This window comes from Cohnella panacarvi Gsoil 349, from assembly GCF_000515335.1.
In the GTDB taxonomy this organism is placed as follows: domain Bacteria; phylum Bacillota; class Bacilli; order Paenibacillales; family Paenibacillaceae; genus Cohnella; species Cohnella panacarvi.
This window is the reverse complement of sequence record NZ_KI911563.1, coordinates 3,222,964-3,279,772: the sequence shown is the minus strand read 5'-3', so window position 1 is coordinate 3,279,772 and position 56,809 is coordinate 3,222,964. Positions and strand designations below refer to the sequence as shown.

The 56,809-nt window shown below is 56.7% G+C and carries 59 protein-coding genes and 1 riboswitch (2 of these 60 running past the window's edge); of the genes, 29 read left to right on the top strand and 30 right to left on the bottom strand.

The features are described 5' to 3' along the window. Together wecB and upp are read right to left on the bottom strand one after the other, a co-directional pair. Positions 1-193, bottom strand: the 5' portion of a protein-coding gene (wecB, locus tag COHPA_RS0115810) for a non-hydrolyzing UDP-N-acetylglucosamine 2-epimerase (protein WP_035121092.1). The gene continues 929 nt to the left of window position 1, outside the view; 193 of the gene's 1,122 nt are visible here — the first part of the coding sequence; its start codon is at positions 191-193; its stop codon lies off the left edge, out of view. A 48-nt stretch (positions 194-241) separates the two neighbouring features. Continuing rightward, complete coding sequence (upp, locus tag COHPA_RS0115805) at positions 242-871, bottom strand: uracil phosphoribosyltransferase (RefSeq protein ID WP_027087133.1); 630 nt, start codon at positions 869-871, stop codon at positions 242-244. 229 nt (positions 872-1,100) lie between these two features. Between upp and COHPA_RS0115800 the strand changes: the two genes are divergently transcribed. The 3 genes from COHPA_RS0115800 to COHPA_RS0115790 all read left to right on the top strand — a co-directional run bounded on the left by COHPA_RS0115800 (position 1,101) and on the right by COHPA_RS0115790 (position 3,146). Beyond that, complete coding sequence (locus COHPA_RS0115800) at positions 1,101-1,394, top strand: LSm family protein (RefSeq protein ID WP_027087132.1); 294 nt, start codon at positions 1,101-1,103, stop codon at positions 1,392-1,394. A gap of 174 nt (positions 1,395-1,568) precedes the next feature. Continuing rightward, positions 1,569-2,849 carry an ArsB/NhaD family transporter gene (locus COHPA_RS0115795; protein ID WP_027087131.1) on the top strand — a complete coding sequence of 427 codons (1,281 nt, stop codon included), beginning with the start codon at positions 1,569-1,571 and terminating at the stop codon, positions 2,847-2,849. Positions 2,850-2,867: 18 nt separating this feature from the next. Further along, complete coding sequence (locus tag COHPA_RS0115790; protein WP_027087130.1) at positions 2,868-3,146, top strand: hypothetical protein; 279 nt, start codon at positions 2,868-2,870, stop codon at positions 3,144-3,146. Positions 3,147-3,179: 33 nt separating this feature from the next. Here COHPA_RS0115790 and COHPA_RS0115785 read toward each other — a convergent pair whose 3' ends face one another. Next, positions 3,180-3,890 carry a hypothetical protein gene (locus COHPA_RS0115785; protein ID WP_027087129.1) on the bottom strand — a complete coding sequence of 237 codons (711 nt, stop codon included), beginning with the start codon at positions 3,888-3,890 and terminating at the stop codon, positions 3,180-3,182. 191 nt (positions 3,891-4,081) lie between these two features. On the opposite strand from COHPA_RS0115785, the gene COHPA_RS0115780 reads away from it, so the two are divergent. From COHPA_RS0115780 to COHPA_RS0115765, 4 genes are all read left to right on the top strand, one after another. Next, positions 4,082-5,101, top strand: coding sequence for an NADH:flavin oxidoreductase/NADH oxidase (locus tag COHPA_RS0115780; protein WP_035121090.1), 1,020 nt, complete (start codon positions 4,082-4,084; stop codon positions 5,099-5,101). Between the two features lie 112 nt (positions 5,102-5,213). Beyond that, a complete protein-coding gene (locus tag COHPA_RS0115775) occupies positions 5,214-5,903 on the top strand; it encodes a response regulator transcription factor (protein WP_027087127.1) in 690 nt (229 codons plus the stop codon). Further along, positions 5,896-6,996 carry a sensor histidine kinase gene (locus COHPA_RS0115770; RefSeq protein WP_027087126.1) on the top strand — a complete coding sequence of 367 codons (1,101 nt, stop codon included), beginning with the start codon at positions 5,896-5,898 and terminating at the stop codon, positions 6,994-6,996. Before COHPA_RS0115775 ends, COHPA_RS0115770 begins: the two co-directional genes overlap by 8 nt. 86 nt (positions 6,997-7,082) lie before the next feature. Then, complete coding sequence (locus COHPA_RS0115765) at positions 7,083-7,940, top strand: D-Ala-D-Ala carboxypeptidase VanY (RefSeq protein ID WP_027087125.1); 858 nt, start codon at positions 7,083-7,085, stop codon at positions 7,938-7,940. Between the two features lie 348 nt (positions 7,941-8,288). Here the strand turns inward: COHPA_RS0115765 and COHPA_RS0115760 are convergent, their stop codons facing one another. Then, entirely contained in the window at positions 8,289-8,957 is a 669-nt protein-coding gene (locus tag COHPA_RS0115760) for a PDDEXK family nuclease (RefSeq protein ID WP_027087124.1), read from the bottom strand. 419 nt (positions 8,958-9,376) lie between these two features. On the opposite strand from COHPA_RS0115760, the gene COHPA_RS0115755 reads away from it, so the two are divergent. Beyond that, positions 9,377-9,688, top strand: a complete 312-nt coding sequence (locus COHPA_RS0115755; protein WP_027087123.1) for a hypothetical protein — start codon at positions 9,377-9,379, stop codon at positions 9,686-9,688. Here COHPA_RS0115755 and COHPA_RS0115750 read toward each other — a convergent pair. The 7 genes from COHPA_RS0115750 to COHPA_RS0115720 form a co-directional block, all read right to left on the bottom strand. Further along, a complete protein-coding gene (locus COHPA_RS0115750) occupies positions 9,672-10,919 on the bottom strand; it encodes a serine hydroxymethyltransferase (protein ID WP_156926756.1) in 1,248 nt (415 codons plus the stop codon). The two genes, COHPA_RS0115755 and COHPA_RS0115750, sit on opposite strands and share 17 nt — an antisense overlap. Positions 10,920-10,977: 58 nt before the next feature. Beyond that, complete coding sequence (locus tag COHPA_RS0115745) at positions 10,978-11,595, bottom strand: TIGR01440 family protein (protein WP_035119565.1); 618 nt, start codon at positions 11,593-11,595, stop codon at positions 10,978-10,980. A gap of 10 nt (positions 11,596-11,605) precedes the next feature. Then, the gene (rpiB, locus tag COHPA_RS0115740; protein WP_027087120.1) at positions 11,606-12,049 is read right to left on the bottom strand and encodes a ribose 5-phosphate isomerase B; all 444 of its coding nucleotides are present in this window, start codon (positions 12,047-12,049) and stop codon (positions 11,606-11,608) included. Between the two features lie 117 nt (positions 12,050-12,166). Next, a riboswitch (ZMP/ZTP riboswitch) is annotated at positions 12,167-12,250 on the bottom strand. A gap of 57 nt (positions 12,251-12,307) precedes the next feature. Further along, positions 12,308-12,901 carry a low molecular weight protein arginine phosphatase gene (locus COHPA_RS0115735; RefSeq protein ID WP_027087119.1) on the bottom strand — a complete coding sequence of 198 codons (594 nt, stop codon included), beginning with the start codon at positions 12,899-12,901 and terminating at the stop codon, positions 12,308-12,310. A 27-nt stretch (positions 12,902-12,928) separates the two neighbouring features. Further along, complete coding sequence (locus tag COHPA_RS0115730) at positions 12,929-13,489, bottom strand: manganese efflux pump MntP (RefSeq protein ID WP_027087118.1); 561 nt, start codon at positions 13,487-13,489, stop codon at positions 12,929-12,931. A 116-nt stretch (positions 13,490-13,605) separates the two neighbouring features. After that, positions 13,606-14,667 (bottom strand): L-threonylcarbamoyladenylate synthase, encoded by a 1,062-nt coding sequence (locus tag COHPA_RS0115725; RefSeq protein WP_027087117.1) that lies wholly within the window; start codon positions 14,665-14,667, stop codon positions 13,606-13,608. A 49-nt stretch (positions 14,668-14,716) separates the two neighbouring features. Continuing rightward, complete coding sequence (locus tag COHPA_RS0115720; protein WP_027087116.1) at positions 14,717-15,400, bottom strand: stage II sporulation protein R; 684 nt, start codon at positions 15,398-15,400, stop codon at positions 14,717-14,719. A 218-nt stretch (positions 15,401-15,618) separates the two neighbouring features. On the opposite strand from COHPA_RS0115720, the gene COHPA_RS0115715 reads away from it, so the two are divergent. The 6 genes from COHPA_RS0115715 to COHPA_RS0115690 all read left to right on the top strand — a co-directional run bounded on the left by COHPA_RS0115715 (position 15,619) and on the right by COHPA_RS0115690 (position 23,546). Further along, a complete protein-coding gene (locus COHPA_RS0115715; protein ID WP_027087115.1) occupies positions 15,619-16,599 on the top strand; it encodes a substrate-binding domain-containing protein in 981 nt (326 codons plus the stop codon). Then, positions 16,592-18,040, top strand: a complete 1,449-nt coding sequence (locus COHPA_RS0115710; RefSeq protein WP_027087114.1) for a sensor histidine kinase — start codon at positions 16,592-16,594, stop codon at positions 18,038-18,040. The genes COHPA_RS0115715 and COHPA_RS0115710 overlap by 8 nt, the downstream gene beginning before the upstream one ends. Next, positions 18,037-19,545, top strand: a complete 1,509-nt coding sequence (locus COHPA_RS0115705; protein ID WP_027087113.1) for a response regulator — start codon at positions 18,037-18,039, stop codon at positions 19,543-19,545. The genes COHPA_RS0115710 and COHPA_RS0115705 overlap by 4 nt, the downstream gene beginning before the upstream one ends. 132 nt (positions 19,546-19,677) lie before the next feature. Beyond that, positions 19,678-20,763: a D-xylose ABC transporter substrate-binding protein gene (gene xylF / locus COHPA_RS0115700; RefSeq protein WP_027087112.1), complete on the top strand. Its 1,086-nt coding sequence runs from the start codon at positions 19,678-19,680 to the stop codon at positions 20,761-20,763. An 81-nt stretch (positions 20,764-20,844) separates the two neighbouring features. After that, a complete protein-coding gene (locus tag COHPA_RS0115695; RefSeq protein ID WP_027087111.1) occupies positions 20,845-22,368 on the top strand; it encodes a xylose ABC transporter ATP-binding protein in 1,524 nt (507 codons plus the stop codon). After that, entirely contained in the window at positions 22,365-23,546 is a 1,182-nt protein-coding gene (locus COHPA_RS0115690; protein ID WP_027087110.1) for a sugar ABC transporter permease, read from the top strand. Before COHPA_RS0115695 ends, COHPA_RS0115690 begins: the two co-directional genes overlap by 4 nt. A 419-nt stretch (positions 23,547-23,965) precedes the next feature. Here the strand turns inward: COHPA_RS0115690 and prmC are convergent, their stop codons facing one another. The 5 genes from prmC to COHPA_RS0115665 all read right to left on the bottom strand — a co-directional run bounded on the left by prmC (position 23,966) and on the right by COHPA_RS0115665 (position 29,632). Beyond that, on the bottom strand, positions 23,966-24,868 hold the full coding sequence (prmC, locus tag COHPA_RS0115685) for a peptide chain release factor N(5)-glutamine methyltransferase (protein WP_027087109.1): 903 nt from the start codon (positions 24,866-24,868) through the stop codon (positions 23,966-23,968). Positions 24,869-24,895: 27 nt separating this feature from the next. Continuing rightward, positions 24,896-25,975, bottom strand: a complete 1,080-nt coding sequence (prfA, locus tag COHPA_RS0115680; RefSeq protein ID WP_027087108.1) for a peptide chain release factor 1 — start codon at positions 25,973-25,975, stop codon at positions 24,896-24,898. A gap of 153 nt (positions 25,976-26,128) precedes the next feature. Next, positions 26,129-27,244 (bottom strand): hypothetical protein, encoded by a 1,116-nt coding sequence (locus tag COHPA_RS0115675; protein WP_027087107.1) that lies wholly within the window; start codon positions 27,242-27,244, stop codon positions 26,129-26,131. A 293-nt stretch (positions 27,245-27,537) separates the two neighbouring features. Further along, positions 27,538-28,638, bottom strand: a complete 1,101-nt coding sequence (gene ychF / locus COHPA_RS0115670; RefSeq protein ID WP_027087106.1) for a redox-regulated ATPase YchF — start codon at positions 28,636-28,638, stop codon at positions 27,538-27,540. A 127-nt stretch (positions 28,639-28,765) separates the two neighbouring features. Beyond that, positions 28,766-29,632, bottom strand: a complete 867-nt coding sequence (locus COHPA_RS0115665) for a DUF6612 family protein (protein ID WP_027087105.1) — start codon at positions 29,630-29,632, stop codon at positions 28,766-28,768. Positions 29,633-29,749: 117 nt separating this feature from the next. On the opposite strand from COHPA_RS0115665, the gene COHPA_RS25860 reads away from it, so the two are divergent. Then, a complete protein-coding gene (locus tag COHPA_RS25860; RefSeq protein ID WP_169733271.1) occupies positions 29,750-29,893 on the top strand; it encodes a hypothetical protein in 144 nt (47 codons plus the stop codon). 308 nt (positions 29,894-30,201) lie between these two features. Then, positions 30,202-30,915, top strand: coding sequence for a hypothetical protein (locus COHPA_RS23620; RefSeq protein ID WP_027087104.1), 714 nt, complete (start codon positions 30,202-30,204; stop codon positions 30,913-30,915). Between the two features lie 69 nt (positions 30,916-30,984). Here COHPA_RS23620 and COHPA_RS0115650 read toward each other — a convergent pair whose 3' ends face one another. The 5 genes from COHPA_RS0115650 to COHPA_RS0115630 all read right to left on the bottom strand — a co-directional run bounded on the left by COHPA_RS0115650 (position 30,985) and on the right by COHPA_RS0115630 (position 36,487). Further along, positions 30,985-33,006, bottom strand: a complete 2,022-nt coding sequence (locus COHPA_RS0115650; protein WP_027087103.1) for a YhgE/Pip domain-containing protein — start codon at positions 33,004-33,006, stop codon at positions 30,985-30,987. A gap of 90 nt (positions 33,007-33,096) precedes the next feature. Continuing rightward, positions 33,097-33,672 (bottom strand): TetR/AcrR family transcriptional regulator, encoded by a 576-nt coding sequence (locus tag COHPA_RS0115645; protein ID WP_027087102.1) that lies wholly within the window; start codon positions 33,670-33,672, stop codon positions 33,097-33,099. Positions 33,673-34,773: 1,101 nt separating this feature from the next. Continuing rightward, positions 34,774-35,085 carry a thioredoxin gene (trxA, locus tag COHPA_RS0115640; RefSeq protein WP_027087101.1) on the bottom strand — a complete coding sequence of 104 codons (312 nt, stop codon included), beginning with the start codon at positions 35,083-35,085 and terminating at the stop codon, positions 34,774-34,776. A 72-nt stretch (positions 35,086-35,157) separates the two neighbouring features. After that, the gene (locus tag COHPA_RS0115635) at positions 35,158-35,586 is read right to left on the bottom strand and encodes an RrF2 family transcriptional regulator (RefSeq protein ID WP_027087100.1); all 429 of its coding nucleotides are present in this window, start codon (positions 35,584-35,586) and stop codon (positions 35,158-35,160) included. Between the two features lie 121 nt (positions 35,587-35,707). Beyond that, a complete protein-coding gene (locus tag COHPA_RS0115630) occupies positions 35,708-36,487 on the bottom strand; it encodes an aldo/keto reductase (RefSeq protein WP_051421856.1) in 780 nt (259 codons plus the stop codon). A 197-nt stretch (positions 36,488-36,684) separates the two neighbouring features. Between COHPA_RS0115630 and COHPA_RS0115625 the strand changes: the two genes are divergently transcribed. After that, on the top strand, positions 36,685-37,320 hold the full coding sequence (locus COHPA_RS0115625; protein WP_027087098.1) for a DsbA family oxidoreductase: 636 nt from the start codon (positions 36,685-36,687) through the stop codon (positions 37,318-37,320). A gap of 226 nt (positions 37,321-37,546) precedes the next feature. Here the strand turns inward: COHPA_RS0115625 and COHPA_RS0115620 are convergent, their stop codons facing one another. The 3 genes from COHPA_RS0115620 to COHPA_RS0115610 are packed head-to-tail and all read right to left on the bottom strand — an operon-like array spanning position 37,547 to position 40,842. Continuing rightward, positions 37,547-38,413, bottom strand: a complete 867-nt coding sequence (locus COHPA_RS0115620) for a transglutaminase family protein (RefSeq protein ID WP_027087097.1) — start codon at positions 38,411-38,413, stop codon at positions 37,547-37,549. Then, the gene (locus COHPA_RS0115615) at positions 38,410-39,363 is read right to left on the bottom strand and encodes an alpha-E domain-containing protein (protein ID WP_027087096.1); all 954 of its coding nucleotides are present in this window, start codon (positions 39,361-39,363) and stop codon (positions 38,410-38,412) included. The genes COHPA_RS0115620 and COHPA_RS0115615 overlap by 4 nt, the downstream gene beginning before the upstream one ends. A gap of 27 nt (positions 39,364-39,390) precedes the next feature. Further along, a complete protein-coding gene (locus COHPA_RS0115610; RefSeq protein ID WP_027087095.1) occupies positions 39,391-40,842 on the bottom strand; it encodes a circularly permuted type 2 ATP-grasp protein in 1,452 nt (483 codons plus the stop codon). Between the two features lie 377 nt (positions 40,843-41,219). On the opposite strand from COHPA_RS0115610, the gene COHPA_RS0115605 reads away from it, so the two are divergent. From COHPA_RS0115605 to COHPA_RS0115595, 3 genes are all read left to right on the top strand, one after another. Further along, complete coding sequence (locus tag COHPA_RS0115605; RefSeq protein ID WP_027087094.1) at positions 41,220-42,110, top strand: cation diffusion facilitator family transporter; 891 nt, start codon at positions 41,220-41,222, stop codon at positions 42,108-42,110. Between the two features lie 91 nt (positions 42,111-42,201). After that, a complete protein-coding gene (locus COHPA_RS0115600; RefSeq protein WP_027087093.1) occupies positions 42,202-42,699 on the top strand; it encodes a hypothetical protein in 498 nt (165 codons plus the stop codon). 17 nt (positions 42,700-42,716) lie between these two features. Then, entirely contained in the window at positions 42,717-42,986 is a 270-nt protein-coding gene (locus COHPA_RS0115595; protein ID WP_027087092.1) for a DnaA N-terminal domain-containing protein, read from the top strand. 53 nt (positions 42,987-43,039) lie between these two features. Here COHPA_RS0115595 and cyoD read toward each other — a convergent pair whose 3' ends face one another. The 5 genes from cyoD to COHPA_RS0115570 form a co-directional block, all read right to left on the bottom strand. After that, entirely contained in the window at positions 43,040-43,354 is a 315-nt protein-coding gene (gene cyoD, locus COHPA_RS0115590; RefSeq protein WP_027087091.1) for a cytochrome o ubiquinol oxidase subunit IV, read from the bottom strand. A gap of 1 nt (position 43,355) precedes the next feature. Further along, positions 43,356-43,976 (bottom strand): cytochrome o ubiquinol oxidase subunit III, encoded by a 621-nt coding sequence (gene cyoC / locus COHPA_RS0115585; protein WP_027087090.1) that lies wholly within the window; start codon positions 43,974-43,976, stop codon positions 43,356-43,358. Further along, on the bottom strand, positions 43,977-45,947 hold the full coding sequence (locus tag COHPA_RS0115580) for a cbb3-type cytochrome c oxidase subunit I (RefSeq protein ID WP_027087089.1): 1,971 nt from the start codon (positions 45,945-45,947) through the stop codon (positions 43,977-43,979). It lies immediately after the preceding gene. Positions 45,948-45,967: 20 nt separating this feature from the next. Then, positions 45,968-46,972: a ubiquinol oxidase subunit II gene (cyoA, locus tag COHPA_RS0115575; RefSeq protein WP_027087088.1), complete on the bottom strand. Its 1,005-nt coding sequence runs from the start codon at positions 46,970-46,972 to the stop codon at positions 45,968-45,970. Positions 46,973-47,215: 243 nt separating this feature from the next. Then, positions 47,216-47,461: a hypothetical protein gene (locus tag COHPA_RS0115570; RefSeq protein WP_027087087.1), complete on the bottom strand. Its 246-nt coding sequence runs from the start codon at positions 47,459-47,461 to the stop codon at positions 47,216-47,218. A 187-nt stretch (positions 47,462-47,648) separates the two neighbouring features. Between COHPA_RS0115570 and COHPA_RS0115565 the strand changes: the two genes are divergently transcribed. From COHPA_RS0115565 to COHPA_RS0115550, 4 genes are all read left to right on the top strand, one after another. Then, positions 47,649-47,981, top strand: a complete 333-nt coding sequence (locus tag COHPA_RS0115565; protein ID WP_027087086.1) for a PadR family transcriptional regulator — start codon at positions 47,649-47,651, stop codon at positions 47,979-47,981. 140 nt (positions 47,982-48,121) lie between these two features. Continuing rightward, the gene (locus tag COHPA_RS0115560; protein WP_027087085.1) at positions 48,122-48,667 is read left to right on the top strand and encodes a DUF1700 domain-containing protein; all 546 of its coding nucleotides are present in this window, start codon (positions 48,122-48,124) and stop codon (positions 48,665-48,667) included. Positions 48,668-48,670: 3 nt separating this feature from the next. Beyond that, entirely contained in the window at positions 48,671-49,534 is an 864-nt protein-coding gene (locus tag COHPA_RS0115555) for a DUF4097 family beta strand repeat-containing protein (RefSeq protein WP_027087084.1), read from the top strand. Positions 49,535-49,780: 246 nt separating this feature from the next. Further along, positions 49,781-51,871 (top strand): methyl-accepting chemotaxis protein, encoded by a 2,091-nt coding sequence (locus tag COHPA_RS0115550; protein WP_027087083.1) that lies wholly within the window; start codon positions 49,781-49,783, stop codon positions 51,869-51,871. Positions 51,872-51,930: 59 nt separating this feature from the next. Here COHPA_RS0115550 and COHPA_RS0115545 read toward each other — a convergent pair whose 3' ends face one another. Next, complete coding sequence (locus COHPA_RS0115545; protein WP_027087082.1) at positions 51,931-52,809, bottom strand: SDR family oxidoreductase; 879 nt, start codon at positions 52,807-52,809, stop codon at positions 51,931-51,933. 116 nt (positions 52,810-52,925) lie between these two features. On the opposite strand from COHPA_RS0115545, the gene COHPA_RS0115540 reads away from it, so the two are divergent. The 5 genes from COHPA_RS0115540 to COHPA_RS0115520 all read left to right on the top strand — a co-directional run. Beyond that, positions 52,926-53,903, top strand: coding sequence for a helix-turn-helix transcriptional regulator (locus COHPA_RS0115540; RefSeq protein ID WP_027087081.1), 978 nt, complete (start codon positions 52,926-52,928; stop codon positions 53,901-53,903). 104 nt (positions 53,904-54,007) lie between these two features. Then, positions 54,008-54,379, top strand: coding sequence for a GntR family transcriptional regulator (locus COHPA_RS0115535; RefSeq protein ID WP_027087080.1), 372 nt, complete (start codon positions 54,008-54,010; stop codon positions 54,377-54,379). Between the two features lie 60 nt (positions 54,380-54,439). Next, positions 54,440-55,213 (top strand): hypothetical protein, encoded by a 774-nt coding sequence (locus COHPA_RS0115530; RefSeq protein ID WP_027087079.1) that lies wholly within the window; start codon positions 54,440-54,442, stop codon positions 55,211-55,213. A gap of 15 nt (positions 55,214-55,228) precedes the next feature. Continuing rightward, positions 55,229-56,512, top strand: coding sequence for a hypothetical protein (locus tag COHPA_RS0115525; RefSeq protein ID WP_027087078.1), 1,284 nt, complete (start codon positions 55,229-55,231; stop codon positions 56,510-56,512). A 27-nt stretch (positions 56,513-56,539) separates the two neighbouring features. Further along, on the top strand, positions 56,540-56,809 hold the start of the coding sequence (locus COHPA_RS0115520) for an ABC transporter ATP-binding protein (protein ID WP_027087077.1). The gene runs 456 nt beyond the window's last position; the window shows 270 of its 726 coding nt (coding positions 1-270); the start codon lies at positions 56,540-56,542; the stop codon falls past the right edge of the window.

The window sequence follows — 56,809 nt, the reverse complement described above, 5'->3', positions numbered from 1 at the left end:
GCGTCTGGCGTTGTTGCATGACGTTCAAGTCGTAATCCGGCTCGATTTTGAAGAAATCAAGCACCTGGTCTAGAAGCTGGCGGTGCTGCGCCGTCACGCAGACGATCGATTCGATCTGCTGCGGATGCTTCCGCAGCTCGAGCACGAGCGGCGCCATCTTGACGGCTTCCGGCCGGGTGCCGAATACCGACATCACTTTGATCTTATTGCTCACGTCCGATTCTCTCTCCTCGTGGACCCTCTATTTCGTTCCGTACAGGCGGTCTCCCGCGTCTCCCAATCCCGGAATGATATATCCGTGCTCGTTAAGCTTCTCGTCGAGCGCGGCCAAATAAATATCGACGTCAGGGTGCTTCTCTTGCACCGCCTTAACGCCTTCCGGCGCCGCGATCAAGCACATCAGCTTGGTAGGGCGGCAGCCCTTCTTCTTCAGCATGTCGATCGCGGCGTTCGCGGACCCGCCCGTCGCCAGCATCGGATCGATGACGATCAACTCGCGTTCGGCGACGTCCGTCGGCAGACTGCAATAATACTCGACCGGCTGCAGCGTCTCGTGATCCCGATACAAGCCGATATGGCCGACTTTGGCCGCCGGAATGATCTTGAGGACGCCGTCCACCATGCCGAGTCCCGCGCGCAATATCGGGATAAGCCCCATCATTCGGCCGGCAATGACTTTGCCTTCGGCTTCCGCCACCGGCGTCTGCACTTTAACCGTGGACAGAGGCACGTCGCGCGTTATCTCGAACGCCATCATCATGGCGACTTCGTCGACAAGCTCGCGGAATTGCTTCGTATTCGTATTTTTGTCCCGAATGAACGTAAGTTTATGTTGAATTAACGGATGATCGCAAATCACGAGTTTCCCCATGATTTCCCTCCCTCTCTCTTCACGACCCGACGGATTTCCTTCGATATTACCGTCGGCCGTCACGCTATGTAGCTTGCCCGTACATTATACCATTGACTCCGAACGGGTGCACGACACCTGATTTCGGGCAGTCACCTATTCAAGACTCCAGCATAGCATGTAGCAAATATTCCGAGGGCGAGCAAGGTCGAAACCCGACGAAGACTCGATTCATCAAGGAGGACTGCCCATGTCAGCCGGATCGGTTCGCAGCCAAGGCCAGCTTTATCAAGCGGATGCCCAGTGGCTCGACCATGTAAAGAAAACCCGCCAGAAGCTCTCGGGAATCTGCGGCCAATGCATGCACCGCAAAGTCAGGGTGCAGACGATCGACGGACATACGTACGAAGGCGTCGTCGTCGGTCACGATCACACATACTTGCATCTCTCGACGACGGCGGCGACGGACTCTCGCTTCTGGGGGCCTGCGGCGATCACGACGCTCGTGCTGTTCGAACTGTTGGTCATCATTCTGTTGCTCTAAGAAGTTCCGGTGTAGTACAATATATTAGAAATTCATATCGGCGTTACCGGAGGAGCCTGCCATCAGCGGGCTCTTTTTGCGTTTTTTCGGAGGTGTGCGGGCCTTGGAATAGAACGCCGTAATGAAGCCACAATAGTAAGCAATTATTTTCCACCGGAAGGGAGCCTTATCAGCATGGAACAGCAAGCCGTTTGGGCAATCGCCATTTTCCTCATCATTTACGCACTCATTATTTCGGAGAAAGTTCATCGAACGATCGTGGCGATGATCGGCGGCGTGCTTATGGTCGCGTTCGGCATCGTCGACCAGACCGAGGCGTTGCACCATATCGACTTCAATACGCTCGGCCTGCTCATCGGCATGATGATCATCGTCAGCATTACCGCCGATACCGGGTTATTCAAGTACATCGCCGTCTGGGCGGCCAAGAAATCGAAGGGCAAACCGGTCAGCATCCTGGTCACGCTGTCGCTCATCACCGCCGTCGGCTCCGCGTTCCTCGATAACGTGACGACCGTACTGCTGATGGTGCCCGTCACGTTCAGCATTACCCGCCAGCTCGGCGTACCGCCGATTCCGTTCCTTATCTCTCAGATCATCGCTTCGAACGTAGGCGGCACGGCGACTTTAATCGGAGATCCGCCCAACATCATGATCGGCAGCGCGGTCGAGGAATTGACGTTTATGGCCTTTATCAACAATCTGGCCCCTGTCGCAGCCATCATCATGGCGGCGACGCTTCCGATTTTCGTCCTCCTTTTCCGCAAGCAGATCGTTACGACTCCCGAAGCGACGAAACGGATCATGGAAATGGACGAGAAGGCGCTTATTCAAGATCGCGGGCTGCTAGTCAAAAGCTTAGCGGTGCTCGGGTTGACGATACTCGGCTTCTTCCTCCACCAAGCGCTGCACCTGGAATCGGCGACGGTCGCGCTCGCAGGCGCCTTCCTGCTCCTGTTGCTGACGGGCGAACATAAGATGGAGGAAGCCTTCACCAAGGTCGAGTGGACGACGATCTTCTTCTTCGTCGGTCTGTTCGTTCTCGTCTCGGGCTTGATCGAGACCGGCGTCATCGCGGAGCTCGCCGCTAAAGCGATCGAATTAACGGACGGGGACGTCGTAGCTACGTCGCTCTTGATCTTATGGTTAAGCGCGATCGCCTCCGCGTTCTTGGACAATATCCCATTCGTCGCCACCATGATTCCGATGATTCAGGAAATGGGCAATATGGGAGTCAGCGACTTGGAGCCATTATGGTGGAGCTTGGCGTTAGGCGCGTGCTTGGGCGGCAACGGCTCGCTGATCGGAGCGAGCGCGAACCTGATCGTAGCCGGCATGTCCGGGAAGGAAGGCCATCCGATCAGATTCGTACAGTATCTCAAATACGGGTTCCCGCTCATGCTGCTTTCCGTCGTTATCGCCCACGTCTATGTGTATGTGCGATACTTAATGTAATAAGGAGGGAGTAAACCGATGAAGCTGGCTTACGCTTACGAGAACGCGGTTATGGATCTGACGGAGACGCCAAACGGTAACGACGTCGAGTTCGAGCTCCGCTTGAGCTCGGAGGATCATTGGAAGCGAATGAAGGAAGTACAGAAGCGGTTCGAGAGCGACGAGGTGTACACGGACGTTCTCTTCTATCCGTACGAGAACTTCCGCATTCGAGCTATCGTGCGCCACGATTACTATACGGACTTTATACTCGAACTGATGAAGCATCGGTTGTTGACTAAAGTGGAATGGTCTTAAAGCCGACGGCTCGCCGGTCGCGTTACATCGCGATTAGCGAGCCGTCGTTTGTTGATCGATGATGCGGCCTGTCATCGAATGGACGACGCAAATCTGCGTGCGATCCGGATCGCGTAGCGGAAGCGTGACGATATACACGAGCGGAGTGCCTTTCCTCGACGCCAAGTAATAACGTTCCGCCGCCGGTTCGTTCGCGAGCTCGCCGCTCGCGTGTCTTAGCGCGACGCGAATCGCATCGCGTTCCGAGTAAGCCGAATGCATCCCGATCCGGTTAAGCTTCGTTTCCAGACCGGGATAGAACGTGCCCGCGACTTCGCGAACGACCCCGTCCTTATCCAATGCGACGGTTAAACGGTCTTCCCGCACCGGGGTCCGGAACAGCATATGCCTCAAATAGACGTTGTGCCCGTCCGCATGCCGCTCGACGCCTTCGATACGCAGCTCCCTCTGTACGTCGCGGATCCCGTACAAAGCTCTATATTTGTTCATAAAACCGATGGCGATCCATGCCGGGGAATGTTTCGTCTTGCTCGACAGCTTCCCTTCGATACGGGATGGCGTGCCCGTCTCGGGACTCCACTCGAGCGTCATCGTACCTCCCGAGACGGCGCTCAAACGCTTCAGAGCGGCTTCCGCTTTCCATGGACGATCGGTCGCTGCCGCGGAAGGAACGATGTCCGTTGCAAGCGCTGCGATTATGCCAATACTAACGACCAACACGGCGATAATGCGAGATCGATTCAACTTGCGCGCCCTCCTTGCCTCAATCGGCGAGTATTATTCCCATTTCTTCACATCGTTTGGGCATATTATTCCGTGTCGGCCGAATCTCGATGTCGGAAGTTGATCGAGCACAATCGAGCCGATCATGATATTATAGTACTGTGCAAGAAATCACACAGATCAGTTCGAATTCAGGGAGGATGTTCCGCGCGATGAGTTATTTGGGCAAACCTTACTCGTTAAAAGGATTAACGCTGCGCAACCGGGTCGTCATGAGCCCGATGTGCCAATATTCCGTAGATGCCGAGGACGGCATTCCGAACGAATGGCATTACGTGCACTATACTTCGCGGGCGATCGGCGGCGCCGGGCTGATCATCATCGAGATGACGGACGTCGAGCCGGACGGCAGGATCACGAACCGCGATCTTGGCCTATGGTCGGACGATCACATCCCGGCGTTCCGCCGCATCATCGATCAACTGCATAAGTACGGAGCGAAGGTCGCCATCCAAGTCGCGCACGCCGGACGCAAGGCGCAGGACGCCAATCCGCCTGTCGGGCCGGGCGACGTTCCGTTCGACGACACCTATAAGACACCCCGCGCGCTGTCGACCGAAGAAGCGTGGCAGCTCGTCGGCAAATTCGCCGATGCGACTCGCCGGGCGGTCGCCGCAGGCGTCGACACGATCGAGCTGCATGGCGCGCACGGCTACTTGATCCACCAGTTCCAATCGCCGAACTCGAACAAGCGCACCGATGAATTCGGACAAGACCTATCCAAATTCGGAGTCGAGGTCATCAAAGCGGTGAAAGCCGTCATGCCGGCAGACATGCCGCTGATCATGCGCGTGTCCGCAATCGAATATGCCGAGGGCGGCTACGATATCGACTATGCGATCGATCTGTGCCGCAAGTACCGCGACGCCGGCGTGGACATGTTCGACGTTTCGAGCGGCGGAGACGGCGTATCGGCCGGACGCAAGCCGGGCAATATCCCCGGCTACCACGTTCCGCTGGCCGTCGCGATCAAGAAGGCGCTTGACGTGCCGGTCATCACCGTCGGACTGATCGACGACGAGAAGCTCGCCGAGAGCATTCTCGGCAGCGGCAACGCCGATCTCGTGGCGATCGGACGCGGCATGCTTCGCAATCCGTACTGGGCGGTCGACGCTCTCCGCAAGCTCGACGGCAAGACGGAAGTCGTCCCGCAGTACGAACGCGGATATTGAGCATTGAACAACGGCTGCACTTCGTATGTTAGACGACGTCTAGCATGCGGAGTGCAGTTTTCTTATGCCCCGAGGTATAATGAGAACCAAATGGACTTGAGGAGCCTGAATCATGAAACGCGCAACGATTCTGATCGCCGACGACGAGTCGGAAATCGCCGATTTGATCGCGATACATCTAGAGAAGGAAGGCTATCGTACCGTTATAGTTGCCGACGGAGCAGCCGCGATTCGCACGGTTCAGACGCAGGAGATCGATCTGGCTATTCTGGATATCATGATGCCCAAGCTGGACGGTCATGAGGTGACTCGCCAAATTCGGGAGAAGCATGTCATGCCGATTATTTTCCTAAGCGCCAAAACATCGGACCTCGACAAAATAACCGGACTTGTCATCGGAGCGGACGACTATATGACGAAGCCGTTCAACCCGATGGAATTGGTTGCGCGGGTTAACGCCCAGCTTCGCCGATCGTTATCGCTTTCACAGCCCGCGCACACAAGTGCTTCGGTCGTAGAAGCCGGCGGATTAGTCGTAGATCCGGACAACCGCTCCGTTCTCCTGTATGGTCATGACGTCGAGCTGACGCCGAAGGAATTCGATATTTTATATTTGCTTGCCAGCCATCCGAACAAGGTATTCAGCGCGGAAAATATATTTCAGCAAGTATGGGGAGAGTCCTATTACGGAGGCGGCAATACCGTCATGGTCCATATCCGCACCCTCAGGAAGAAGCTCGGCGAGACCCATCATCCGATTATCAAAACCGTATGGGGAGTAGGTTATAAATTCAATGGATAGAGCGCTGCGCGGCTTCAGGGCGAGAATGGTTCGGTTATTCGGGCTTAGCATGATAGCGGCCGGAATCTTGACTTACTCGTTATACAAAATTCTTCAGCACTACTATCGCGGGAACGTCAAGTACGGCGACAAGGCGGCGGAATGGCGCGGGATCGTTCAGACGATCGGCGACTTGAATTTCTTCCTGATCGTGTTTATCCCGCTGTCGTTCGTCATCTTCTTCATGCTGACCAAACCGTACGCCTCTTATTTCGAACGCATATCCGCCGGCATTCGAAGCCTGGCGGCCGGCAATCTGAGTACGCGCGTGGAGTTGAAATCGGGCGATGAGTTCGAGGCCGTCGCCGATGACATCAACAAAGCGAGCGAACAGCTGAAAACCGCGATCGAACGCGGGACCTTCGCCGAAAGCAGCAAGGACCAGCTCGTCTTGAATTTGGCGCACGATCTGCGAACGCCGCTCACATCCGTGCTCGGGTACTTGGATCTCGTTCTGAACAACGAACGACTGACGGCGGAACAAACCCGGCATTATACGACGATCGCTTATACGAAATCGCGGCGGCTGGAGAAGCTGATCGACGAGCTGTTCGAAGTGACGAGAATGAGCTACGGCAATCTTCCGATCGACAAGAAGCCGATCGATCTCGGAGAGCTGCTAAGCCAACTGGCCGAAGAGCTTTATCCCGTCTTCGAGAACAGCAACCTGGAAGCTAGATTATCGGCTGCCCCGAACGTTGTTATCGACGGCGACGGCGATCTTCTCGCGCGCGTTTTCGAGAATCTGCTGGCGAATGCCGCTCGTTACGGCAAGGACGGCCGCTTCGTCGATATCTCGTGTCAATGCGAAGGTACGGAAGCGGTCGTGCAAGTCGCGAATTACGGACAAGTCATTCCTGAAGCCGAGCTTCCTTATCTGTTCGATATGTTCTATACGGGAGATAGGGCGCGTACGCTTCAAACCGAAGGCACGGGGTTAGGGCTGTACATCGCCAAAAATATCGTGAACCGGCATTCAGGCACGATCGGCGCCGAAAGCAGCTTGATCCGTACCGTCTTCGAAGTTCGATTGCCGCTCCGGGTTGAAACTTAATAAAAACTTTATTTTTACCCTTCTTCTTTCTTAAATTAATTCTCTTACCCTTGAGTTATCAAAGCTAGGGAAGGGAATTGAGCGACATGAATCGGGGTTTATTACTGTTGCTGGCGATCGGTTTGCTCGCGGGTTGCGGTTTGTTCCGACAGGACCGGGAAGTCTCGATCAACCACCTCGGAACCGGCGGCGTTGTTGGCGTCAGTCAGGGCTCGACCAAGACGATACAAATAAGCAAAGATCAAATTTATAAAGGGAATTTGATTCTCGTCAATAAAACGTATCCCCTTCATAAAGGCAGCACGGCGTCCGATATCGTAAACCTATACGAGCACCGGGAGCTGCTTGACGGGTTCGGGCTGCTTAACGATCAAATCCGGCTGCCGACCGACCTCGTACAACGCTTCTCGGACATGGTTGCCGGAGCTGCGAAGGACGGCGTCGACCATTTCCTCATCAGCAGCGGCTATCGCGATCGTACCGAACAGAACAAGCTGTACGAAGAGAAAGGAAGCGATTATGCGCTGCCGGCAGGCCATAGCGAACACAATCTAGGCCTCTCCCTCGATATCGGTTCGTCTCTCGCTCCGATGAACGAGGCTCCGGAAGGGAAGTGGCTGAAGGACAACGCGTCCGATTACGGGTTCATTCTGCGATATCCGAAGAACAAAACGAAGATAACGGGCATACAGTACGAGCCGTGGCATTTTCGCTATGTCGGGCTTCCGCACAGCCGGATCATGCAGGAGAAGAATATGGCGCTGGAGGAGTATCTGGACTTTCTCCGCAAGCAAAAGTCGATATCGGTGAACGTAGGCGGCGAAAGTTACAAGGTGATGTATAAGCCGGTTGCCCGCGAGACCACGGTTCAATTGCCCGCAGGCAGCGAATACGAGGTGTCCGGCAACAATATGGACGGGGTCATCGTGACCGTGCGGGTTTGAGGGTAGGTGGGGTTGGCGGGGTTGGCGGGGTTGGCGGGGTTGGCGGAGCACGAAATAACAACGATTCGCAGGTATTTAGGGCATCATCCGCTACTTCGCCGACAATAACAACGATTCGCAGGTATTTCGGGCATCATCCGCTACTTCGCCGACAATAACAACGATTCGTAGGTATTTCGGGCATCATCCGCTACTTCGCCGACAATAACAACGATTCGCAGGTATTTTCCTTATTAGCGCGAATTCCAACTGTATTTTAGGAAAATAATAATCGAATTGTTGTTATTTCGGCGCGAGAGGCAGTATTCGATAAAATAAATGCCGCTTGGTTGTTATTAACCACCGCGATCACATAAACGGCTTTCGAATGAGCTCGTAACGAACGACCCGCTTCCCGTCTTTACCGGTAACTGGACGAAACCAGCCGGATCCGCATAATGCGGTCAGTTCCCGCACTGCACGCCGATGCGTCATTCCAAGGAGCTGCTGTAAATCCAACGGACGTATGGGGCGAGCAATGGTAAGCGCGCTCCGAACAATCTCGTTCTCCGCGAACGTCAACTTCGGCGTCATTGCCGGTTCCGATTCGTATTGACTGAGCAGCATACGCAGCATGGCGACGATTAGCTCGGGCTGATCTCGTATGTCGTCATAAGCGATGGACACCACACGGTAGCCCACCCCCTCGAAAAACAACTCCCTCTCGCATTCCTTGCGATAACCTTGGCGATCCATTTCCTGAACGTGCGGCCCGAACCCTTTGATTTCGATGATAAGCTTAAGAATGCCGGCTAGCGAGAAGTATACAAAGTCGGCGAAGTAAGGCTTGCCTCTCCAGTCAAGCAACTCATACTCCGGATGGAGCCTATCGAAGTTACCTTTCAGCAACCACCATATTTTCTCCGCAAAACTTTTCTCCCCGTGCCCATGTCCCCGCTCCAGCCTTCCTTTGCGTTCACCTCTTCTGCGACTCAAATGATACTGAATGAACTGTTGATGCGCCTGTTCGAAACTCAATGATCTTCCCCTCCGATCGTTATGCGTACATCCTCCAACAACGCAAAAACGTCCCAATCCATTCGAAGTGAATGGGTCGGGACGTTCTTCGTCTCTTGCGGCTATTATAGCGCTCGCAAAGCGGAATAACAACTATTTACAGTTTATTCGAGCGTTACAAGTTTCTTCGACGAGAGATTAGCAACCATTCGCAGTTATTTCGTGTGTTACTGGTTACTTCGGCGAGAATAACAACCATAAGCAGCTATTTTCCCCACCTGGTGCAAATTACCGCAGAATACTGGAAAATAACTATCGATTGGTTGTTATTGCGGCGCGATTGATGGTGTGCGAGGAAATAACTATCGATTGGTTGTTATTGCGGCGCAAGGGGGTTACCAAGGCGAGGTCCGCCCGAGATTGTCGCGAACTGCGACAATGTGGCGCGGGAGCGGCGCGATTGGTTCGAGATTGTCGCGAACTGCGACAATGTGGCGCGGGAGCGGCGCGATTGGTTCGAAATTGTCGCGAACTGCGACAATGTGGCGCGGGAGCGGCGCGATTGGTCCGAGATTGTCGCGAACTGCGACAATGTGGCGCGGGAGCGGCGCGATTGGTTCGAGATTGTCGCGAACTGCGACAATGTGGCGCGGGAGCGGCGCGATTGGTTCGAGATTGTCGCGAACTGCGACAAAAAAGCTGGCATCGATTCGTCATCGATGCCAGCTTTGTTCATCAGTACGCCAAGTTAGGGTACAGCGGGTATTGAGCCGTAAGGTCGGCGACCATGCCGCGGGCTTTCTCGAGCGTTGCCGCGTCTTTCGGGTTCTTGAGCGTGAGGGCGATCACTTTCGCGATCGTCTTCATCGCTTCAGGTCCCATGCCGCGCGTCGTAATGGCAGGCGTGCCTACGCGGATGCCGCTCGTGATGAACGGGCTCGTCGGGTCGAAAGGAATCGCGTTCTTGTTGACCGTGATCGCGACGGAGTCGAGCACGTGCTCGGCTTCTTTGCCCGTTATGTTCAGGTTCCGCGTATCGATCAGCATCAAGTGGTTGTCCGTGCCGCCGGATACGAGGTGCAAGCCCTCCGCGATCAGCGCGTCGGCCAGCGCTTTGGCGTTGACGACGACGTTCTTCGCATAGTCTTTGAACGAAGGCTGCAGCGCTTCGCCGAGCGCGACGGCTTTAGCAGCGATGATGTGCATGAGCGGACCGCCTTGCGTGCCCGGAAATACGGCTTTATCGATGGCCGCTGCCCAAGGCTGCCGGCACAGGATCATGCCGCCGCGAGGACCGCGAAGCGTCTTGTGCGTCGTCGTCGTCACGAAGTGAGCATGCGGTACCGGGCTCTGATGCTGGCCGCCTGCGACAAGGCCCGCGATATGCGCCATATCCACCATGAACAGCGCGCCTACGTCGTTGGCGATTTTGCCCATTTTTTCGAAATCGATCGTGCGGGGGTAAGCGGAAGCGCCGGCAACGATCAGGCGCGGACGGTGCTTGAACGCCGCTTTGCGTACTTCTTCGTAGTCGATCGTGAACGTCTCTTCGTCAACGCCGTACGCGACGAAGTTGTAAAGCAAGCCGGAAGCGTTCGCCGGGTTGCCGTGCGTCAAGTGACCGCCGTGCGCGAGGTTCATGCCGAGAACCGTGTCGCCCGGCTTAAGTACGGCCAAGTAAACCGCAAGGTTCGCTTGAGCGCCGGAGTGAGGCTGCACGTTCGCGTGCTCCGCGCCGAACAGTTCTTTCGCGCGGTTGCGGGCGATTTCTTCCGGGATATCGACGTATTCGCATCCGCCGTAGTAACGTTTGCCCGGATAGCCTTCCGCGTACTTGTTCGTCAGAACGGTGCCCATCGTCTCAAGAACGGCTTCGCTGACGATATTCTCCGACGCGATCAGTTCGATGTTGTCGCGTTGGCGCTTAAGCTCGAGGTTCAGCGCTTTGACGATTTCGGGATCTTGCTTGTTAAGATTCTCCAACATGGTGATAAGCCTCCTAATGGATAAGTTCATGTTCCAAGTTCTATAGGGTGTTGCATTAATCGCATGTGTTCGACCGCGAAGGAGTTCCCGCCGCCGCATCCGCGTCCAGCGAATAGACGGCGCGGGCGCCGCCGATCAGCATCGGGCGCGTCGTCGCCATCGCGACTCTCGCCTGTCCGATCCAGCGGATCGTCGGACGCACGGGCACGGCTACGCGGCGCAGGTGCATGCCGATCATCGTCTCGCCGATGTCGACTCCGGCGTGCGCTTGCACGGCTTCCACGAGGCACGGGTCGGCGTGCTTACGGTAAGCGAACGACGCCATCGATCCCCCGGCCTTCGGTACCGGAACGGCGGACACTTCGGTCCAGCCTCGCGCTTCGGCCAACCCGCGATCGGTCACGAGCGCCCGGTTCAGATGCTCGCAGCATTGCCATACCGCGTGAAAACCGATTCGGCTCCGCACCCTCTCGACGCCCTCGTAAATTTGCGCGGCAACCGATTCGGTGCCCGAAGTGCCGATTCGCGCCCCTTGCACCTCGCTCGTGCTGACGCCGAAGACGACGATGTGGCCCGGACGCAAAGCCGCGGCTTGCGCGAGCTCGCTTACGACTTGTTCTACTTGTTCCGCAATCGTGTTCCGAGCATCAAGAGTCACCCGCGAAACCTCCATTCGATGCAGCTTACTTCGTTTCCAGCGCCATCACTTTATTGATGCGGTTCTGGTGGCGTTCACCGCCGGTGAACGGCGTCTCCAGCCAAATCTTGACGATCTCCGCCGCAAGCCCCGGACCGATGACGCGCTCGCCCATCGCCAGGACGTTCGTATCGTTATGCTCTCTGGTCGCTTTGGCCGAGAACATATCGTGCACGAGCGCGCAGCGAATGCCGTGCGTCTTGTTCGCGGCGATCGACATCCCGATGCCCGTGCCGCATATGAGAATTCCTCGCTCCGCTTCGCCGCCGACGACTTTGTCGCATACCGGCAGCGCGTAATCCGGGTAATCCACGGAATCGCTGCAATCGCAGCCGACGTCGATGATTTCGTGGCCCATGGCCTTCAGGACGGGAACGATTTCGTCTTTTAACCGATAACCCGCGTGGTCTGCCCCAATCGCGATTTTCATCCTCATGACCTCCCTTGTATACGTAGCTATTATACTCGAATTGCTTCCAGCCAAACAGAATTCGACATCACCAAAGCCGTATGAAGACAAAAAAGAGCAAACGTGCACACGCACGCTGCTCTTCGCCCAGGCGACCGGCCGGCCATTCCGATGCTCCACCGTGGTTCTACCCACTACGCGTCGCCAGTTACATCGGAACCTTGAAGTTGTGCTTTCATCATACCGAACGGGAGCGAAAAAATCAATCACCCTTCGCGCCTATTCGCTCTTCGAATCGACCGCATCCAACCTCTCGACGATGCTCAGGAGCGCATCCTCGATCTCGTCCGCGCATTGCTCGTACAGCGCGAGCGAGCCGCCGAACGGGTCCGCGATGTCGAAATTCGGAATTCGCCGCTGCAGCTCGAACAGCCGCGCCTGCTCCTCCTCGGACAATTGCTGGCCGAGCGCTTGGCGCATCTGCCACTCCGTGTACAGGCTTTCCGCTTCCGCGACGTCGTCCATGACGGAATCGTCCTTCAGCGCGTATTCCTTAAGCGTGTGCGTCTTGCCGATCGCTTCCGGATACGCCTGGACGATCGCCCGCTTATGGCTCGTCGACAACGTTAATATCAAATCCGACCAGTCTACTTCGTTCGCCGTCAAGGCGGTCGATGCTCCGGGGGCTTCCAAGTTGCGCTTGCGAAGCGCCGTAACGGCATGGGGAGATGCCGGCAAGCCGTTCATCGTGGACACCCCCGCGGAGCGCACTTGGACTTTCTTGCCCGCGCGCGCCGCCAAATCCGCCAGCATCGCGTGCGCCATCGGGCTGCGGCACGTATTCCCCGTACATACGATCAAAATTCGGAGCATACGCTCACCCCTTCGGTCATGATGTCTCTATATCAGAAATAATAATCCAAATCCGAACAAAATAACACCGCCGAGCGCCTCGCCATATCCTCCGAGCGAGCGGCTGACGTGCCGTCCCAGCATCAGCCCCATCACGCTCATCAGCCCTCCGGTCAGCCCGAACAGCATCACGGTGACGAATAGGTGCGACGAGAACATGCCGAGCGATACCCCTACGGAAAAGGAATCAATGCTTACGCTGAACGAAAATACGAGCATCCCCCAGACGGTTCGGTGATCGATCGAGTCTACCGATTCCCCGCGCAGCGAGCTGTACACCATATGCCCGCCCAGCAGCAGCAGCAGCGCTCCCGCCGCCGAAGTCGCGATGCCTCCGAGCAAAGTGCTCACGTATTGCCCCATCAGCATGCCTCCAAGCGGCATGACGACGTGGAACAGGGCGATGATCGTGCTTAGTCTAGCCACGTCGCGACGCCGTATGCCCTTCAGACCGATGCCGATGCCCAGAGAAAAAGCATCCATGCCCAGCGCCACCGCCATGACGAGGATCGTCAGCATTTGCCCGGCCGCGATGGACCAGTCCGTCATTGCTTGTCCCTCCCCTCGTAGCGCGGAATCCCGCCGCATCTCCATATACCCGTTATATGCGGACGAGTTGGGGATCATGCGTTTTGAGTGGGGGACAAGAGCAGCTCGCCGACGATCTACACGTGAAGAACGCGTCCGCCGGCGGCTTTGCGCAAGCGATTCATCAGCGCGGCCCCGATGCCGCGTTCTTCGTAGCCTTCCGCGACGATGAAGTCCAATCCGCGATCGTCGCATTCGCGCAGCAGCGCGTAGAGCGATTGCGCGGCAAGCTCCGGCTCGCTCCGGGAGCCGCAGTCGAGCACCGCGTCCGCCTCGTAGCGCGGCGCATGCTCGGAGCTTGCGAGCACGCCGACGCGCAAGCCTCGCGCCTTCGCCTCCGTTACCTGCGCTTGAACGGCGGCGATCATTGCCGCCGGATTCCCGGCAACGAGCAGGAGTTCGCCTTTAGGCGCGTAGTGCGCGTATTTGACGCCGGGCGACCTCGGCGCATGCTCCTGCGGAGCGGCGGCTTCGCCGGTCCCGCTATCGGAGCCGAAGACCGATACTCGCTCGCCCACCGCTTGCTGCAGCATCTCGCGGGTTACGCCGCCCGGTCTAAGGATATGGATTCGATCGCCCGCCGCTTGCACGACCGTCGATTCCAATCCGACGCCGGTCGGGCCGCCGTCGAGCAGGCCGTCGATCCGACCGTCCAAGTCCTCGCGCACATGCGCGGCAAGCGTCGGGCTCGGCCTCCCCGAACGGTTCGCGCTCGGCGCGGCGATCGGTCGGCCCGACGCCGCGATCAAACGGCGCGCGGTCTCGTGCGCGGGCACGCGCACCGCTACCGTATCGAGCCCCGCGGTCACGAGCGGCGATACGGCGCCTTCGCGAACGGGAAGCACGAGCGTCAGCGGCCCCGGCCAGAACGTCTCCATAAGCCGACGTTCGACGTCGCTTACCTGCTTCGCCAGCCGAAGGGCCGCCGAAGCGTCCTCCACATGCACGATCAGCGGATTGTCGGACGGCCGCCCCTTCGCGGCGAATATCCGCCGAACCGCTTCCGTGTTGCCCGCATCTCCGCCGAGGCCGTACACCGTCTCGGTCGGAAACGCGACGATGCCGCCTGCGGCGAGCGCCGCGGCGGCTTCATTCAGATCCGCCAGCGCTTCGTCTGCGGACCAATATTTCGTATTCATGCTTGTTTTCCATCCTTGTCGACTGTCCTTGTCCCGTTATTATAGCACATCAGGAGAACAGTCCCGCGATGAACACGAACAGCTTCTGAAGAAGCAGGACGAGGAAGAACATCGGCTTCGGCTTATCTTGCTCCCCTTCATCGCCTATCTTAACGCTCGCAACCCCCGACTTGAGGCTTGCAGGCGCAACTTTAGCGTCCGAGTCCGGATCTTCCGCCGTTGCGGCCGTCAGGCACATCGGAGGAAACAGCACGCACCACCAGTTGGACCCTTCACCGTCGCCGAGCGTAATGCGAAGCGCTTCGTATTCGCCGGCCGGATAGCTCGTCCCCTCGAACGATTTTTCCGGGAAAGGAACGTCGGCCAACTCTACTACGCCTTTATAGTCGACATCATGCTCCTTAAGCTCGGCGTTCACCAGCTTCTGCAGCTGTTTCATATGCCGGCGGATAAAGCTTTGCGCCGCGTCGTGCGTAGCCGGCATCTCTCCCCACGCGCCGATCGCCCGGGATACCCTCTCGCGCACGTCTTGCTTAACGGCTTGATCGAAGCCGCTGTCGGAGCTCGCGATAATCCGAATCCGAATCGCGTCTTCGGGTATGGTCACTGACACTTGGGCAGACGCGAAACGCCCGAAAGCGGCGCATAAACCGATAGACAATACAAAACCGAGAATAATGGCTTTAACGATAATAATAGATTTGGATGATAGCGAATGATATTGAACGCGCATAGATTGATCTCTCCCCGGGCACCCGTCGGCGCCGATCTATGCGTTCCGGAACGTCATATCCACAGTATGTCCGGGGTTCGCAAACGATAAACCTAGCATTCGCCATCCGCGAATCTCGAAGTTCGAATTCTACTTGTCGCAATAGACTCTATGCCCCATAATTTGGGTTGAACGCCGTTCGACTATTGCGTGCTGCCGGAGAACCGGGGGGATAATGCTTGCGTAAATGGTATATCTATCTGCTATCGATCGGATGCGCCGTCATCTTGTATTTCACCGTTTTCTATACGATCAAAGTATTGAACGCCGGGCTTGTCGGGCCGGGAGAGCCGAGCGATCCGGACGGCGGCTACCGGTTCGTCCTCATCACGAGGGAGCGCGATACGCCGTTCTGGAACCAGGTCAAGGACGGAGCGCTCGCTTCGGCGAAGCGCAACGGCGTCAGCTTGGAGGCGTGGGAAAGCTACAACCGGAACGAAGACGAATTCATGAAGAACTTGGATATCGCGATCGCCTCCAAGGTGGACGGCATTATCGTGCAAGGACTGGATACGCTCGAGTTCAAGGAGCTGACGATGTACCGGGCGACGGAAAGCGGCATCCCCGTCATTACGGTGGCGAACGACGTGCCGATGAACGAAAGCCTGCGCAAAACCTACGTCGGCTCGAACCACTACGAAGCGGGACAGATGATCGCCCGCCAACTGCTGTCCGACATGGGCTTCTCGGGCAAAGTCGTCTTGATGGCCGCGGACCGGCAGGAGGAGTTCCAGCGCTCCCGATTGAACGGCATCATCGACGCGCTCGGCGGCTACCCGAATATTCGGATGGAGATCGTCGCGACGGGAACGACAAGGGAACAGATCGTTCAGGCAACTAGCCAGTACATGAACCAGCAACCCGACATCGAAGCGTTCATCACGACGACGGGCAGCAACGTAAGCGCTGTCATTCAAGAGCTGGGCAGACGTTCGAAGGTGGAGCCCTACTACATCTACTCGTTCGACGATAACCCGGAAGCTTTAACTTTGCTGAATCAAGGCAAGATCGACGCCCTGATCGCCCAGTCTCCCGAAGCGATGGGCCAGGAAAGCGTCGATCTGATGGTGCGCTGGCTGAAGGGCGAGCTGCTTCCGCTCAATTCCGACGGCTATTATACGGATATTCGGGTGCTGAAAGCGGGGTCTGCCGATGAATAGCATTCAGAAGAAAATATTGCTGTTGTCCGCGATCGTCCTATTCAGCATGACGTTCATCTGGGGGCTGCTGACTTACTACAATCAGCAAACCCAAGAGCGCTACAACCGCATCCTTCAGCGCTACTTGAGAATGAACGAGGTTACCGGACTCAGCCAGCATACGGTAACCGCGCTGAACAACTATTTGCTCGCCCCCTCCAACTCGCTGCTCCATGACCTCGATACGAGCAAAGCTCAGCTCCTTCAAGCCAAACGGCTCGTCGCGGAGCTCAAGAACAAAGACAACGAATTCACGCTCGCCAACTATATGAACATGATCGACAGCTTGCTCGACGCCACCGAGCTCTCCCTGATGTTTTTCGGCCAGAAGAACAACGAAGCCGCCACGATCCGCTTCTCGGACGCCACGCGCATCTCCCAATATATCGCCGAGACGACGCTCACGCTGATCGACAAGGAATTGAAGACGTACGACGACTTCTACCGCGGCATTATCAAGCAGTCCGATGCGCTGAAGAAGCTCGGCTTCCTCATTCTCGGGCTGATCACCGTCCTGTTGCTGCTCTTCGCGTATTGGTTCTCGCTCGGCATGACGCGTCCGATCCAGAAGCTGATTTTCGCCGCCAGGGAGCTGTCTAGGGGGCGGTTCGACCTGAAGATCGACGTCCAGTCCAACGACGAGATCGCGTTCCTGGCTAAAACCTTCGACCGGATGCGCATAGACATTAACAATCTGATCTCCGAAATCCAGCATACGGCCCAACTGGAAATCGAGCTGCAGGAGAACCGGCTGCATCTGAAGGAAAGCCAGCTCCGCAGCTTGCAAAGCCAGATTAATCCGCATTTCCTGTTCAACACGCTGGATACGCTGTCGAAGAAAGCTTTCCTGGAAGGCTCCCGGCAGACGAGCGACCTGATCGTGAGCGTAGCCGGTCTCCTGCGTTATAACCTGCGGCATCTGGACCGCGCGGTTACGCTCCGCGACGAGCGGGACGTGCTCCTCAAGTACATCGAAATCCAGAGAGCGAGATTCCCCGACCGGCTCCGGTTCGTGCTGGAAGTGGACGAAGACTGCCTCCACGTCCCGTTGCCGAGCCTAACGCTTCAGCCGATTATCGAGAACGCCGTGATCCACGGGATCGAGCCTCTCGAGGACGGAGGCACGATTACGTTCCGCGTCTACGACGGCGGGGAATTCGTGGCGGTAGAAATCGAAGACGACGGAGGAGGCATGCCGGAGGAGACCATCCGCCAGCTGTTCGACGGCGGCGGCGATCCCGGGCAAGGCCACTCGACGGGCATCGGTTTCAGCAACGTCGTCCGCCGGTTGAGGCTCTTCTACGGAAGGGATGACGTCATTGACGTGATCAGCATTCCCGGTCAGGGCACGAAGGTGATTATGCGGCTGCCTGCTGCAATCGAGAAAGGAGAATCGGCATGAAGCTGTTGATCGTCGACGACGAGCAGATCGAGAGAGACGGATTGGAAGCGATATTGCGAAGCGGGTTTCCGGACGCGGACATTCGGCAAGCGAAGAACGGCATGAAAGCGATAGAAGCCGTTCCCGAGTTCAAGCCGGACCTGATTCTGATGGATATCAAAATGCCGGGAATAAGCGGGCTCGAAGCGGTGGAACGAATCCGCGAGGACTATCCGGACATGCGGTTTATTATCGTTACGGCTTACGAAATGTTCGATTACGCGAGGAAGGCTCTGAAGCTCGGCGTGGAGGATTTCCTGCTGAAGCCGAGCCGCGCGAGCGAAATCATCGAGTCGGTCGGCAACGTCATCCATCGCATCGTCGCCGAGCGCAGCGAGAAGGACGCGCTGCTGAGCGTCCTTGAAGCCGACGTCGTGACGCAGTTGCTGTTCGATCGCGTGCATGAGGTTCATCTGGACGAGATGCTGGGCATGCTGGGCGGCGATACGACGCGGGAGGCGTTCGTGATGCTGCTTACCCTGTCGCGGGCTCAACCGGCGGAGCACATCTACGGCGCGGTTAAGGAGAAGCTGCGCACGCTCGGCAGCGGATGGATCGGCGCGATGTCCGGCCGGCAAATCCCGCTCATCGTCTTCCGCGAAGCCGGCAAGTCCTATCGGGCTCAAGCCTCTTCTCTGGCGCAGCAGCTTCTCTCGCTGCAGCAGAGAGGCAGCGACTGCTTTATCGGCATCGGCAATCCTTACGGGACGCTCGATCAGATCCGGTTCTCCTACCAAGAAGCGCTCATCGCTTCCGCGGACATGTCGCAGCCGGTCAAATTCCGATTCTACTCGGAGCTTCCTTCCTGGAACGATCGCCGCAACGACTATCAGGAGCAACAGCTCGAGAGGCAGTTTCTCGACCGGATCAGGCTCGGCCGGTGGCCGGAGGTTAGGCATTCGTTGATGTCGCTCATCCAGCGCGGCGAAGATGCCGGTCTTAGCCTGGTCGAGGCTCAGCAAAGGGCGCTGAACGCGTTGTGGCTCATCTCCAGGGTGCTGCTCGAGATGGGCGTCGAAGCGGATAACCCTCTTTTTGCTTACCAATGCCCAGATTACCCTCAGCTTAGAACGGAGACGGACCGCCTGCTGGACCATCTGATGAACGCGATCGCCGCTCGGCAAGACCGCATGGAGCCGGACGTCGTCCAGCGGATCAAGCAGTATATCGTCGCCCACTCCAGCGAAGAGATCTCCCTCGAGACGATCGCGAGGCAGGTAGATTTGAACCCCTTCTATATCAGCAAAATGTTCAAAGAGCAGCTCGGGATCAACTACATCGATTTCTTGACCGAATGCCGGATCGATAAAGCGAAGTCGCTGATGGGCAACCCGGAGCGAAGCTTGAAGGAGATTACGTTCGAGGTCGGCTATAACGATCCGAATTACTTCAGCAAAGTGTTCAAGAAAAGCTGCGGCATGTCCCCGACGGAATACCGCAAGGCGCTTCTCGGGAGCAAAGGTTAGCGAAATCCGGCAGCGCTTAAAAAATTGCAGAAGATCGCAAAAGAATACAGACGCTCCCCTCTCTCCTACGCTTCCTCATTCGTGTTAAATTTCAAATGTAAGCATTTACATTTTGTTAAGGGAGAGAAAAAGATGAACAAAAGATTTACGAAAAGCGGGGTTTTCGCACTCATTCTCGTGTTAGTCTTCATCGTTTCCGCCTGCGGCAGCAATAACAACAACGACAACGCATCGGGCGATACGGGCTCGAAAGCAACGACAAGCGGCTCCTCGGGCGACGCGAAAATCAAAATCGGATTCTCGATGGACACCCTTCAGGAAGAACGCTGGCAGAAAGACCGCGACCTGTTCAAGGCGGCGGCTGAAGCGCAAGGCGCGGAAGTCATCGTACAGGCGGCGAACAGCGACGACGCGAAGCAAATCGCCCAAGCGGAAAGCTTGATCAGCCAAGGCGTCGACGTCCTCGTCGTCATTCCGCACAACGCGGAAGCAACGGCCGCGATCGTCGAGAAAGCTCACGCAGCCGGCATTAAAGTACTTGCTTACGACCGCTTGATCAAGAACTCCGATCTCGACCTATACGTCTCCTTCGACAACGAAAGAGTCGGCGAGATGCAAGCGGAAGCGATCACCAAGCTCGTACCGAAAGGCAAATACGTCTACATCGGCGGCTCCGAGACGGACAACAACGCCCACCTGTTCAAACAAGGCGCGTTCAACATCCTTCAACCGCTCATCGATAAAGGCGACATCCAAGTCGTATACGATCAATTCACGAAAGATTGGAACCCTTCGAACGCGCTGGCCAACATGGAGAACGCGTTGACCGCCAACAGCAACAAGATCGACGCGGTCGTCGCGGCGAACGACGGCACGGCCGGCGGCGTCATCCAAGCGCTTACGGCGCAAGGCATGCAAGGCAAAATCCCGGTATCCGGCCAAGACGCCGAGCTGGCTGCAGCCCAACGCATCGTAGAAGGCACGCAGACGATGACGGTTTACAAGCCGATCAAAGCGCTGGCCGAGAAAGCCGCCGATCTCGCGGTCAAATTGGCTAAGGGTGAAGACGTCGGCGCCGACAAGAAAATCAACAACGGCAAAATCGACGTACCTTCCGTGCTGCTCGATCCGATCGCGGTCGACAAATCGAACATCGATGCCACGGTTATCGCCGACGGCTTCCACTCGAAGGACGACGTATACAAAAACGTAAAATAAGCATGATGGAGCGACGCGGGGAAGCGAGTGAAATCCCAATTTCACGCCGCTTCCCCTTTTCGCCATCGAGAGGTGAGGTAGATGACGGCCGCGTTAGAGATGAGGAACATCACGAAGGAGTTCCCGGGCGTCAAGGCGCTGAACGACGTCACGTTCACCGTGCGCAAAGGCGAGGTTCACGCGTTGTGCGGGGAGAACGGAGCGGGCAAGTCGACTTTGATGAAGGTGCTTAGCGGCCTTTACCCGGCGGGAACGTTCGACGGCGAAATATTGATCGACGGGCAAACGAAGCATTTTCACCGGATCAAGGAAGCGGAAGAAGCCGGCATCGCGATTATTTATCAGGAGCTGGCGCTGGCGAAGAACCTGTCGATCGGAGAGAATCTGTTCCTGGGCCAAGAGCCTAGCAAGTTCGGCATTCTCGATTGGGAGCGGTTATATAAAGAAAGCGAGAGATGGCTTAAGGAAGTCGGCCTCTCGGACGTGAACGCGGAGCAGCTGACGGGAAGCCTCGGCATCGGCAAGCAGCAGCAGGTGGAAATCGCCAAGGCGCTGGCGAAGAACGCGAAGATACTGATATTGGACGAACCGACCGCCGCGCTGACGGAGCAGGAAGTGGACATCCTGCTCGGCATTCTGCGCGAGTTCAAGGAACGCGGCGTTACTTGCATCTATATCTCGCACAAGCTGAACGAAGTGTTCGACATCGCGGACTCGATTACGGTGCTTCGCGACGGCATGACGGTCGGAACGTACCGGACGAACGAAGTGACCGAGGATCAGATCATCTCCATGATGGTCGGCCGCGAGCTCAAGGAGCGGTTCCCGCGCATCGAGGCGATGCCGGGCGATGTCGTGCTCAAGGTACGGAATTATTCCGTTATGAATCCGGATATCCCGGGCAAGAAAGTGATCGACGACGTGTCCTTCGAGGTACGCAAGGGCGAAATTTTCGGCATTGCCGGAATGATGGGAGCCGGCCGCACGGAGCTCGTCATGAGCCTGTTCGGTTCGTATCCGGGACGCAGCACGGGCACGGTCGAGATCGAAGGCAAGCCTGTTCGCATTCAGAATACCGAGCAGGCGATCAAAGCCGGTCTGGCATTAGTATCGGAGGACCGCAAAAAATACGGGCTCGTGCTCGGGATGGACATTAAGAGCAACATGACGCTCGCAAGCCTAAAGTCCGTCTCGTCTGCCGGGTTCATTAACCATAACCAAGAGGTAGCGAACGGGAATTCTTATATCCGGTCGCTTCGGATCAAGGCGAATTCGGTCGAGACGATCGTCGGGACGCTCAGCGGAGGCAACCAGCAGAAAGTCGTGCTCGGCAAATGGCTGCTCACCGCTCCGAAAATTCTCATCGTGGACGAACCGACGCGCGGCATCGACATCGGCGCGAAATACGAAATTTACAACCTGATGAACGAGCTTCTCCGGCAAGGCGTATCCATCATCATGGTCTCGTCCGAGCTTCCGGAACTGCTCGGGATGAGCCATCGGATCATGGTCATCTCCGAAGGGAAGCGCACCGGGGAATTCAAAGCGGAAGAAGCGACGCAAGAGCTGATCATGGCCGCCGCTACGGGAGGAAAAGAACGATGAAACCAAGCAGCGATTTATCACTGGAACAGTCACCGAACACGAGAAAGATCAACTGGTTTAAAGTAGACGTCCGAGCTTATACGATGATCGGAGCTTTGCTGATCATCTGGGTGTTATTCGGCTCGTTGGAAGAAAGATTTCTGTCGGCGACCAACTTGTCCAACTTGTTCCTTCAGATGTCTTCGACCGCGATATTGGCCATCGGCATGGTACTCGTTATCGTTGCCGGCCATATCGATCTGTCCGTCGGTTCCTTAGTCGGGTTGACCGGCGGCATCGCGGCGATGCTCAACGTCTGGTACGACTGGAACACGGTGCCGGTCATTATCGCGACCGTCGCGATCGGCGCGGCGATCGGCTTCATTCAAGGCTGGATCATCGCTTATCGGGCGGTGCCGGCGTTCATCGTGACGCTAGGCGGCATGCTCATGTTCAGGGGCATCCTGTTCGGATCGACGGGCAGCGTCACCATTGCGCCATTATCCCCTTCGCTCAGGACGCTCGGTCAGGAATACACCACCGATATTATCGGGTGGATCATCGGCGGCGCGGGACTGCTGCTCGCGGGTTATCTCGCGCTTCGCAAGCGGGCCTCCCGCATCCGCTACGGCTTCGCCGTCGAGCCGAACTCGGTCAGCATGCTGCGTCTGCTGCTGATCGGCGCGCTTATCCTTGGCTTCGTTTACTTGATGAACAGCTATAAGGGGATTCCGGTGCCGTTCCTCATGGTCGTCGTTCTGGCGCTGATCTTCACGTTCATCTCCAAGAACACGACGTTCGGCCGCCAAATCTACGCGATCGGCGGCAACCCGGAAGCCGCGCGGCTGTCCGGCATCAACATCAAGCGGCGCGTGCTGTACGTCTTCGTTCTTTGTAACACGCTCGCCGCGATCTCCGCGCTCGTATCGACCGCGCGGCTGAGCGCCGCGACGATGAGCTCCGGCCAGAACAGCGAGCTCGACGCCATCGCCGCCTGCGTCATCGGCGGAACGAGCTTGATGGGCGGCTCGGGCACGATCGTCGGCGCCGTCATCGGCGCGCTCGTCATGGCGAGCCTCGACAACGGCATGAGCGTCATGAACATGGAGTCGTTCTGGCAATATATCGTCAAGGGCGGAATCCTCATCCTCGCCGTCTACATCGATATTTACAGCCGTCAGCGGAAGAAAACGGCTTGATCCGAATCGCCTTATACGCACTTAAAGCGGCTCTTCCGCCGGAATAGCGTTATCCCCTATGTTTAAAAGCCGCAAGCCGGTCCCTCGAAGGAGAGATTCGGTTTGCGGCTTTCTGCTAGCATAAGTTTGTCCCAGGCATGCACCGTCGAGGCCGTGCTGCCAGTCGGTTACCATTGTCGACGCTTGATGCGGAACGGTGTGCCGATCCCCCGACTGTGCGGAATACAGTTAGCTGCCCCTAAATCCCGTTAATTCGGCACAATACTTGTACAGAATACATCTCACGCTCGCCTAAAGTGTCGAAAAGCTCATCTAGTGCCAAACGAACTGTACTTCGTGCAGTTGCAAATTGAGGCGGCCATCCATTGAAATTAATGCATCCTGTACATTGATTTCGCCAAAGTGGCCGATAGTGACCGTTACAGCACTGCGATAACATGCCTATCAATGCCCGCGTAATCCTTCACGAAACGGATTTCCGTCCATGTTGCGGCTTCCCGCAGCAGCGCGGCGACGTCTTCCGCTTGTCCCATGCCCACTTCCCATGCGACGACTCGCGGCAACGCGGACAGCGAGGACAGCTGGCTGGCCATCGCGCGGTACGGGTTCAGACCGTCCGTGCCTCCGTCGAGCGCAAGGTGCGGTTCATGGGCGCGAACCTCGCGCTGGAGGCCGGGAATGTCAGCGGACGGAATATACGGCGGGTTCGACACCAATATATCGCTCGGCGGATAGCCGCTTCCCGCTCCCATGAACGGTGTCAGCAAGTCTCCTTGCACGAACGTAATCCGCTCTATGACGCCTAGCTTCGCCGCGTTGTTCCGCGCCATCGCGAGCGCATCCGGCGATAGGTCGGATGCGAATACGCGCCATGCCGGTCGCTCCGCCGCGAGCGTGATCGAAAGCGCGCCGCTGCCGGTGCCAACGTCCAGCACAGCAGGCGCTTGCGAGCCGGGCGGCCATAGCCGATCGCCGAGCTCCAGCACCGCTTCGGCGAGCAATTCCGTCTCCGGCCGCGGGATGAGCACCGCCGGAGTAACCTCGAACCGCCGCCCATAGAAATATTGCTCGCCGACGATATACTGAGCCGGTTCCCCCGCCGCTTTGCGCGCCAGCATCTCCGTCCACGCCGCCCGTTTATTCTCGGGCATCGTCTCCCGCCAATCCAGCAGCAGCTTCGCCTTGCTAATCCCTAGCAAATAAAGAAGAAGAAGCTCCGCGTCCGCGTTCGCTTCTTCTACTCCGGCTTGCCGCAAGCTGTCGGCGCCTCGGCGCAGCACGGCGCCGATCGTCCAATCGTTCGAATTCGCTTGCTCTCTCACAGCCTAATGCCTCCAAGATCAAGTCTCTTACGCTTGACCCATGTTCTCGCGTTCAAGAATTTCCGCTTGCTCGGCCAAGGTCAACGCCTGGACGATCTCGTCCATATCGCCGTTCATGACATAGTCAAGCTTGTGCAGCGTCAGCCCGATCCGGTGATCGGTCACCCGGCTCTGCGGGAAGTTGTACGTGCGGATCCGCTCGCTTCGATCGCCCGTGCCGATCTTCTCGCGGCGTTCGCCGGAAATCTTCGCTTCCTCTTCCTGGCGCTTAATGTCGTAAATGCGCGTCCGAAGCACCTGAAGCGCTTTGTCTTTATTATCGTTCTGCGATTTGCCGTCCTGGCACGTCGCGACGATGCCCGTCGGGATGTGCGTCACGCGAACCGCCGATTTCGTCGTGTTAACCGACTGGCCGCCTGCTCCGCTCGAACAGAACGTATCGACGCGAATGTCTTTGTCGTGGATAACGATGTCGAGCTCTTCCGCCTCCGGCATGACGACGACCGTGGAAGTCGACGTATGAATGCGGCCGCCCGACTCGGTTTCCGGCACGCGCTGCACGCGATGAGCGCCGCTCTCGTACTTCAGCTTGCGGTAGGCTTCCGAACCGCTGACCGAGAAGATCACTTCCTTGAAGCCGCCAAGATCGCTCACGCTCGCTTCCAGCACTTCCGTCCGCCAGCCTTGGCTGTCCGCATACTTGGCGTACATCCGGTACAGCTCCGCCGCGAACAAGTTCGCTTCCTCGCCGCCGGCCGCGCCGCGAATCTCGACGATGACGTCTTTGCCGTCGTTCGGATCTTTGGGCATCAGCAGAATGCGGATCGTCTCTTCCAGCTCGTCGCGCTTCGCGGTCAGCTCTTCGATCTCGAGCTTCACCATCTCGCGCATCTCGTCGTCCAGCTTCTCTCCCTGCATCGCCTTGGCGTCCTGCAGTTGCTCCAACACTTGTTTATATTCTTCGTAAGCGCGATAAGCTTCTTCTAGGCCCGCCTGCTCTTTCGAGTAGGTTCTCAGGCGCGCGGAATCGCTCACCACATCGGGATCGCTCAATAACTCGTTAAGCTTCTCATATCGATCCGCCAACACTTGCAGACGGTCCAGCACTTCTCCTCAACCTCCGTTATATCTGAACATGATTGATCTTAGTATAGCACAGGTTGACGGTTTCGTGACGATGCGATGACTGCCATGGCGAATAACCGAACCGCGCAGAACAGGCCCGGGCATGCCCGGGCCTGTATCTACGAGTCTATATCGTTATTTTCTGATGAAAAACCCGAGCAGCTGCTTCGTATCCGGATCGAATGCCATGACGAGAGGTCCGATCAGCTCGTCGCGGTCCGTCGTATACGTAACCGTAATGACTTCTCCTCCGGCTGCCTTGATCTCCTCAAGCCGTTTCGTCTGCTCATCCGTCTTGCCGAGAATCGCGACATCCGCGGCGCGAACCGCTTCTACCTTCGCATCGTCCTGCTTCGTCGTCAGATGCGCCTTTTCATTCTCCGGCACCAGCGTCCATGCTAGGTCGCGGAACTCCTTAGCGGCTGCGGGAGCCACGGAGGATTGAGCGGCATCCAGCACGACGAGATAGTGCAGCGGGCTTTGCGGCGGCAAGCTCTTCGTCATGATCGGGCCATAGTACGCGCGAACTTTCATGCCCGCCTTCAGATCCTCCCAAGCGACCGACTGTCCTTGCGCGTCGAGGACGGACGTCTCTTTGCCCGCGTTCAGCACCAGCGTCGTCGTTTCTTTACCGTCTTTCGTTTCGCCGAATTCGACCTTCCAGCCGTCATCCGTATGTTCTACCGCTTGGATCGTCGATTCTTGGATCAGTGCTTCCGAGCGGACGTTAAGCGTGGCCGCGTGGGATTGCGGCGGGAAGCTCATCGCCATCATCGGACCGAATTGCGCGATGATCTGTTGACCGGCTTTAAGATCTTTCGCCGCCATCGCCTCGCCGTCCGGTCCGGTCAATTTCGTATCTTGGTCCACGTATAGGATGACCCAGCTTTGAGGCCCCTTGCCGAGCACCTCTACCCGATACTGGTCTTTGTCCTGCTGTACGTCAACGATCACGCCCATCGTCTGCACGTATTCCGCCTCCGACTCGTCTGCGATTTCGTTCAACTCGATTTTATTCCCAAGATAATTGAGGTTATAGCCGAGCACCGGTGCCGCCTCGCGAATCGGCAAGTACGCTTTGCCGTCAATGTATACGGGATGGAGGGACGTCATGTCTCCGTTAATCGATACGGCTACGTCGCCGCGCAGCATGCCGTTTACCTTGCTGACCAACCCTTTCGCGCCGACTGCCGCCGAAGTACCGAGCAGGCCTACCGCCGTAAGCAGGATGATCGCCTTTTTCTTGTTCATGTGATTGCTCCTTTCGTCTTTCCATTCGGTCTGTCTCTGGCAGGATCAGCTTGACCTACCATCCCCTCAGACGCGCGATCACGACTAAAGGTTGCATGCGCGCCTACTCATGCGACGAACGACCTAATACGCCTACTCGCACCTGCGACGAGCCACCTCTCATGCCTGCGACAACTCGCCTCGCTCGCCGCTCTGTACGATATTTCATACAAACAACCACCTACAAACCACCCCTGCCCGCGCAAAAAAAGCCAAGCTGGTTTAAACCGGCTTGGCTTTAATCGCTTTAGCGATTATACGTTGAACAAGAAATGCATGACGTCCCCGTCGTTGACGACGTACTCTTTGCCCTCTAGACGAACGAGGCCCTTCTCTTTGGCTGCTTTCATCGAACCGGAGCTGACCAAGTCCCTGTACGAGACGCATTCCGCCCGGATGAAGCCGCGCTCGAAGTCGGAGTGAATGACGCCCGCCGCTTGCGGCGCCTTCATTCCTTTGCGGATCGTCCATGCGCGAACCTCTTGGACGCCGGCCGTGAAATACGTGAATAGGCCCAGCAGCTTGTAGGATGCGCGGATGAGGCGATCGAGGCCGGATTCGGTAAGGCCAAGCTCCTCGAAGAAGAGCTGCTTGTCTTCGCCCTCCAGCTCGGCGATCTCGGATTCCACCTTCGCGCTGATATGCACTACCTCGGAGCCCTCGGCGGCAGCGAATTCGCGTACTTGCTGTACGTACGGATTGCTGTCGGCGTTCGCCGCTTCGGTCTCGCTGACGTTGCACGCGTACAGCACCGGCTTCATCGTAAGAAGATGCAAGTCGCGTACGAGCAGCATTTCCTCCGGCGTCAGCTCGACGCTTCTCGCCGGCTTCTCGTTATGAAGCGTAGCGTGAATCCGCTCGAGCACCTCCAGCTCCTGCGCGACTTTCTTGTCGCCGCCCTTCAGGTTCTTGCGCGTGCGCTCGATCCGCTTATCGACGGAATCGATGTCGGTCAAGATGAGCTCGAGGTTAATGACCTCGATATCGTTGATCGGATCGATCTTGCCCGAGACGTGCGTAATATTCTCGTCTTGGAAGCAGCGAACGACGTGAACGATCGCGTCCACCTCGCGGATGTTCGCGAGGAATTTATTGCCCAGGCCCTCGCCGCGGCTTGCGCCCTTGACGAGACCGGCGATATCCACGAATTCGTACGCGGTCGGCACGATCCGGTTCGGATTGACGAGCTCCGCAAGCTTCTGCAGCCGTTCGTCCGGAACTTCTACGACGCCGACGTTCGGGTCGATCGTACAGAACGGATAGTTCGCGGATTCCGCGCCCGCCTGGGTAATTGCATTAAATAAGGTAGACTTCCCGACGTTGGGAAGCCCGACGATTCCGCACGACAATGCCATTCCATTAACACTCCTGATTTCTTGCGACCCTCGCGAATCCATGCGCCAAGATCGTCAAGCTGTTCAATTCTCACGCCATTATACAAGAACGGCGGCGTAACGTCCACAGATAGCGCCCCGAACGCCGTCATTCGCCTTCATTGAGATTCAGCGGATCGTCCCCGAGCCGTTCGTCGATTTCTTCGGGACTTAACGCGCCTTTGGCCTCGTCGGGCAGCGCGACGGAGCGCGATTGATTCACGTCGCTGTATGAGCCCGACAACATCGTCTGCACGGTCGTCGGCTTCCCGGCTTCCAGCTCCAACGACAGATCGCTGTCGATCGCGTACGACAACGGCCAACGCTGCTCGGCATCGAGCGTTAGCTCCACTCGGAGCTTGTTGACCTTCAGGCTCTTCTGCATCCGTTCATCCATGGCCGATAAGCCCATCGTGCTTTCCAGAAGCTTAATCGCATAGACGTTCGCCTCCGTTCCGGCACCCTCGTAGCGAACGACTTGCGTACGATTGCCGCCCTCCAGCTTGGCGAATTCGGACAACCCTCCGATCGCCTGCACCGCGTTCCCCGGATCTACTTGATAATCGGATAGCGTAGCCGTGTTCTCGCCCGCGGTCTCGGTCGACAGCTTACTCCATTCCTCGTATTCCGGCGAATACATGTAATACCCTTCCGGAACGATAACCGCCCGTACGACGGACGTCTCTCCGTCGATCGTCGTATGGATCGTCTGGTCCAGCTTCAGCGGTTCGCGCTCCACAAGCCCTTGCATGTCTACCTTCACGTCGGCGGTCGTATCCGGCGTTCCGCTAAGCTTCTGGTCCATTTGCATCTCGAACGCGTACTTCTTCATCTGGACCGCCGCGGATTGCCCCTCGGCCAGCGCGGCGGCAGCGGGGGTGTTGTCGGCTTCCTTCCCGGCACCGCATGCCGCTAGCATGAAGAAAATCGTTCCAATGCCTGCGGCGCGGCGCACACCTGCACGTAACAAGTTCATATCGGCGTTTCCTCCTTGATACAATCGAATCTTCGTCGGTCTCGAACTAACTCGCCCTCATGGATAGCGGGATTCGGCAATGCGCACAATGACGAAAGGAAGGAGGCTGAGAGTAAAATGGAGAACAAATCCCACAAAGGCAATTACAAAGGGACGACGAATATGAAGGCCCGCAATCAGGACATGGCGTTCGTGAACGACACCTTGGAACGAACGAAATCGGTCGCGCCGGTCCCGCAAAAAAACAAAGAAACAGACTAAACCGCCATGCGCGTACGGCTCAATCTGCCTTTAACGGCATGCTCCGTCCGTATCGCCTTTGCATGGCGGACTGAGCATGCCCGACCTAAACGACCCGCCTCGTTAACATTCCCCAAATCAGGCTCTAGCCCGCGCCTTTGCGCCGATTTCTAGCTAATCCGTTAGAATGACTCCCCATCTTCCGCTATCCCATTCGTACCTTTCGGTGTGGCTAATAAATAAAAAAATTTACCAATTCCGATTTCCGCACAACATCTTGATTATTTTTGCGTCTAACCGTTTACATGAACGCAAGGAGGTAATGTACGATGCGCAGAATGGTACCGCTTCTAACCGCGGCTCTTCTCGCGCTCCTCTTGGCTGGCTGCGGCTCTTCCTCGAATAACGACACGAATTCGCCGAGCACGATTCCGGAGACTTCTCCGTCTTCTTCCTCTGAGCAATCACAACCGACAGCTACCAATAGCAGCGAACCGACCGCGGAACCATCGAAGGACAATGCCGAGCAACCGGCCGACAATGCCGAAGTTGCTTTGAAGGACGCGGCCGCGAATATCGTAGAACTGCTCCGCGACCGGGACTTGGCGTCCTTGTCCGACTGGATCGATCCTCGGCAGGGGCTGCGCTTCTCTCCGTATTCGCACATCGATTCAGAGAGCAGCCAGGTTTTCAAGTCCGGCGAATTGCCCGATTTCAAGGATACGAACCTGCTGACTTGGGGAATCGCCGACGGAAGCGGGGAGCCGATCGAGCTCACTTTCCGGGACTATTACGATAAATTCGTCTACAACCAAGATTTTGCCGAAGCGCCTAACGTCACCGTCAATCACACGCTTGCCAAAGGAACGACGCTCTTCAACGGAACCGAAGTTTATCCCGGCGCTTCTTACGTGGAATTCTTCTTTCCCGGCTTCGACGCGCAATTCGAAGGCATGGACTGGCAAAGCCTCGTGCTCGTGTTCGTTCCATCCGGCGAAGACTGGAAGCTTGTCTCCATCGTTCATGGGCAATGGACAACCTAATCTAAGCCTCGCCAACAACGAAGGCCTCTCCCGATCGAGCCGCGACAGCTCTTGGGGAGAGGCCTTCTATTAGGCGTGGCTCGCTTTAGCCGACGCTTGTCGTTGCTGCTTACGGTGCGAGAGGAAGAAGAACGCGTAGGTCAATGCCGCGAACGCCGCGATATAGACCGCCATCACGCCCGCGTTGCTCCGCATCGCCGAGAAGTCGCCGCTTGAGATAATCGCCCGGAATCCGTCGATGGCGTAGGTCATCGGCAACCATGAGCTTACGCTCTGCAGCCAGCTTGGAATCATCTCCAGCGGGAACGTGCCGCCCGAGCTTGTAAGCTGGAAGATGAGCAGAATGATCGCCAGAAAACGTCCCGGATTGCCCATCGTGGCAACAAGCAGTTGAATGATGCTCATGAACGTCACGCTAGTCAGAATACTGAACAGCACGAACGACGGCAAGCTCCTTACTTCCAATCCGATGCCGTAGAACAGAACGGCGTCCGCGATTAACGCCTGAAGCGTTCCGATCAACACCAACGTCATCGTTTTGCCGGCGAACCAGCTCCACGCGTTCCGAGGCGCGACGGCCGGTTCCTTCACGGAATAGACGACCGTCAGCAATAACCCGCCTACGAACAACCCGAGCGACAAGAAGTAAGGCGCGAATCCCGTTCCGTAGTTTGCGACCTCCGTCGTCTTGACGACGTCAAGTCCGACAGGACTGGCGAACATGTCGATAACGCCGTCCGTGCCGTCTCCGCTAATGCCGGAAGTCTGTTTCGCCGCGTCGCTAAGCTTGCTGGACAGCCGGTCCGTGCCGTCGGCGAGCTTGATCAGGCCGCTGGCGATGTCCGACGCGCCTTGATCCAGCTTGCTCGAGCCGTCCGCGATCCCTTGAAACTTGTCCGACAGCTCGCTCATGCCTTTGTTCAACTGAGCCGCACCCGTATGCAGTTGCTCAGCTCCGGATGCCAGATGCTTGCCTCCGTCCGTTGCCTCGCCCAGCTTGTCTCCGAACGCCGTCAAGCCGCCAGCCAACTGGTGCACACCGTCTTTTAGCGTATCGGCGCCGGCTGCGAGCTTCTCTTGCCCTGCTTGTGCGTCGGCCGCGCCTGTGGCGAGTTGCTTGCTGGCGGCAAGCAGTTGCTTAAAGCTTGCATCGTCCGCGAGCTCAGGCTTCGCCTCGGCAAGCTGCGACAATCCTGCGGACAGCGCCGCGGCGCTCGATTGCAGCTTGGCAGCGCCTGCCGCGGACACATCCAACCCGTCTGCCAACGCTTGCGCGCTTTGGTCGACATCGCCGGCACCGCTCGCCAGTTGCGCCTTCGCTTCATTCAACTGCGCCAAACCATCGGCAAGGGCGGCACTCCCCTCCCGAGCGTCCGCCGCGCCTGTCGTCAATGCGCTCGCCCCCGACGCCAGCTTATCGATGCCTTGCTGCATCGTCTCGGAGCCGGTCGCGAGCTTGTGCAGATTCTCCCTCAGCATAGCCGCGCCGTCCTTCGCGTCGGCTGCCCCCGCAGCAAGCTCGCCCGCCCCGTTGCTCGCGTCGCCCAATCCGTCCGCTAGCGCGGACATTTCGTCCAGCACCGTGCGGGCATACGCTCTAGTCACTTCTTGGCTTAACTCCGTTCTCATCCGCTCTACGACGTTGTTGCCGATTTGCGAAGCGAGGAAGTTGCTGCCCTCGTCTTTCAAGAATACGATTTCGGCAGGCGAAGGCTGTTCCGTCGTCAGCGTCGCCGTCTTCGCGGAGAAGTCCGCCGGAATCTCGATCGCCATGTAATAGGAATGATCGCTCAATCCCTTCTCTGCCTGTTCCCGTCCGACGAATTGCCAATCGAAGCTGGCATTCTGCTTGAGCTCGTCCGCGAAATCTTGCCCGATCCGAATCGTCTTTCCGTCGGTCACCGTCCCGGCATCCGCGTTCACGACGGCAACCGGTAGCTTATCCATGTTGCCGTAGGGGTCCCAGAACGCTCCGAGGAACATGCCGCTGTACATCACGGGAATCATCAGCACCCCCGCGACCGGTATCAACGTCCTCGGATGGCGGACGATCGCCGCTACTTCTTGCGCGAATTGCTTTAACCCTTTCATTAAGCATCTCTCCTGATTGACTAAAATGTTCATTTGGTCATTCTATTGGACATAAAAACGGTAAGCACCCTTACCGTCGGCTTGATACTCTTATTGAGGCGCGATGCCGTCCATCAGATACGAACGGAAAATATCCGTCATGCTCTCTTTGTCCAGCGGCTCGTTCGACTTCGGCCATTCCGTCGCGAGCGCGAAGTAGAGCTTCACCAGGATGAACGCCGTCAGCCCGGGATCGCACGGCTTCAGCTCGCCTTTCTCGACCGCGGTCCCGATCTTGACCTCGATATAACCGAGCAGCGCGCGCTCGATTCGGTTCAACCCTTCGGTCGCTTTCGGCGTGCCCATGTCCCGCACTTCCTGCACCATCTTGTGCGCCAGTTGATGCTTCTCGCGATAATCGAGCATGCGGCTTAGAATCCGGCTTAAATTATCGAAGAACGTTCGCCCGGGATCGTATTCTTGGTCGGCTACCCGCTTCATGTCTTGAATGAGCGAATTCATGATTTCGTCGAACAGCTCTTCCTTCGTCGTGAAGAACGTATAGATCGTACCCTTCCCGACGCCCGCAAGCTTCGCCACCTGGTCCATCGTGGTCGCCTTGTAGCCGTACAAGGCGAACGATTGCGTTGCCGCGTCCACGATCAGCTTGCGACGGTCGATCGACATGCGCATCCGCCTCCGTTTCATTGATTGACCAAAAACCATTTTCGGTCACTCGGTCATAGACACTATATTATCACCGTTACTTTCGGTTTGCAACAGCGACCGGAAGAGCGTTAGCAATCAACAATGAAATTGTTTGCTTGAAAAAACATCGGAAGTACATTGTCCAAATGTAATGATATTCATGCTCGGCTTAGAATGATGTCATGATTAAGAAAAACCGCCAAAGAAGTTCACGCTCGGATCGGTCGTGCATGCTCGTCTCAACCGCTGAAGTACCGTTGCAATCCCTCCTTGCAGTTCTCCCGGCATGCGCTTTTGGCGCCAAAGGCGGCGTGCGTCAGGCGTACAGGATGGACGACCCTCCCCCTTCCGTCGCTGCACCGGGGGTTCGCACACTTTGTCCTCCACTGGCGTCGCTGCACCGGGGGTTCGCACACTTTGTCCTCCACCGGAGTCGCTGCACCGGGGGTTCGCACACTTTGTCCTCCACTGGCGTCGCTGCACCGGGGGTTCGCACACTTTGTCCTCCACTGGCGTCGCTGCACCGGGGGTTCGCACACTTTGTCCTCCACTGGCGTCGCTGCACCGGGGGTTCGCACACTTTGTCCTCCACCGGAGTCGCTGCACACCTGCCATTCTGCAGATAATCCTACTCGAAAGCGCTCGTTTATCCCCCCATCCTGCAAAATTACAGGTATTAGTCCTGCAAACACTCAATGGAGTCACGCGGCTAGCTATCACCTGCACATTTGCATTTATTGAATTAACACCTTACCGGGTCTATGAAATAACTGTACTCTCGCAGGTTCTCGCAGGTTCTCGCAGGTTCTCGCAGGTTCTCGCAGGTTCTATTGGTTGGCAGAGAGAGTGGGTGACAGAGGTCCAATTCACTCCGTCGCTGCGAGGACGTATTCACGGTCACACGATAGCGACTATCACGCTAGCACCTACGAATATACCCCCGGGTATGTCCGCTTTACGATCCGTGCTCATCCCACACCACCCGATTGAAATAGGCAGCTTCTAACCCCCCATTTTATACTTTCTGATAGGTCAAAGAAAAAACTGCCGCGATGTCGCGGCAGCTTCTCGTTAACGCTCTTACAGTTGGCCTTGGATCTTCGCTTGCAGCGCGGCCTTCGATTGCAGACCGACAAGCTTGTCGACCGGTTGGCCGTCCTTGAACAGGATCAGCGTAGGAATGCTCATCACGCCGAATTGGCTTGCGAGCTCAGGCTCTTCGTCGACGTTGACTTTCGCGATCGTCGCTTTGCCTTCAAGCTCGGAGGACAGCTCCTCTACGATCGGAAGCTGCATTTTGCAAGGTCCGCACCAAGGTGCCCAGAAGTCAAGAAGGGAAACGCCTTGCGATACGGTGTCTTTAAAATTTTCTTTCGTCACAGCTACTGCCATGGTTCATCTCTCCTTATCGCTATATCGGAATGTATTAAAGCTTATGATGGTCGGGTAGTCCCGCTGCACCCACTATGGAATTCCGGCCTTGGCCTCGATCTGCGACAGCATCCGCCCGATCGTAATCGTCTCGAGGTATGCCTCAAGCTGTTGGTCCGCTCCGCAGAATACCGCGTTCATCACGTCCTGCATATTAGAGCCGACGACGCAATCCATCTCCGGATTGCCGCTGCACCAGCCGGGCGCAAGCGAACCTGCCGCCAAGGCGCGATACACGCTCGCGAGCGTAATCGACTGCGGATCGGCGACCAGCCTGTAGCCGCCTCCCGAGCCTTCGCGCGTCTCGATATAACCGTTCTTGCGCAGAACGCTCATCACTTTGCGGACTCTAGCCGGGTTCGTGCATACGTTGCTGGCGATCTCCTCGCTGGAAGCCATGCCATCCGGTCGATGGGCCAACAGCACAAGGCCGTGGACAGCAATAATGAATTCACTGTTCATGCAGAGCGCCTCCCCCATCGTTACTGTAATATTATCAGTTACAGTTGCGACTGTCAAGGTCTCCGTTCGCGGAGCGCGCCAGACGTTATAAGAACCCTGTTAGTATGCCCGAGCACGGCGGTTAGAAATCAAAGTTGTCCGGGTCCGCGCCGAAACGGCGGTTCTCGTTCAAGGCGTCGATGCGCACCACGTCCTCCGGTTCAAGCGTAAAATCGAATACGCCGGCGTTCTCGCGAATGCGCTCCGGCCGCACCGACTTCGGAATCGTGACGATGCCGAGCTGCAATTGCCAGCGAATCGCGATCTGCGCGGGCGTCTTGCCGTACTTCGCAGCCAGCTCCGCCAGAAGCGGCAAGTCGAGGTTGCCGTTCATGAGCGGGCGCCACGATTCCGGTTGAATGCCTTCCTTGCGGCAGAACGCCAGCAGCTTCTTCTGCGTGAGCAGCGGATGCAGCTCGACTTGGTTTACCATCGGCTTGATGCGGCACTCGCCCATCAAATCCTCTAGATGATGGATGTTGAAGTTGCTTACGCCGATCGCGCGGATCTTGCCTTGCTCGTACAGGTGTTCCAGCGCGCGGTACGTCTCCTTGTACTTGCCTTTGACCGGCCAATGAACCAGGTAAAGGTCTACGTAGTCCATGTTCAGAAGCTCTATGCTTCTATGGAACGCCGCGATCGTCTTATCGTAGCCCTGCTCGCTGTTCCACACCTTCGTCGTGATGAAAATATCCTCGCGCGGAATGCCGGACGAACGAACCGCTTGTCCGACGCTGTTCTCGTTCTCGTATAGAGCGGCTGTATCGATCGCTCGATATCCCGCTTCTAGGGCGGCGGATACCGCGGTTACCGTCTGATCGCCTTCCGGCGTACGCCATACGCCAAGGCCGAGTTGCGGCATGCGCACTCCGTTCAGCAGCTCGACCGTCTGATCAATCGCTAATTTCAATTCTTTCTCCTCCTTCGTCGAGCCCGATCTCACTCGCCCTCGATCCTTTTCCTCTATTCTATCATTGTATCGTTTCCCGTACACAATTGCCCGCGTTTCGGATGTCTGTCATACTAAGAGGACAATCGTTCGTTTATGGGGGGATCACGGTGCAAATCGACGTTTATTCCGATATGGTATGTCCATGGTGCCGAATCGGCAAAAAGAATATGAGTGACGCCATCGCGGCGTGGGAGAACGCGACAGGCGAGAGCGTAACGGTCAGATACCATGCGTTCCAGCTGGATCCGACGCTTCCTCCCGAAGGATTGCCGTTCAACAGCGCGATGGAGAAAAAGTTCGGCGGAGCCGATAAGCTGCGTCCGATGCTTCAGCGCGTAACCGACGCGGGAGCGGCGGTCGGCGTAACGTTCAAGTTCGATGAAGTCTCCCGCATGCCGAATACGGTGCTTGCGCACAGAGTCACGTCGCTGCTGGAGGAAGAAGGCCAAGCGCACTGGGTCGACGCCGTCATGAAAGCCTACTTCGAAGACGGCAGAGACATCGCGCAGTTGGACGTATTGCTCGCGATCGCCCGCGAAGAGCTTGGCGTCGACACGGAAGAGCTGAAGCGGCTCTTGGACGCCGGAGAAGGCAGCGAGTCCGTCAAGGACGACCAACAGAACGCGCAGAACATCGGCATTAGCGGCGTGCCGTTCTTCATCTTGGATGGCAAATACGCACTGTCAGGCGCGTACCCGGCTAAGCAGTTCCTCGAGGCGTTCCAGAAGATCAAGCAGGGATAAGACCGCGCCGGTTTCGGCTGGATAGCGGAACTGAGTTCCGTTATTCCAGATGCACACCCCGATTTCGCCCGAATAGCGCAACTGAGTTCCGTAATTTCGCACTTTTACCGGGAAAAACCTATACACACACAGAAATAGCGGAACCCAGTTCCGCTATTTCTTTTGGAATATGCGATTCGTTCGGAATAACGGAAAACGGTTCCTTTATTTTCCCGATTAACTTCGCTCACCCTGCCTCCGCCAACCGCACGTCGACCGTCACTTGCAGCGTTTGATCCCCGGTTCCGCGATAGATCCCCTTTACCGGCACGATGTCATTGTAATCCCGGCCGTGGCCGAGCTTCACGTAGCGCCGGTCGATCAGATTGTTGTTCGTGGGATCGATCCCCTGCCAGCCGACTCCGGGCACGTAAACTTCGACCCAGGCGTGCGACGCCTGCTCGAAGTCCGCGTTCCGCCCCTGAAGATCGCCGACGAAGTGATACCCGCTCACGTAACGGGCCGGCACGCCTCTGAGCCTGCATACCGCGATGAGCAGATGGGCGAAATCCTGGCATACGCCCGACCCGATGCCGATGAGCTCGTCGGCCGTCGTATGAACGCCGGTCGATAACGGCTTGTATTCGAAATCGCCGAATATCGCGCCGGCGGCGTTCCGCACGAATCCGAATACGCCGGACTCTTCACCCCGAATGCGCGCCGCGTATTCCTGAACGTTCGGATGGAACGTCGAGAACGCGGTCGGCAACAGATATTCCGCGTTCCGATCGACGAAGTCCTCGCTGCGCACCCGTTGCCACGATTCCTCCGGCCCCCAAGCCGTTTTCCAGACGACGTCGCGATCCCGCGTCACGACCGTCGAATAAGAAGTGATAACGAGCTCGCGATGCGGATGGTTCGCCGTGAACGTGTGCACGCGATTGCCGAAAAAGTCCTCGTACGATAAAAGCTGCACGTTCGGCTCGATCGCCAATCGATGCTGATAGCACGCTTGGCGCTCGTCGGTCCGCGGTGTGAGCCTGATCTCGTTGACGCTGTCGGTCACCGGTGCCGCGTAACGATACTTGGTGACGTGGCAAATTTCCAGCTTCATGCGATAACCTCCCGTCCCGGAGACATGAAATACTTGGCTACCGATTCTCCGAGCTGCCTGCTCGTCGCCATCAATTGATGCAGGATGACCCCGAGCGTCGCCAGGTTAATCTCGTTGCGGTCCAGCCAACCTAGCTCGGACCGGGCCTTGCCCGCCATGCGGATGACGCGCTCGAGCCCGGAGCCGGATTGATCCGCGTGCGCGCGCATCGACTTCAGATGCTGCTCGAAGGAGCTGATCGAGAAATGCACGGAACGCGGGAACGTCTCTTGCAGCAGAAGGAAGCGGGCTACCCCTTCCATGCAGAATTCCTCCATATCCAGCTTGCGGAACGCCTCGTAACCCCCGGCCGATTTCAGTACGGCCAACGTAAAAGCATACGAGGAGTTGTTCGATTCGGGCAATTTCTCCGAAACGGATTGAAGCAGCCGCAGCACGTTCTCCGAGCGTTCCAAGTATCTGCCGCTTTCCATCATGTGCCACGACTCGTCTCGCAGCGTGATCGATACCGCCGTCCCCTGGAACGCGGCGAGCCCTTCTTTCACCCGTTGAAAAAAACGATGCGGCGACGATTGGACGATTTCATCGACATGAACTCCCTTAAGCCACAAGTAAAAGCCGTTCATGAGGTTCCATAGCTCCGCAGGCAGCTGCTCGCGAATCTTCCTCATGTTGTCGCGCGCTTGGCCGATGCAAGTCAGCAGCGAATTTGTCTGCGTCGGATCGAGCGTCAGGAAATGCAACACGTCTCTTTCGACGTACGCGTCATACCGTTCTTCATAGCTGGCGCTGTCCCCGAGCGTGCTCGCGATGCGTTGCCAGACCGTCTCGTCGACGCCGGGACTATCTTCCCGAAGGTGATAATAGACGTCCAATAACCGCGCATGATTTTCCGCCCGTTCCGAATACCTGCCGATCCAAAAAAGCGACTCCGCGATTCGATCCAGCATTGGGTGGCGCCCCCTTCCTAAACTTCGTCATTCCGCAATGATCCATGTATCCTTGCAGCCGCCGCCCTGCGAGGAGTTAACGACAAGCGAGCCTTCCGTCATGGCCACTCTCGTTAACCCGCCTGGCAGCACGTGAACCTGGTTGCCGTCTTGCAGCGCGAACACGCGCAAGTCGATGTGGCGGTGAACCATTCGACCTTCCAAGCTAATCGGCGCCGTGGATAGCTGAATCGTGGGCTGGGCAATGTAATTGTCGGGGTTGGCGCGGATTTTGGCGGCGAATTGCGCTCGCTCCGATTCCGTGGAAGCCGGACCGATGAGCATCCCATAGCCTCCGGATAGGGAGGTTTCCTTTACGACCATCGTTTCCAGCCGCTCGAGCACATGCTCCCGTTCGTCCTGACGGCTCATCAGGTACGTCGGAACGTTGCTTAGAATCGGGCGTTCGTTCAAGTAATACCGGATCATCTCCGGCACGAACGTATAGATCGCTTTATCGTCGGCGACTCCCGTACCGGGCGCGTTGGCGATGGCGATGTTGCCGAACCGGTATGCGTTCATCAGTCCGGCGACGCCAAGCAGCGAATCCGGCCGGAACGCCAGCGGGTCGAGGTATTCGTCGTCGATGCGGCGGTAAATCACGTCAACCTTCTTGTAACCGGATAGATTGCGAATATATATTTTGTTGTCCCGGCATACGAGGTCCCGCCCTTCCACTAGCTCGAGACCTAATTGCTGGGCGAGGAACGCGTGCTCGAAATACGCCGAATTAAAGCTGCCGGGCGTCAATAAAGCAATGACCGGTTCGTTCTTATCCGTTAGCGCGAGATGGCGAAGGGAAGCGCGAAAAGCGTGAAGCGTCTGCTCGATGCCGCGAACGGCGTAGGAGAAGTAGAGTTCGGGGAAATCGTGCTGCATGATCGATCGGCTCTTGAACACGTAAGAGAAGCCGGAAGGGGAACGCAAATTATCTTCGAGGACGAAGTAGTCGCCTTGCTCGTTACGAATCAGGTCAATCCCGGCGGCCGTAACGTATGTATGGCCGGGAACGGGCAACCGCATCATCTCCATGCGAAAATAACGATTGGCCATGACCATCCGGCGCGGCACGATCCCATCCTTCAGGATGCATTGCTCATGATAGATATCGGCCAGAAAAGCGTTCAGCGCGCGGACCCGTTGACGGGTTCCTTGCTCGATGACGTCCCACTCGCACGAAGGAATGATACGGGGGATGAGGTCGAACGGAATCGTGCGCTCCAGCGCGTCTTTATCGCCGCCGGATAGCGTGAACGTAATTCCTTCTTCCAGCAATCTGCCGTTCATTTGATTCTGGCGCGCCATCCGCTCCTCGGCCGACATGCGGGCGAGCGTCTGATGGACTTTGGCATAATGCCCGCGCACCCGGGCCCCGTCGTACATTTCATTGTAAAAGCGGGAGGAAGGCGATGTTCGATAAGCTTCGTTCGTCATCCCCATGCAAGAACGACTCCCTCCAAGTTTGGGTTTTACAGTAATGATAAGACGGTCGTATATTCATGTCAATGTTTATCACACGACTATGCCATAGATTGATCTAAATGTAACGCATAAGTAACATAACAAGGTTTTTCCTGCCTTTCAGGCCCGATTTTCGGCATGACGACTCGCTTTGATAGGGCACGCATGATACAATAGGATCAATGCACGACGAGCAACGCATGAAGAAAGGGTGGCCGTCACCCATGGTTTATTTATATGAAGACAGGTTATTTCATTATGTAACAATAATAAGGAACGACAGGCTCTCAACCCAGGGGTTGAGAGCCTGATTTATTTTTTGCGCGGGGCAAACTTTATTTGAAGGGGCAATTTTTGTGGCGGAGAGGCATCATTCGGGACTACTGGCGATATGGATAAGCCTGATCAGCAACATCGTGCTAACGATCATGAAAGTCGCCGCGGGTCTTCTGCTCGGAAGCCCCGTTCTGCTCGCGGACGGCGTACACAACGCGGGAGACATCATCGCGACCGTTGCGGCGCTCACCTCGTCCATGGTATCCAAGAAGCCGGCCGACGAAGACCACCCCTATGGTCACGGCAAAGCCGAGGTCGTCGCGTCCGCGTTCGTCTCCATCGTTCTTATCATTGCCGCGCTATGGATCGCGTTGCAGTCGATCGCCGCGCTGTTCGATCCGGAAGGCGGAGAGAGCTGGCTGGCACTCGGCGCCGCGGCCTTGTCCTTGGTATGGAAACAAGGGCTGTACATCTATACGCTGCGCGTCGGCAAAGCGACGAACAGCAAGAGCGTGCTCGCGACCGCGTACGACCATCTAGCCGACGTATATGCTTCGCTCGCCGCCGTGATCGGCATCGGCATCGGCTTGCTGGGCGAGCATTATGGCTGGTCGTGGGGCGTCTATGGAGATCCGGTCGCGGGTATCATCGTCTCCGCGCTCGTGCTGAAGCTCGGTTGGGAGATCGGACACGAAGCCGTCAACATTCTGATGGAGCGCAACGTCTCGCAGGAGAAGCTCGCGAAGTACGAAGCGCTCATTATCGGAATCGAACCGATCAAGCGCATCGACCGCGTCCGCGCCCGCGAGCACGGACACTACATTACCGTCGACGTTCGCGTAGGCGTTCCCGGCGACTTCACGATACAGCACGGGCACGACATTAGCCGTATGATTAAGCAACGGATTATGGAGGCGGACTCCGACGTCATCGAGGTTATGGTGCATTTGAATCCTTGGTACGCGAAATAGGAACAAATGTTTGCGTTTTTTCCTTTTTCCCGCTATTGTATACTTAGATTACGACACGGGACGACATCAATCACGAACACGGGGTGATCGGATGGAACCGCAATTGATCGAGGCATTGAGAGAAGTCATGCAAAGCGAGCTGAAGAAGGGACTCTCGCCCGTACACACGAAGCTGGATCGGCTAGATGCGCGAGTCGGCAAGCTAGACGAGCGCGTCAGCAAGCTAGATGCGCGAGTCGGCAAGCTGGACGAGCGCGTCAGCAAGCTAGATGCGCGAGTCGGCAAGCTGGACGAGCGCGTCAGCAAGCTAGATGCGCGAGTCGGTAAGCTAGAAGGCATAACCGCCAATTTGGACGGAAAAGTCGGCAATCTGGAAGTCAACATGGAAACCGTAATCAGGCAGCTATCCGCGATGCAGAACCAATTGGATCGAATCGAACATACCCAGAACGATGACGTCGTAGCGATTCTGCATCAAGTGAATCAGAAGACAGCGGATCGGTTCGAACGCACGGACAATCAAATGCGAGTTTTGAATGACCGTCTCTTTACCGTCGAAACCGATATTCGCAAACTCCAGCAATCCTGATCCGAGGAGGAATGTCCATGCCTATCCGCGTCGACGGACCCGTCGATCAATCCGAGCTCTGGAATCAAGTCTTAGCGATCATAAGCGATCAATTGTCCAAGCCCGCTTTCGATACATGGTTCTCGCAGACCTCGGCGTTCGGGAATGAACATCGGCTCACGATCGTGTCCGAAGAGACTTTGAAGAGCGAGTGGCTGGAAGTCAGGTACAGTAAACTGATTCGAGAAGCCATTCATAAACTCACAGGGAATCCGAGCTTCGAGTTCCGTTTCGAGACGAAGCAATAACACGAAACCCCTTACGACGATCGTCGTAAGGGGTTCTTTGTTGTCGGCTTAACCTAAGCCACTTTATTATAGGTCATAATCCAGATCGATCCCGCCACGATTGTCAGCACGATCGCGATGCCGAGAAGGAGCACCATCAGATTGTAGCGAGGCTTCTTCTCTTCCTTCAGGTGCATGAAGTAGAACAACTGCACGACGAACTGCAGCACGGCCGAGCCGAGTAGCAGCACCTTCGCGGGCGTCCCTTCCATCAAGTCGTTCAGTACGACGACGAGCGGAATCGCGGTCAGCACGAGCGACAGCAGAAAGCCGATCACGTAGGATTTCAGCGAACCGTGCGATTCATGCTCGTCATGTTGGCGCGCCATCTCACATCACCTCCATCAGGTACACGATTGTGAACACGAAAATCCAGACGACGTCGAGAAAATGCCAATACAAGCTGACGATTCCGACTTTGCGGCGGGTAACCGGCGTAATGCCGCGCTTGCGAAGCTGCAGCATGATCGAGATCATCCACACGAGTCCGAGCGATACGTGCAAACCGTGCGTGCCGACGAGCGTGAAGAACGCCGACCAGAAGGCGCTGGTTGAGATCGCCGCGCCCTCGTCGACCAATTTAACGAACTCCGTCACTTCAAGCCCGATGAACGCCGCTCCGAGCAATGCCGTGACGGCGAGCCAGCCGATAAGCCCTTTGCGATCGCCGCGATTCATCGACAGAACGGCAAGACCGCTCGTGAAGCTGCTCGTAAGCAAGATGAACGTCTCGGCGATCACGCCGCCCATCTCGAACAATTCGGAAGGCGTCGGCCCGCCCGCGGTACTGCCATGAAGCACCGCGAACGTGGCGAACAGCGTTCCGAACAGGATGCAGTCGGTAATTAGAAATATCCAGAAGCCCATCATCCGAAGCGCTTCGGGATCGTGATGCCCGTCGTCGTGGCCGTGGCCATGCGCCGCGGACGACGTATGGTTAGCGTGCGCCATTTAGACAGCCCCCTTTGCCGCTGCAGCCTCGGTACGTTTGATCTCGTCGACCGGGATGTAGTAGTCGGTATTGTAATTAAACGAATGCACCATCATGCTAGCCGCGACGCCTACAAGTCCGGCAATCGCCATCCATGTCCAATGTTCGACGAAACCGAAGCCCGCCACGAACCAGAACGCCGACATAACGAACGGAACGCCCGAGTTGCGCGGCATGTGGATCGGCTCGAGAGGCGGCGGAGGCGGAGGCAGAATACCCTTCTCGCGGCGTTGCTTCTCTTCCCAGAACGGATCGCGCTCGCTGACGCGAGGCAAGGTCGCGAAGTTGTACAAGGGCGCCGGAGAAGGAATCGTCCATTCGAGCGTACGCCCGTTCCATGGATCCGCGGGCGCTTTCTTGAAGAACTTGATGCTGTGGAGAATTTGCCACACCTGGAACAGGAAACCGATCCCCATCAGGAAGCCGCCGATCGTCGACGTCAGGTTGAGCTCCCACCAGCCGCGGTCCCAGCCGTAGGTGTTCATCCGGCGCGTCATGCCCATAAGTCCGAGCACGTATTGCGGCATGAAGCAGACGTAGAAGCCGATGTTCCAGAACCAGAACGCCCACTTGCCGATCCCTTCGTGAAGCGTGAAGCCGAACACCTTCGGCCACCAGTAATACAGGCCGGCGAAGAAACCGAACGCGACGCCGCCGATCAGCACCTGGTGGAAGTGAGCGATCAGGAAGTAGCTGTTATGGAACTGGAAGTCCGCCGGCGCGACCGACAGGAGCACCCCTGTCATCCCGCCGACGACGAAGCACGGAATGAAGGCGATCGTCCACATCATCGGCGTCGGGAACGACAAGCGTCCGCGATACATCGTGAACAGCCAGTTGAATACTTTGACCCCGGTCGGGATCGCGATCAACATCGTCGTCACCGCGAAGAACGCATTGACGTTGGCGCCCGAGCCCATCGTGAAGAAGTGGTGAGCCCACGTGAAGAACGAGAAGAAACTGATGCTCATCAGCGCGAACACCATCGATTTATAACCGAACAACCGTTTTTTCGAGAACGTAGCCACGATTTCGGAGAAAATCCCGAATGCCGGCAAGACGACGATGTACACTTCCGGGTGACCCCACATCCAGATGAGGTTGATGTACATCATCGGGTTGCCGCCTCCGTCGAGCGTGAAGAAGTGCGCGCCCAGGTAACGGTCGATGAAGAGCAGCGCCAACGTTACCGTCAGAATCGGGAACGCAAGAATGATCGTCAGACAGCTCGACAGCGTCGACCAGGTGAACATCGGCATTTTCATGAGACGCATGCCCGGCGCGCGCATTTTCAGAATCGTGACGATGAAGTTGATCCCGGTCATCAAGCTGCCGATACCGGAAATCTGAATGCCCCAGATGTAGAAGTCTTGACCCGGTCCGGGGCTGAACATCGTCTCCGAGAGCGGCGGATACGACAGCCAGCCCGCGTCCGGCGAACCGCCGATGACGAACGACATATTGAACAGCATCGCTCCCATGAAGAACAGCCAAAAGCTGACCGAGTTCAGGAACGGATAAGCGACGTCGCGCGCCCCGATCTGGAGCGGCACGACCAAGTTGAACAAACCGAACATCAGCGGCATGGCCATGAACAAGATCATAATGACGCCGTGCGTCGTGAAAATCGCGTTATAGTGTTCCGGTTCGAGGAAATCCAATTCCGGCATCGCCAGCTGCGTGCGCATGAGCAGGGCGTCGACGCCTCCGCGGAACAGCATGAGTAGAGAAGCGATGACGTACATGATGCCGATTCTCTTATGGTCGACGGTCGTCAGCCATTCGCGCCAAAGCCACTTCCACTTCTTGAAGTACGTAAGGGCCGAGACGATGGCGACGACCGTAAGCACGATCGCGACGTCCGCGCCGTAGATGAGCGGATCGCCGGTGACGAAAAATTCGGATGCGAAATCTTTAATATTGTCCCACATATCGTTTCCCCCTTCCTGTCTTAATGTTGATGCGCGGAAACCTGCGTCGGCTCGACAGCGGATTCGACCCCATCCATGTCCATTCCTTCATGCCCCGAATGCCCCGAATGCTCCGGATGCTCCGGATGCTCCGAGCCTTCGGATGATTCGCTTGGCCGCGAATGCCCTTCGTGCGACGTGCCGTATTTTGTCACGATCCGATCGAACAGCCCGTCCGGAATATCCGAGAACTCCATCGTACCCATGACGACGCCCGGCTTAGCCAGTTGCTCGTAACCTTCGTCCGTCAACTTAGGCGTAGCCCGCTTAACGTCTTTCACCCATGCGTCGAATTCCTCCGTCGTGGTCGCTTTCGCCGTAAACTGCATCTTGGCGAAGTCTTTGCCGCTGAAATTCGCGCCCATGCCCATATATTCACCCGGCTCATCGGCGATCAGGTGAAGCTTCATCGCCATACCGGACATCGTATAGATCTGCCCGCCGAGCTGCGGAATCCAGAACGAGTTCATCGGCGCGTCCGACGTCAGCTCGAAGCGTACGGGAACGTTGGCCGGGAACTGTACGTAGTTAACGGTCGCGATCTTCTGGTCGGGATATTGGAAGAGCCATTTCCAGTCGAGCGAGGTCACTTGAATGACGATCGGCTCCTTGTCGCTCGCGAGCGGCTTCGAAGGTTCAAGGATGTGCGTGTAACGAACCGTGACGATACCCAGGATCGCGACGATGACAATCGGAATGCCCCACCATATCATCTCGAGCTTGGAGTTGTGCTCCCATTCGGGACGGTATTTGGCTTTGCTATTCGATTTCTGGCGATAACGCCAGACGATAACGAACGTCATGATAAGAACGGGAACGATGACGATCAAACAAAGCAGGGTAGATATAACTATTAGATCGAGTTGTTGCTTGCCGACTTCCCCCTTGGGGTTCAGCACGACTATCTTATCGCTGCAGCCCGCCGTTAGCGCCGCCATCGCGACGAGCGATAGTACCGCGGCTATTCGCCGCAACTTTGCCGCCATGTGTATCTCTCCCATCCATCGCTTATGTACACACCATAGCAGAAACGAAAATCGACTTCCTCACAGTTAACAATTGCGTCAATTATCCGCCTTATTTCCGCAATAAAATGTTCACGCCTTTGTCATATTGTGATTTTTATCACAACTTTTCCGATCAACATATGCGCCAGCGAAAAAAACAAAGGGCCGCCCGAAGGTCGATTCGACCTTACGGGCAGCCCTACTGGAATGTTCGATCGTCCGTTACTGCGCCTGCTCCGTCGCAAGCGTCTGAACCGGCCCGGCGTCTTCGTGGTTACGCTGCATAAGCGGAGCGATCACGCCGAACAGCATAATTTGGGCGCCGCCGATCAGAAATCCGATTCCTACCATTAGTCCGAGATTGCGATCGTTGAATTGCGCGAGATTGAGCAGGCAGCATACGACCCCCGCCACGATGACGACCATCGCTACCCACTTGAGCATCCGTGACATGGCGCGATTGTTCATGATGTTCATTCCCCTTTCCGTGCAAGCGCTTTAGTTGTGACTATTTTATCACAGAATTGTGACGAATTAAAGTCGTTTTCGTCCGTACTAATTTCAGATCAGTACCTTGCATTAATCAGTACTGTGTGTTAATTTATAGACATCGACAAATCTGCCGCGCTTAAGCAACCCGGAATGGAGGTACAACGTGGACATTAACACGCAATTCAAGAAAGGCGTTCTAGAGCTGTGCGTGCTCGCGCTCATCAACAAGCACGACCGTTACGGCTACGAGCTCGCGGAGGCGGTATCCAAGCATATCGAAGTGGCCGAGGGCGCGCTCTATCCGCTCTTGCGCCGATTAGTGAACGAAGGTCGCTGCACCACCTACTTGCAAGAATCGAGCGGCGGCCCTCCGCGGAAGTATTACAAGCTGACGCCGGACGGACTGGAATACGCCAAAGAAATGATCGCCGCTTGGAACGCATTCGTAGCCAGCGTAACCGAGCTCATTAATGAAGGAGAATTCCCGGTTCAGTAACGAACGGCAATCCCCTCCTCAGGTCCAGGTCGGTTATGCACCGCAGATGGATTCGGCATCGTCTCCGCTGGGTTACAATGGAACCATCGGAAGCCGACGCCAAGCACCACCACTATTACTTTAAGTAAAGGGAGAGTCCCATGAACAAACAGGAATATCTCTCGGCGCTCCGCGCTTATCTGGCTCCGATGCCCGCGCAAGAACGCGAAGAGCTGCTGCAGGATTACGAATCGCATTTCGTCTTCGGCATGGATAACGGAAGATCCGAAGCGGAAACCGCAAGAATGCTCGGCGAACCGCTCGTCGTCGCCAAAGAAATTCTCGGTCCCGGCTTCCAATTGCTGCCGTCGCAGCCTCCGAAGAAGGATATCGCTCGGTTGATCGGCGTGACGATCGCCCTTATCTTCCTTAACATGGTCGCGCTGCCGCTTCTCGTCTCGCTATGGGCGGTCTTCGTATCGATCTGCGCGGTCGCCACGTTCGGCTGCTTGTCTCTCGTCGTATTACTGGTCGAACAATTGCTTTACGGCGATGCCACGACGGCTAAGCTGTTCGTCGCGATCGGATCCACCGGCGTCGGCTTGTTGGCCGCTTACGCCATTCGGTTCTACTTGACCGAGTGGATCGTCAAACTAACTCTCTGGTACGCCAGATGGACGGCAAGAACATGGGTAGGGAGGACATAATTCATGGTTAGAAAATTGTGGGTCGTATCCGGTATCGCGCTCGTGCTTATCGGGGTGGCAGGCGTCGCTTCTTATAACTGGCGGACCGGCGGGGATTTAACGCCCGTCGAGAAAGCTTGGACATTCGATAAGCAAGCGCTCCAGCGGCTGGAGATCAAAAGCGACTATAACGTTGAGATTACTTTCGTGAGAAGCACGGATGGCACGAACTCGATCCGCCTCGTAGGAGAAGGCACGGAGAAGATGGCATCGGATACGCTTGCCACCGAAATCGCGGACGGAGCGCTTGAACTCGACCTGAGACAAAAGCCGGAACGATGGTTCCACTTCTTCGACTTCAATTCCTTCCGGGCCAAGGAGGAGCTTACGATCGCGCTCGCCGACGGAGCACAATGGGACGCATTGGACCTTAAGCTTGATTCGGGCAACGCTACGATTACGGACGCCGCGATTGCCGCTCCTCGAAGAACGAACATCGACATCGACTCCGGCAACGTGACCATCGAACGCTTCAAAGGAGATGAGCTTAATATCGACATCGATTCCGGCAACGTGACCGCCGACGGAGTGGAAGCGAAATTAACCGTCGACGCGGATTCCGGGAACATGCGCTTGAACGATGTCGCCGGGGCTGCCGATCTATCGGTCGATTCCGGCAACATCAGGCTCTATAAGCTCACGAATGCGGAGACGAACATCGAAGCGGACAGCGGCAACATCTACGTCCAAGTGCCTCCGGACTTCGCCGGCTTCTATGACGCGCAAGCCGATTCGGGCCGCGTCAAACACCCGGAGTCGAAACGCCTGACGACCGACTACGTGAAAGCGCGGGCGGACAGCGGCAACATTACGATCGAGCAGCAATAAATCAGTTTAGAGATGCACCCCCTTCGCTCAGGGGGTGCGTTTTTGTTAGTATACTTGACTAACTCCTGCCCTATTCCACGACACATACGACTTTATGTCATTTTATATTCCATATATTTATAAGAAAATAGTCATTGAAAACCATATGAAAGCCTTTTACAATAGATTGTGTCGAATGGATAGGGATTTATGTCATAATATATTACGCAAATTCGACAAAGATGAATCTTTGTGGAGGCGTATGCGATGCGTGCCCTATTGAAACCCGTTCTTCTCCTGCTCGATTCCTTGAAGTATGCTTACAAATTCGCTTTGATCGGCATCCTCGTCCTGATTCCGCTGGCCGTGACTTTGCAGTACCTTATCGTCGAATTGAACGAAGGCCATGAATTCGCCTACGACGAACAAACCGGCACTCAGTACAACGCCGGACTTCAGCAAGTGCTCCTCTCGATCGACGAACACCGCAAGCTAACGCTGTCCGGGAACGCCGCGGCAACCGGAAGCACCGCATCCGATTCCGTTAATCGGCAAATCGCCGCGATGGACGCGATCGACGGCCGACTAGGCGAACGGCTGGAAGCTTCCGAGCAGTGGAAGGCCCTCAAAGCCGACTGGGTCGCGTTAGCCGCCGATAAGAATCAGTCTCCCGAACAGCTTTCGCAAAGCTATTCCGCACTGTTAACCAAGGGGATCGCGCTGATCTCGCATGTCGGCGATACGTCCAAGCTGATCCTGGATCCCGATCTTGATTCCTATTACTTAATGGACGCCACGCTCCTAAAACTCCCTTTGCTGATTAGACAACTGGGCGAATTGCGCGATCAAGGGTTAAGCTGGGCGGACAAACCTGCTTTGAATCGCGAAGAAACGACGGCCTTGATCGAACAAGCCGCATACATTCGCGCGGCCGCGAACAGCATCGAAGCCGGGTACGGCGTCATCGCCCAGCAAAACCCGTCTCTCGAACCGATTTTAGAGCAGCCTACGCAGCGATTTCTGACTTCGCTCGAACGCTACTTATCCGTCGTTAACGACAGTTATCTAGCAGAAGGCGGCGTCCGCGCAGACGTCTCGGCGTTCACCGCCGCAGCCGAGGAAGCTACCGCCTCTACGAATGCTTTATATATCGCCGACGCGGAGCAATTAAGCCGACTTATCGACATCCGCCAAGACCATTACGCGGACGTACGAACATTCATCATTACGTTCGTATGCATCCTTTCGGCGGTCGTGTGCTATTTCTTCATCGGATTCTATTACTCGATCAGGGAAGCGATTCGTTCCTTGCTGCGATCCGCCTCCGAAGTCGCCCAAGGCCGCCTTACGACGAGAATGCATGTCCGAACCCGCGACGAAATGAATATGACGGCGGGTTCCTTTAACGATATGGTCGCTTCCGTCCAAAGCCTGATCGCCTCAGGCAAACGGAGCGCCGAACAAGTCGCGAATACGTCCGCGCAGTTGGCGGACATCGCCTCTCACTCTACGCTAGCGAACGACGCGCTGGACGTCTCGATTAAAGAGACCGCCAGCGGTACCGAAGCGCAACTGCAAGGCACCGAAGATACCGCTCGGGCCATGAGCGAGATCACGCAAGGCATCGAGCGTATCGCGGATACGACGGGCATCGTCATGCAGGAATCTTTAAACTCCGCATCCCAAGCCGAAGACGGCAAGCTTGCATTGGACCGGGTCACGGAACAGATGGGCGTCATCGTGCAAACCGTAGACGACACCGCCCAAGCGGTTCATCAAATGAACGAAGTCGCCGCAAGCGCCGGCGAAGCCGTAGCGCTCATCAAGGCGATCGCCTCCAAGAGCAATATTCTCGCGCTGAACGCCTCCATAGAAGCCGTCAGGGCCGGAGAACACGGCCGCGGATTTTCGGTCGTCGCGGGCGAAACCCGCAAGTTGGCGGAGATGTCCGACAAGCACGCGAACGACATCGCCGAACTCATCGAGCGGATTCAAGCCATCAACGATCGTTCCATGCAGTCGATGAGCCATGTCCAGCAGGAAGTCAGATTAGGAAGCCGGTCGGTTCAAGAAGCAGCGCATACGTTCGAGCTTATCGTGTCTTCGACGAATGCCATAGCGCGGCAGATCGAAGAAGTTTCCGCCGCCTCCGAACAAATGTCCGCTTCGACCGAACAAATATCCGCCACGATCCATCAAATCGCCACGATCGCTCGGAACTCATCCGATCAGGTCGGTCATATGAACGCCATGTCTTCCCGGAACTCCGCTTCGATGCAGGAGCTTTCGACGCAAGCGGCTTCGCTCCGCGAGCTTTCCCGCACGCTTCAATCGGAGATGGATCAATTCAGCGCATGACGAATACAGGCGACTACCCGTTAGAACGGAGTAGTCGCCTGTTCTTGTTGCCCGTCCGCTTAATCGTAGAACCCCTGCTCCGCCGCATAACGGCCCCAATGCGGAGTACGGCCGTCCACATCGACGATTCCGTACTCGTCGGACAACCCCCAAGACGTGAATATCTTGCCCGACTTGCTCATCAAGTCAGGATCCGCAGCCAGCGCCGCAATGCCCTTCGCGACGAAGAAAGGCGTCTCCGATTGGAGAAAATGTGGTTCCTGCACCCCGGCGTCTCTCCAGTTGTCTTCCGTCACCTTAAAGTAATCCAGCATCTCTTCCGACCGCAGGAACCCAGGCGTCACCGCCACAGCGGCTACGCCGTGCGGACGAAGCTCCGCCGCTTGCGCCTCGGCCAGGTGGATGACCGATATTTTCGCCAGGCTGTAGGGAAGGTTGCCTCTATAGCGATAATCGAAGCCGTCGGTAACTTCAATAATCAGTCCGCGTTGTCTGGCCGCTAGCAACGGAGCCGCATAGTAACTCGTGATCATATGCGAATGAACCGCCCGTTGCTGCATGAGAAGCGCCTTATCCAGAGAGCCTTCCCAGAACGGCGTCCCCCACTCCGTCAGCTTCTCCCCGCCCCATACGTCGTTAACCAAGATGTCCAGCCGCCCGCCCTGCTCCTCGCGAACGCGGGCGAACAGCGCCTCCACCTGCTCCGGCACCGTATGGTCGACCTGCACCGCGATGCCTTGGCCGCCTTGGGCGATTACAAGCTCCGCCGTCTCCTGGATCGTCTCCTTCCTCCCGATATCGGAAGGACTCCCCTTCACGCTGCGACCCGTTCCGTACACGGTCGCCCCCGCCGCTCCCAACATGGTCGCGATCGCGCGCCCCGCGCCTCTCGTCGCCCCCGCGACGACGGCGACTTGTCCCTGCAATGGCTTCTCCATCGATATCCCTCCGCTTGTCGAATATTCGTTGCATCTCCAGTATAATTTGCATATATGACAACGATTGTCTTATTCCAAGATTACGATATCTAAAGATACGAAAGGAGAAGGTGACGATGCGCGCGGATCGATTGTTGACCTTGCTAAGACTGTTGCACGCGAACGGCAGGATGTCGTCCAAATCGCTCGCGGAACGGCTGGAGGTGTCGGAGCGGACGATTCACCGGGATATGGAGGCGCTGAGCGCCGCCGGCATTCCGGTTTATGCGCAGCGCGGGCATCTCGGCGGCTGGTCGCTGCCCGAAGGCTATCGCAATCGGCTGACCGGAATGACCGCGGCCGAGATCAGCGCCTTGCTGCTGCTGCAGACGTCTGGCATCGTGAAGGATCTCGGACTGGAGGAAAGCGCATCGTCCGCGATCGGCAAGCTCCGATCCGCGCTGCCTCCTGCCGCGCATCAGGATGCGGAATTCGCCCGTCAGCGCATCCATATCGACGGCGCCGGCTGGCGAGACTCCCTCGCTTCCGGAGAAGCCGCGACCGCAGGCCGATCTATGCTCTCGATCGCGCAAGAGGCCGTATGGGCGGAACGGAAGCTTCTCATCCGTTATGCCGGAGCTGCCGAGGCACGGCTAGTCTGCCCGCTCGGCCTGGTCGCCAAGGCGCAAGTCTGGTACGTCATGACGCTGTCCGGGACGGACGGCGGCGAACCGCGCACGTTCCGAATATCGCGAATCGACGAAGCGCGCATCACGGGCGAGACGTTCGAGCGGCCCGCGGACTTCGACCTTGCGGCGAGCTGGACGGCGTCCGTCCGCCGCTTCCAATCGAACTTGCCGCGCTACGAAGCCGTCGTGCGCATCGCAGCCGATCGCTTCGAGGCGTTCCGCCGCGAGCGCTTCGTCTCCGTTCGCGAGCATCAACCCGATACCGCCGACGGACGGATCCGAGCCGCGATCACGTTCGACACGCTGGAGTCGGCTTGCGCGATCCTGCTCGGCTACGGCCGCCATGCCGAAGCGTTGGCACCCGACGAGCTTCGCGCCGCAGTCGCGGCCGAAGCCGCTGCGATCGCCTCGTTCTATCGCGATTGATCGTCCGCAACCGTCAAGCGGCACGTACGATATCCGTACCGCTTGACGGGTTAATTGTACTACTGCAATAATACAATTAAGCAAGAAGGAGAGGACGAGGATACGTGCTTCATTTTTACGATTTGAAGCTGAACAACCGAGATCCCGTGTATCAACAAGCTGCTCTTTACGTGAAGAAGCTAATCTTGGTGGGCAAAGCCGTATCCGGCGATAAGCTGCCGTCCCGGCGAGAGGTCGCTTCCCAGCTCAACATAAACCCGAATACGGTGCAAAAGGCGTTTAAGCTCATGGAAGACGAAGGCTTCGTCCGTACGAGCAGCACGTCCGGAAGCGCCGTCTACGTAGACGATGAAATGTTCCGTCGAATCGAAGCCGAACTAACGCGCGAGCTCGTGAAGTCGTTCGTCGACTCGGCCAAAGAAATCCAGTTGCCGTTCAAGAAAGTAATCGAGCTCATCAGCGAGCACTGGGACTAATCGCATTCTCGCGGGCCGTTCGGCGCTGTACGATTCCCATCATACAAAGAGGTGGTCTCCATGAAAGGCCTATACCGTCTGATCAACGTTGAATTCGGAATGTGGCTGAGGTTCCTTGCGGCGCTATGCGCCTCGACCATCGTCCTTCCGCTTCTCATCCTTAACGCAGCGGCGGAAGATTATGCTTTCTACGCTTCGCATGCCAGGTTTGAACATTTATATTCGTCGTCCGGCTGCTCTCTTCTCTTTCTCGGCTTGCTGCTGCTCTTGTGCCTCTATTTTCTGAAATCCGTCTACGCCGGCTATTGGGGGAGCAAGAGCGTCTATACGTACTTGTCGCTGCCCGTCGCAAGAGAGTCGCTTTACTTCGCCAAGCTGATCGTCTTTATGATCGGTTGCCTGCTGCTCTTCGCCGCGCAACTCGTCAGCATTCGTCTCGGGTATTCTCTCGCGATGAACAAAGCCGAGACGTATATGGAAGGTCGGTACGTCATGAATAACGGCCTGTTTCTCGCTTTCGCGCGATCGGAGTTCCTCCGCGTGTTGCTGCCGATGACGTTCACCCGGATCCTTTCTTCGCTCGGGATGCTCCTCGTCATCGTAACCGGCGTCTATTACGGCGCGTTATGCGAACGAAGCAGGACTTATATCGGGTTCGTTCCGATCGCCGTAGCCGGATGGATGCTGTACCGAACGCTCGCCTACCGATTGAATGAGCCGATCCATTCCGCAACGTCGACGAACCTTTATCCGAGCAGCCTCCTCTTCTTCGCTCTAAGCTGTTTGTTCGTCTGGCACGGCGTTCGGCTGATGAAGAGAGGATCGATCGCCTAAGAAAGGGGACCCGCAATGACTTATTGGAGAAAACATGCCGCCATTCCCGTTCTGATCGCGGCGATCGTCCTCATCGGCGCGATGGCTTATCAATTCTATCGCATGAAGGACGATGGCATGTTCGTGCTGAAAGACTTGAGCGGCGATCGCAAAACCCTCGATGACGTCGTCATCAGCGGACAGCTCGGCGACGGATTCCACCGGACTTCTTGGCGCCTGGACGAAGGACGTATCGATACGAACACGGAGTTGTTCAAGCAGCCGATCTGGCCGGATACGTATCGCTACATCCCCGGCGGGAACAAGCGAATCGGCAACACGGAATTCCGCGTAGGCGGAAATCGCGAATTCAACATCATGTCTTATGAACGTCCGCCGGACAAGAACGATTTAATGCCCATCCGCACGGCGTACGTTACCCCTTCTATCCGTTACGGCAAATCCAGTAACGGCAATGCCGTCACTTATGCCAATCCGCTCGAATACGGCATCGCCAGGATCGGCGGCAAAGTGTATTTCACGGTGCCGGCCGCGTACGATTCAACGGGCACGAGCGGCATTTACGAATTGAGCTTTGTGGACTGGGGAATCAGTCTGGTCGTAGACAAACAGGATTACCCCGCCCGAACGGTCGTCGAGGTCCCCCTCGAAACGAACGTCTCGGGCCAATCGGCGGGCATCGACGTACTCGGTTTGGAAGCCGTCGGGAATAAACTCGTCCTGATCAGCGTGGAAAACCACGCTTTAAAGCTGCGAAGCTACGACGGCGCTAGCGGGGAGCTATTCGGGGAAGCGACGGTTCCGAACTTTTATTTGCCGGGCCGTCCGGGAACGCCAAGCGGAGCGAATACCTATCAGGAATCCTATGAAGCCTTCGTTGACGAGGGGCGTTCGGCTCTGAATCTGAGCTTCATGGGAAGCTCGATCGATCACCGCTTTTTCCTCAACTTCGACTTATCGACAGGCGTCAAATTAATCGATACCGTTACCGTGGCGTTCGACGACGGCGATTTCGATCCGTACCGCGGCTTCTACAAGGCGAGCTACAAGAACGGCAGGTTCTACATCCTCCGGGCGTTCCGGGACGCGCGCATGATCGATAACGAACCCTATTACGATCTTGCCCTCCCGCAGCATTGTTACTTGTACGTCTACGAGCGCTCCGAACTCGTTTATAAAGGAGAACTCGCGACCGACATGAACGACGATAACGTCGAGATGCTCAGCGTACTCCCTTCGGCTAACTTTAGTTACGATCAGATGGATTACCGGTTTTTCTCGAAGATTACGATCGAATAAAGAAGTAGAACGGAGGGCGTATCGTCCGTGATCGAATTAAAGTACGTGGATAAGCGATATCCCGTCAGCAACGCGTTGATGTACGTGAAAGACATTACGATTAATAAAGGCGAAATCGTAGGTATTCTCGGAGAGAACGGCAGCGGAAAAACGACGCTTCTCAAAGCGATCATGGGGATCGGAGAGGTTCGCGAAGGGGAAATTCGGATCGACGGGAAACCCGCCGCGACGCAATATTCGCGGATGGCGTTCATGACCGAGGAAGGCGGTTTCCTTCCGAACATGACGCCTCTGAAG

Coding starts and splice junctions, on each gene's coding strand:
- upp (WP_027087133.1), bottom strand. CDS start 871: ATGGGGAAACTCGTGATTTGCGATCATCCGTTAATTCAACATAAACTT.
- COHPA_RS0115800 (WP_027087132.1), top strand. CDS start 1,101: ATGTCAGCCGGATCGGTTCGCAGCCAAGGCCAGCTTTATCAAGCGGAT.
- COHPA_RS0115795 (WP_027087131.1), top strand. CDS start 1,569: ATGGAACAGCAAGCCGTTTGGGCAATCGCCATTTTCCTCATCATTTAC.
- COHPA_RS0115790 (WP_027087130.1), top strand. CDS start 2,868: ATGAAGCTGGCTTACGCTTACGAGAACGCGGTTATGGATCTGACGGAG.
- COHPA_RS0115780 (WP_035121090.1), top strand. CDS start 4,082: ATGAGTTATTTGGGCAAACCTTACTCGTTAAAAGGATTAACGCTGCGC.
- COHPA_RS0115775 (WP_027087127.1), top strand. CDS start 5,214: ATGAAACGCGCAACGATTCTGATCGCCGACGACGAGTCGGAAATCGCC.
- COHPA_RS0115770 (WP_027087126.1), top strand. CDS start 5,896: ATGGATAGAGCGCTGCGCGGCTTCAGGGCGAGAATGGTTCGGTTATTC.
- COHPA_RS0115765 (WP_027087125.1), top strand. CDS start 7,083: ATGAATCGGGGTTTATTACTGTTGCTGGCGATCGGTTTGCTCGCGGGT.
- COHPA_RS0115745 (WP_035119565.1), bottom strand. CDS start 11,595: ATGGAGGTTTCGCGGGTGACTCTTGATGCTCGGAACACGATTGCGGAA.
- rpiB (WP_027087120.1), bottom strand. CDS start 12,049: ATGAAAATCGCGATTGGGGCAGACCACGCGGGTTATCGGTTAAAAGAC.
- COHPA_RS0115735 (WP_027087119.1), bottom strand. CDS start 12,901: ATGCTCCGAATTTTGATCGTATGTACGGGGAATACGTGCCGCAGCCCG.
- COHPA_RS0115730 (WP_027087118.1), bottom strand. CDS start 13,489: ATGACGGACTGGTCCATCGCGGCCGGGCAAATGCTGACGATCCTCGTC.
- COHPA_RS0115725 (WP_027087117.1), bottom strand. CDS start 14,667: ATGAATACGAAATATTGGTCCGCAGACGAAGCGCTGGCGGATCTGAAT.
- COHPA_RS0115720 (WP_027087116.1), bottom strand. CDS start 15,400: ATGCGCGTTCAATATCATTCGCTATCATCCAAATCTATTATTATCGTT.
- COHPA_RS0115710 (WP_027087114.1), top strand. CDS start 16,592: ATGAATAGCATTCAGAAGAAAATATTGCTGTTGTCCGCGATCGTCCTA.
- COHPA_RS0115705 (WP_027087113.1), top strand. CDS start 18,037: ATGAAGCTGTTGATCGTCGACGACGAGCAGATCGAGAGAGACGGATTG.
- xylF (WP_027087112.1), top strand. CDS start 19,678: ATGAACAAAAGATTTACGAAAAGCGGGGTTTTCGCACTCATTCTCGTG.
- COHPA_RS0115695 (WP_027087111.1), top strand. CDS start 20,845: ATGACGGCCGCGTTAGAGATGAGGAACATCACGAAGGAGTTCCCGGGC.
- COHPA_RS0115690 (WP_027087110.1), top strand. CDS start 22,365: ATGAAACCAAGCAGCGATTTATCACTGGAACAGTCACCGAACACGAGA.
- COHPA_RS0115675 (WP_027087107.1), bottom strand. CDS start 27,244: ATGAACAAGAAAAAGGCGATCATCCTGCTTACGGCGGTAGGCCTGCTC.
- ychF (WP_027087106.1), bottom strand. CDS start 28,638: ATGGCATTGTCGTGCGGAATCGTCGGGCTTCCCAACGTCGGGAAGTCT.
- COHPA_RS0115665 (WP_027087105.1), bottom strand. CDS start 29,632: ATGAACTTGTTACGTGCAGGTGTGCGCCGCGCCGCAGGCATTGGAACG.
- COHPA_RS25860 (WP_169733271.1), top strand. CDS start 29,750: ATGGAGAACAAATCCCACAAAGGCAATTACAAAGGGACGACGAATATG.
- COHPA_RS23620 (WP_027087104.1), top strand. CDS start 30,202: ATGCGCAGAATGGTACCGCTTCTAACCGCGGCTCTTCTCGCGCTCCTC.
- COHPA_RS0115650 (WP_027087103.1), bottom strand. CDS start 33,006: ATGAAAGGGTTAAAGCAATTCGCGCAAGAAGTAGCGGCGATCGTCCGC.
- COHPA_RS0115645 (WP_027087102.1), bottom strand. CDS start 33,672: ATGTCGATCGACCGTCGCAAGCTGATCGTGGACGCGGCAACGCAATCG.
- trxA (WP_027087101.1), bottom strand. CDS start 35,085: ATGGCAGTAGCTGTGACGAAAGAAAATTTTAAAGACACCGTATCGCAA.
- COHPA_RS0115635 (WP_027087100.1), bottom strand. CDS start 35,586: ATGAACAGTGAATTCATTATTGCTGTCCACGGCCTTGTGCTGTTGGCC.
- COHPA_RS0115630 (WP_051421856.1), bottom strand. CDS start 36,487: ATGCCGCAACTCGGCCTTGGCGTATGGCGTACGCCGGAAGGCGATCAG.
- COHPA_RS0115620 (WP_027087097.1), bottom strand. CDS start 38,413: ATGAAGCTGGAAATTTGCCACGTCACCAAGTATCGTTACGCGGCACCG.
- COHPA_RS0115615 (WP_027087096.1), bottom strand. CDS start 39,363: ATGCTGGATCGAATCGCGGAGTCGCTTTTTTGGATCGGCAGGTATTCG.
- COHPA_RS0115610 (WP_027087095.1), bottom strand. CDS start 40,842: ATGGGGATGACGAACGAAGCTTATCGAACATCGCCTTCCTCCCGCTTT.
- COHPA_RS0115600 (WP_027087093.1), top strand. CDS start 42,202: ATGGAACCGCAATTGATCGAGGCATTGAGAGAAGTCATGCAAAGCGAG.
- COHPA_RS0115595 (WP_027087092.1), top strand. CDS start 42,717: ATGCCTATCCGCGTCGACGGACCCGTCGATCAATCCGAGCTCTGGAAT.
- cyoD (WP_027087091.1), bottom strand. CDS start 43,354: ATGGCGCGCCAACATGACGAGCATGAATCGCACGGTTCGCTGAAATCC.
- cyoC (WP_027087090.1), bottom strand. CDS start 43,976: ATGGCGCACGCTAACCATACGTCGTCCGCGGCGCATGGCCACGGCCAC.
- COHPA_RS0115580 (WP_027087089.1), bottom strand. CDS start 45,947: ATGTGGGACAATATTAAAGATTTCGCATCCGAATTTTTCGTCACCGGC.
- cyoA (WP_027087088.1), bottom strand. CDS start 46,972: ATGGCGGCAAAGTTGCGGCGAATAGCCGCGGTACTATCGCTCGTCGCG.
- COHPA_RS0115570 (WP_027087087.1), bottom strand. CDS start 47,461: ATGAACAATCGCGCCATGTCACGGATGCTCAAGTGGGTAGCGATGGTC.
- COHPA_RS0115560 (WP_027087085.1), top strand. CDS start 48,122: ATGAACAAACAGGAATATCTCTCGGCGCTCCGCGCTTATCTGGCTCCG.
- COHPA_RS0115555 (WP_027087084.1), top strand. CDS start 48,671: ATGGTTAGAAAATTGTGGGTCGTATCCGGTATCGCGCTCGTGCTTATC.
- COHPA_RS0115550 (WP_027087083.1), top strand. CDS start 49,781: ATGCGTGCCCTATTGAAACCCGTTCTTCTCCTGCTCGATTCCTTGAAG.
- COHPA_RS0115545 (WP_027087082.1), bottom strand. CDS start 52,809: ATGGAGAAGCCATTGCAGGGACAAGTCGCCGTCGTCGCGGGGGCGACG.
- COHPA_RS0115540 (WP_027087081.1), top strand. CDS start 52,926: ATGCGCGCGGATCGATTGTTGACCTTGCTAAGACTGTTGCACGCGAAC.
- COHPA_RS0115530 (WP_027087079.1), top strand. CDS start 54,440: ATGAAAGGCCTATACCGTCTGATCAACGTTGAATTCGGAATGTGGCTG.
- COHPA_RS0115525 (WP_027087078.1), top strand. CDS start 55,229: ATGACTTATTGGAGAAAACATGCCGCCATTCCCGTTCTGATCGCGGCG.